At 36.2% G+C, this 56,387-nt stretch carries 51 protein-coding genes and 1 pseudogene; 29 read left to right on the top strand and 23 right to left on the bottom strand.

Annotation, left to right across the window (positions count from 1 at the left end):
- Positions 1-377 precede the first annotated feature (377 nt).
- Together PVK71_RS17715 and PVK71_RS17710 are read right to left on the bottom strand one after the other, a co-directional pair.
- The gene (locus PVK71_RS17715; protein WP_274420274.1) at positions 378-824 is read right to left on the bottom strand and encodes a ribonuclease HI; all 447 of its coding nucleotides are present in this window, start codon (positions 822-824) and stop codon (positions 378-380) included.
- A gap of 103 nt (positions 825-927) precedes the next feature.
- A complete protein-coding gene (locus PVK71_RS17710) occupies positions 928-1,113 on the bottom strand; it encodes an AlpA family transcriptional regulator (protein WP_060990921.1) in 186 nt (61 codons plus the stop codon).
- 146 nt (positions 1,114-1,259) lie between these two features.
- Between PVK71_RS17710 and radC the strand changes: the two genes are divergently transcribed.
- The 9 genes from radC (at position 1,260) to PVK71_RS17665 (ending at position 6,977) form a co-directional block, all read left to right on the top strand.
- The gene (gene radC, locus PVK71_RS17705) at positions 1,260-1,733 is read left to right on the top strand and encodes a RadC family protein (RefSeq protein ID WP_274420276.1); all 474 of its coding nucleotides are present in this window, start codon (positions 1,260-1,262) and stop codon (positions 1,731-1,733) included.
- Positions 1,733-2,176: a DUF2787 domain-containing protein gene (locus PVK71_RS17700; protein WP_274420277.1), complete on the top strand. Its 444-nt coding sequence runs from the start codon at positions 1,733-1,735 to the stop codon at positions 2,174-2,176. Before radC ends, PVK71_RS17700 begins: the two co-directional genes overlap by 1 nt.
- Before the next feature lie 64 nt (positions 2,177-2,240).
- The gene (locus tag PVK71_RS17695) at positions 2,241-2,708 is read left to right on the top strand and encodes a DUF2787 domain-containing protein (RefSeq protein ID WP_274420279.1); all 468 of its coding nucleotides are present in this window, start codon (positions 2,241-2,243) and stop codon (positions 2,706-2,708) included.
- Positions 2,709-2,796: 88 nt separating this feature from the next.
- Positions 2,797-3,276 (top strand): LPD25 domain-containing protein, encoded by a 480-nt coding sequence (locus tag PVK71_RS17690; protein WP_274420281.1) that lies wholly within the window; start codon positions 2,797-2,799, stop codon positions 3,274-3,276.
- A 66-nt stretch (positions 3,277-3,342) separates the two neighbouring features.
- Complete coding sequence (locus tag PVK71_RS17685) at positions 3,343-3,696, top strand: hypothetical protein (RefSeq protein WP_274420283.1); 354 nt, start codon at positions 3,343-3,345, stop codon at positions 3,694-3,696.
- Positions 3,697-3,772: 76 nt separating this feature from the next.
- Entirely contained in the window at positions 3,773-4,009 is a 237-nt protein-coding gene (locus tag PVK71_RS17680) for a hypothetical protein (RefSeq protein WP_274420284.1), read from the top strand.
- Positions 4,010-4,173: 164 nt separating this feature from the next.
- Complete coding sequence (locus PVK71_RS17675; RefSeq protein WP_274420286.1) at positions 4,174-4,509, top strand: hypothetical protein; 336 nt, start codon at positions 4,174-4,176, stop codon at positions 4,507-4,509.
- A 245-nt stretch (positions 4,510-4,754) separates the two neighbouring features.
- Positions 4,755-5,519, top strand: a complete 765-nt coding sequence (locus PVK71_RS17670) for a transcriptional regulator (RefSeq protein WP_274420288.1) — start codon at positions 4,755-4,757, stop codon at positions 5,517-5,519.
- An 18-nt stretch (positions 5,520-5,537) separates the two neighbouring features.
- Complete coding sequence (locus PVK71_RS17665) at positions 5,538-6,977, top strand: hypothetical protein (protein WP_274420290.1); 1,440 nt, start codon at positions 5,538-5,540, stop codon at positions 6,975-6,977.
- 43 nt (positions 6,978-7,020) lie between these two features.
- Here the strand turns inward: PVK71_RS17665 and PVK71_RS17660 are convergent, their stop codons facing one another.
- Entirely contained in the window at positions 7,021-7,674 is a 654-nt protein-coding gene (locus PVK71_RS17660; protein WP_274420291.1) for an inovirus Gp2 family protein, read from the bottom strand.
- A 433-nt stretch (positions 7,675-8,107) separates the two neighbouring features.
- On the opposite strand from PVK71_RS17660, the gene PVK71_RS17655 reads away from it, so the two are divergent.
- Positions 8,108-9,061 (top strand): hypothetical protein, encoded by a 954-nt coding sequence (locus tag PVK71_RS17655; protein ID WP_274420293.1) that lies wholly within the window; start codon positions 8,108-8,110, stop codon positions 9,059-9,061.
- Positions 9,062-9,102: 41 nt separating this feature from the next.
- Here the strand turns inward: PVK71_RS17655 and PVK71_RS17650 are convergent.
- A pseudogene (locus PVK71_RS17650) lies at positions 9,103-9,888 on the bottom strand (tyrosine-type recombinase/integrase); the annotation flags it as partial.
- Between the two features lie 197 nt (positions 9,889-10,085).
- Between PVK71_RS17650 and ylqF the strand changes: the two are divergent.
- Positions 10,086-11,030, top strand: coding sequence for a ribosome biogenesis GTPase YlqF (gene ylqF, locus PVK71_RS17645; RefSeq protein WP_274420296.1), 945 nt, complete (start codon positions 10,086-10,088; stop codon positions 11,028-11,030).
- 74 nt (positions 11,031-11,104) lie between these two features.
- On the opposite strand, the gene PVK71_RS17640 is transcribed toward ylqF, so the two are convergent.
- Positions 11,105-12,076, bottom strand: a complete 972-nt coding sequence (locus PVK71_RS17640) for a CobW family GTP-binding protein (protein WP_274420298.1) — start codon at positions 12,074-12,076, stop codon at positions 11,105-11,107.
- 211 nt (positions 12,077-12,287) lie between these two features.
- Between PVK71_RS17640 and PVK71_RS17635 the strand changes: the two genes are divergently transcribed.
- The 3 genes from PVK71_RS17635 to gltS (PVK71_RS17625) all read left to right on the top strand — a co-directional run bounded on the left by PVK71_RS17635 (position 12,288) and on the right by gltS (PVK71_RS17625) (position 16,753).
- Positions 12,288-14,114 (top strand): ABC transporter ATP-binding protein, encoded by a 1,827-nt coding sequence (locus tag PVK71_RS17635; protein ID WP_274420301.1) that lies wholly within the window; start codon positions 12,288-12,290, stop codon positions 14,112-14,114.
- Between the two features lie 214 nt (positions 14,115-14,328).
- Entirely contained in the window at positions 14,329-15,312 is a 984-nt protein-coding gene (locus tag PVK71_RS17630) for a Solitary outer membrane autotransporter beta-barrel domain (protein WP_274420303.1), read from the top strand.
- Positions 15,313-15,529: 217 nt separating this feature from the next.
- Positions 15,530-16,753, top strand: a complete 1,224-nt coding sequence (gltS, locus tag PVK71_RS17625; protein WP_274420305.1) for a sodium/glutamate symporter — start codon at positions 15,530-15,532, stop codon at positions 16,751-16,753.
- A gap of 72 nt (positions 16,754-16,825) precedes the next feature.
- Here the strand turns inward: gltS (PVK71_RS17625) and PVK71_RS17620 are convergent, their stop codons facing one another.
- From PVK71_RS17620 to PVK71_RS17610, 3 genes are read right to left on the bottom strand one after another with little or no spacing between them, the layout of a single operon-like run.
- Complete coding sequence (locus PVK71_RS17620) at positions 16,826-18,580, bottom strand: HD domain-containing phosphohydrolase (protein ID WP_274420308.1); 1,755 nt, start codon at positions 18,578-18,580, stop codon at positions 16,826-16,828.
- 30 nt (positions 18,581-18,610) lie between these two features.
- On the bottom strand, positions 18,611-19,102 hold the full coding sequence (locus PVK71_RS17615) for a hypothetical protein (protein WP_274420310.1): 492 nt from the start codon (positions 19,100-19,102) through the stop codon (positions 18,611-18,613).
- Between the two features lie 47 nt (positions 19,103-19,149).
- The gene (locus PVK71_RS17610; RefSeq protein ID WP_130045860.1) at positions 19,150-19,572 is read right to left on the bottom strand and encodes a DUF3010 family protein; all 423 of its coding nucleotides are present in this window, start codon (positions 19,570-19,572) and stop codon (positions 19,150-19,152) included.
- 383 nt (positions 19,573-19,955) lie between these two features.
- On the opposite strand from PVK71_RS17610, the gene PVK71_RS17605 reads away from it, so the two are divergent.
- Complete coding sequence (locus PVK71_RS17605; RefSeq protein WP_274420313.1) at positions 19,956-20,426, top strand: CreA family protein; 471 nt, start codon at positions 19,956-19,958, stop codon at positions 20,424-20,426.
- A 60-nt stretch (positions 20,427-20,486) separates the two neighbouring features.
- Here PVK71_RS17605 and PVK71_RS17600 read toward each other — a convergent pair whose 3' ends face one another.
- Entirely contained in the window at positions 20,487-21,113 is a 627-nt protein-coding gene (locus tag PVK71_RS17600) for an OmpA family protein (RefSeq protein ID WP_274420314.1), read from the bottom strand.
- Positions 21,114-21,320: 207 nt separating this feature from the next.
- Between PVK71_RS17600 and PVK71_RS17595 the strand changes: the two genes are divergently transcribed.
- Together PVK71_RS17595 and PVK71_RS17590 are read left to right on the top strand one after the other, a co-directional pair.
- Positions 21,321-21,758, top strand: a complete 438-nt coding sequence (locus PVK71_RS17595; protein WP_274420315.1) for a DUF3069 domain-containing protein — start codon at positions 21,321-21,323, stop codon at positions 21,756-21,758.
- A 47-nt stretch (positions 21,759-21,805) separates the two neighbouring features.
- On the top strand, positions 21,806-22,051 hold the full coding sequence (locus PVK71_RS17590; RefSeq protein WP_130045856.1) for a DUF2960 domain-containing protein: 246 nt from the start codon (positions 21,806-21,808) through the stop codon (positions 22,049-22,051).
- A gap of 9 nt (positions 22,052-22,060) precedes the next feature.
- Here PVK71_RS17590 and viaA read toward each other — a convergent pair whose 3' ends face one another.
- Both viaA and PVK71_RS17580 read right to left on the bottom strand, forming a co-directional pair.
- On the bottom strand, positions 22,061-23,509 hold the full coding sequence (gene viaA / locus PVK71_RS17585) for an ATPase RavA stimulator ViaA (RefSeq protein WP_274420318.1): 1,449 nt from the start codon (positions 23,507-23,509) through the stop codon (positions 22,061-22,063).
- A 32-nt stretch (positions 23,510-23,541) separates the two neighbouring features.
- Complete coding sequence (locus PVK71_RS17580) at positions 23,542-25,191, bottom strand: ATPase RavA domain-containing protein (protein WP_274420320.1); 1,650 nt, start codon at positions 25,189-25,191, stop codon at positions 23,542-23,544.
- A gap of 326 nt (positions 25,192-25,517) precedes the next feature.
- Here PVK71_RS17580 and ltaE point away from each other — a divergent pair, with 326 nt between their 5' ends.
- Positions 25,518-26,522, top strand: a complete 1,005-nt coding sequence (ltaE, locus tag PVK71_RS17575) for a low-specificity L-threonine aldolase (protein ID WP_274420365.1) — start codon at positions 25,518-25,520, stop codon at positions 26,520-26,522.
- Between the two features lie 86 nt (positions 26,523-26,608).
- Here the strand turns inward: ltaE and mlc are convergent, their stop codons facing one another.
- Positions 26,609-27,823, bottom strand: coding sequence for a sugar metabolism global transcriptional regulator Mlc (mlc, locus tag PVK71_RS17570; protein WP_274420322.1), 1,215 nt, complete (start codon positions 27,821-27,823; stop codon positions 26,609-26,611).
- Positions 27,824-28,006: 183 nt separating this feature from the next.
- Here mlc and queE point away from each other — a divergent pair, with 183 nt between their 5' ends.
- Both queE and pyk read left to right on the top strand, forming a co-directional pair.
- The gene (queE, locus tag PVK71_RS17565) at positions 28,007-28,687 is read left to right on the top strand and encodes a 7-carboxy-7-deazaguanine synthase QueE (RefSeq protein ID WP_274420324.1); all 681 of its coding nucleotides are present in this window, start codon (positions 28,007-28,009) and stop codon (positions 28,685-28,687) included.
- Positions 28,688-28,792: 105 nt separating this feature from the next.
- Positions 28,793-30,238 carry a pyruvate kinase gene (gene pyk, locus PVK71_RS17560; RefSeq protein WP_274420325.1) on the top strand — a complete coding sequence of 482 codons (1,446 nt, stop codon included), beginning with the start codon at positions 28,793-28,795 and terminating at the stop codon, positions 30,236-30,238.
- A gap of 92 nt (positions 30,239-30,330) precedes the next feature.
- On the opposite strand, the gene treC is transcribed toward pyk, so the two are convergent.
- The 3 genes from treC to treR all read right to left on the bottom strand — a co-directional run bounded on the left by treC (position 30,331) and on the right by treR (position 34,604).
- A complete protein-coding gene (gene treC, locus PVK71_RS17555; RefSeq protein WP_274420326.1) occupies positions 30,331-32,001 on the bottom strand; it encodes an alpha,alpha-phosphotrehalase in 1,671 nt (556 codons plus the stop codon).
- Positions 32,002-32,087: 86 nt separating this feature from the next.
- Entirely contained in the window at positions 32,088-33,512 is a 1,425-nt protein-coding gene (gene treB / locus PVK71_RS17550; protein ID WP_274420328.1) for a PTS trehalose transporter subunit IIBC, read from the bottom strand.
- A gap of 147 nt (positions 33,513-33,659) precedes the next feature.
- Positions 33,660-34,604: a trehalose operon repressor TreR gene (treR, locus tag PVK71_RS17545; RefSeq protein ID WP_274420330.1), complete on the bottom strand. Its 945-nt coding sequence runs from the start codon at positions 34,602-34,604 to the stop codon at positions 33,660-33,662.
- 282 nt (positions 34,605-34,886) lie between these two features.
- Here treR and PVK71_RS17540 point away from each other — a divergent pair, with 282 nt between their 5' ends.
- Positions 34,887-36,674, top strand: a complete 1,788-nt coding sequence (locus tag PVK71_RS17540; RefSeq protein WP_274420332.1) for a hypothetical protein — start codon at positions 34,887-34,889, stop codon at positions 36,672-36,674.
- Between the two features lie 72 nt (positions 36,675-36,746).
- Here PVK71_RS17540 and nagZ read toward each other — a convergent pair whose 3' ends face one another.
- Positions 36,747-37,742, bottom strand: coding sequence for a beta-N-acetylhexosaminidase (nagZ, locus tag PVK71_RS17535; protein WP_274420334.1), 996 nt, complete (start codon positions 37,740-37,742; stop codon positions 36,747-36,749).
- A gap of 172 nt (positions 37,743-37,914) precedes the next feature.
- Here nagZ and PVK71_RS17530 point away from each other — a divergent pair, with 172 nt between their 5' ends.
- The 8 genes from PVK71_RS17530 (at position 37,915) to gltS (PVK71_RS17495) (ending at position 47,746) form a co-directional block, all read left to right on the top strand.
- Entirely contained in the window at positions 37,915-39,018 is a 1,104-nt protein-coding gene (locus tag PVK71_RS17530) for an anhydro-N-acetylmuramic acid kinase (protein ID WP_274420336.1), read from the top strand.
- Positions 39,019-39,049: 31 nt separating this feature from the next.
- Positions 39,050-39,913 (top strand): (2Fe-2S)-binding protein, encoded by an 864-nt coding sequence (locus tag PVK71_RS17525; protein WP_274420338.1) that lies wholly within the window; start codon positions 39,050-39,052, stop codon positions 39,911-39,913.
- 180 nt (positions 39,914-40,093) lie between these two features.
- Positions 40,094-41,032 carry a porin gene (locus PVK71_RS17520; RefSeq protein ID WP_274420340.1) on the top strand — a complete coding sequence of 313 codons (939 nt, stop codon included), beginning with the start codon at positions 40,094-40,096 and terminating at the stop codon, positions 41,030-41,032.
- Between the two features lie 169 nt (positions 41,033-41,201).
- On the top strand, positions 41,202-41,438 hold the full coding sequence (locus tag PVK71_RS17515; protein WP_130087604.1) for an RNA recognition motif domain-containing protein: 237 nt from the start codon (positions 41,202-41,204) through the stop codon (positions 41,436-41,438).
- A gap of 136 nt (positions 41,439-41,574) precedes the next feature.
- Positions 41,575-43,278: an RluA family pseudouridine synthase gene (locus PVK71_RS17510; protein WP_274420344.1), complete on the top strand. Its 1,704-nt coding sequence runs from the start codon at positions 41,575-41,577 to the stop codon at positions 43,276-43,278.
- 1 nt (position 43,279) lies between these two features.
- Positions 43,280-44,983, top strand: coding sequence for an RluA family pseudouridine synthase (locus tag PVK71_RS17505; protein WP_274420345.1), 1,704 nt, complete (start codon positions 43,280-43,282; stop codon positions 44,981-44,983).
- Between the two features lie 242 nt (positions 44,984-45,225).
- Positions 45,226-46,305: a rod shape-determining protein RodA gene (rodA, locus tag PVK71_RS17500; protein ID WP_274420347.1), complete on the top strand. Its 1,080-nt coding sequence runs from the start codon at positions 45,226-45,228 to the stop codon at positions 46,303-46,305.
- A gap of 217 nt (positions 46,306-46,522) precedes the next feature.
- Positions 46,523-47,746 (top strand): sodium/glutamate symporter, encoded by a 1,224-nt coding sequence (gltS, locus tag PVK71_RS17495; RefSeq protein WP_274420349.1) that lies wholly within the window; start codon positions 46,523-46,525, stop codon positions 47,744-47,746.
- A 48-nt stretch (positions 47,747-47,794) separates the two neighbouring features.
- Here gltS (PVK71_RS17495) and PVK71_RS17490 read toward each other — a convergent pair whose 3' ends face one another.
- The 7 genes from PVK71_RS17490 to PVK71_RS17460 all read right to left on the bottom strand — a co-directional run.
- On the bottom strand, positions 47,795-49,423 hold the full coding sequence (locus PVK71_RS17490) for a methyl-accepting chemotaxis protein (RefSeq protein ID WP_274420351.1): 1,629 nt from the start codon (positions 49,421-49,423) through the stop codon (positions 47,795-47,797).
- Between the two features lie 71 nt (positions 49,424-49,494).
- Positions 49,495-49,740 (bottom strand): hypothetical protein, encoded by a 246-nt coding sequence (locus PVK71_RS17485; RefSeq protein ID WP_274420353.1) that lies wholly within the window; start codon positions 49,738-49,740, stop codon positions 49,495-49,497.
- Positions 49,741-49,886: 146 nt separating this feature from the next.
- Complete coding sequence (locus tag PVK71_RS17480) at positions 49,887-50,930, bottom strand: HlyD family secretion protein (RefSeq protein WP_274420354.1); 1,044 nt, start codon at positions 50,928-50,930, stop codon at positions 49,887-49,889.
- 5 nt (positions 50,931-50,935) lie between these two features.
- A complete protein-coding gene (locus PVK71_RS17475) occupies positions 50,936-52,249 on the bottom strand; it encodes a glycosyltransferase family 2 protein (protein WP_274420357.1) in 1,314 nt (437 codons plus the stop codon).
- Complete coding sequence (locus PVK71_RS17470) at positions 52,249-53,601, bottom strand: hypothetical protein (RefSeq protein WP_274420359.1); 1,353 nt, start codon at positions 53,599-53,601, stop codon at positions 52,249-52,251. Before PVK71_RS17470 ends, PVK71_RS17475 begins: the two co-directional genes overlap by 1 nt.
- A gap of 70 nt (positions 53,602-53,671) precedes the next feature.
- The gene (locus tag PVK71_RS17465) at positions 53,672-54,994 is read right to left on the bottom strand and encodes a diguanylate cyclase domain-containing protein (protein WP_274420361.1); all 1,323 of its coding nucleotides are present in this window, start codon (positions 54,992-54,994) and stop codon (positions 53,672-53,674) included.
- An 8-nt stretch (positions 54,995-55,002) separates the two neighbouring features.
- Positions 55,003-56,387 (bottom strand): bifunctional diguanylate cyclase/phosphodiesterase (locus tag PVK71_RS17460; protein ID WP_274420363.1); only part of this gene is annotated, 1,385 nt, incomplete at its 5' end.

Here is a 56,387-nt window from a genome sequence, read left to right as displayed (position 1 = left end):
ACTTTAAATTACTTCTGACATATCTTAATACATTTTAAGACATAGTCTATATGTAAAAGTATCAATAATTTGATTTTTTTTACAAAAAAATGACACTTTCCTGGAAAAAATAACCATTAAATATCAATTGTTGCAACTTAACCGGGGCGCTGTTGGGTTAAATAGTGAGAAATGTAGGGAACTAGTTATCAGTTATCATGCGAACTTAGTGTTAACTTAACCTAATTACTAATACACAAATTTATTCTCATGTTATATAATCTTTATTAAATTGAAGTACCCCACGAAAAATAAATGTGTATGCTTCTCTAAAGAGAATAAAAAATAATAATAAGATGTAAGACACCAAATTTGGCTCTGCCATCTTATTAATACCTTTATTTTCGAGCGGCCATTGATGCTAAAGAATCAGCTTTTTCATTTCCTTCTACCCCACTATGAGCTCTCACTTTAACTACTTCTACATACTTATCTTTACGCAATGTATCCACTTGTTGCCATAACTCACGATAAGCCACAGGCTTCTTATCAGCTTTGCGCCACCCTTTCGCCTTCCAACCATCAAGCCATTCGTTGTAGCCCTTTACACAGAACTCACTGTCTGAATAAATGATCGAGCCATCAGCGGCATATTCTAACCCTTCCACTAATGCCATGAGTTCTAGCTCCGCATTATCCGTTGCTCTATTGATTGTGATTGAACATGTATCAATTAAATCATTATCTTCATCATATACAGCAATTCCAATACCGCCTTTCATACAGCCACCTTGATTATTTGGTGCTGCGCCATCGACGTAAATTGAGTAAGTATTTGTGCTCATAGGGTTATTCCTTATTTTAGATTTACTGGTCTTTGTAATTGACCTACATTAATTATTTTTTAGTGTCGTGTGATTGATTTGTTCTTTTGAGGGTTACTTAGGCTTATTTTTCGTCACGTTGGCTTAGGCGTTCATGCATCCATTCTTCAATTTCGCTTTCCACCCATGCTACGGCTCTATCGCCTAATGAAATCGTTTGAGGGAATCGACCTTCACTCATAAATTTGTAAATACTTGAACGACCTAACGCGGTTAATGCCATTACTTCTTTTAATCTTAAAAATCTCATGGGGACGTTCTCCTACGTCTATATGCTCATGAGATAAGCCGATGATGTTAAAAAAAATGACGTTCAAAAAATCACTCTTAATCTATTTATTTTCAGGTATATATCATCTATGTGAAGACAAATACTGATTCACATTAGGAGCTAATATGTCGAATAAATCCTCTCATTATCTAAAACAACAGCGTTACCAAGAAAATGAAATTCTAGAGTACGCTGCCGAGATCCTTGCTAACCGCTATGTTCGTGGAGACGCATTCTCTAACCCTACTGCGACACAAAATTATTTACGTTACAAACTGGGACATTATGAGCGTGAGGTATTCGCTGTTTTATTACTTGATAACCAACATCGATTAATTGAATTTAAAGAGCTATTTCAAGGAACCGTAGATGCGGCAAGTGTCTACCCAAGAGAGGTTGTAAAAGCAGTTTTAGAAGTGAATGCGGCGGCGGTAATATTTGCGCACAATCACCCATCAGGAGAGTCAACGCCATCACAGGCTGATAAACGAATTACGACACGTTTAAAAGAGGCGTTAGCACTCATTGATGTTCAAGTATTAGATCACATTGTTGTCGGGGAAACCTGCGTCTCTTTTGCAGAGCGAGGGCTAATCTAATGAAAAGAGAATTACTAGTTCACGGTAAAGACCTAGCATTACCAAAAAGTCTGCATCGTCATCTTGAAGTCGTACTTGATGGCTTTTCTCTTCGTACTGATATCAATCGACTTTCAGTGAACTTTCGAGACACTAACTATTATCATCGACGTGAGGGATTGCACCCTGTAGAAATGCGTTTTGAGCGAGACGAAGATAATCGCCATATTTGGAAATTGGTATTTATTGCCAGCTTTTCTTATCCCGATGAACACAGCCCAAACGTTACACCTGAGCTGTATTTCAATTTTAAACGTGGTTGGTTCTATCAACCTGACATTCAAGGTTGTAAACTTGCTAGGCCGCAAGTCATCGACCTATTTACGTCATGGGCACTCGCCTTTTGTCGTCAACTACGAAACCAACACTTTGATGACATTTCAGCTAACGAGATACGCACTTAATCCCATCCAACCTTAATTCGTTTTACCAAATTATTATCTTATTTCAATCATAGGAGGACACATCGTGTCTGAATTACAAACCATCATTACCACCACTAACCTTATCCCTACGTTGTTGCCAGTATCAAACAAACTGAACCAATGCCTTGTTGATGCGCTTAATCAACGTCCTGAATTGCATTCTGGCTTAGAGGAAACAAACAGTGTCATCTTTAACTTTCGAGATAAAAGCTACAGTGCTGAAAATGGTGGCTTTCACCCTGTTGAAATTGCACTAACCAAAGAAACTGATAACACATGGCAATACGCCTACATCACGGACTTTGCTTTTGTGGATAATCACTATCCAGAGTTAGCCAAAGAGTTAGATTTTGATTTTCTTAGTGGTGAATGGTTTGCTAGCTACTTAGGGCGTTATTCGTCCATCAAAGAGGACGGTGCCGCTAAGGAGTTGTATCAATTATGGGAGCATAATTTTCTGGCTTATGCCGATATGGGAATGTATGACGAAATAGAAATCAACGTATCGTAATCATTTACCTCTACTTCAATATCACACACATCATGCCGCAGCCTTTTGGTTGCGGTTTTTTATGCCTAAAAATCAGGATAACTAACTTATGAATAAACAAATAATACCAACCCTTAATCCCTTCTCAGTCTTAGTCAATTGGTCTGAATCCAATGAGTTCAATGAAGGCCAGTTGTATGACTTTATGGACTTTGAACGTAAAGCATTAAACGTTGCTAAACAAAACCCATTAGGCGGTTATGACAAAACCAATGTAACGGTGACATTTGAAAATGGGGATGAACACCAATGCCGCTTAGATCTAGGTTGTGGTGGCAATGCTGTAGGCTTTACTGATCATTGTCTTAGTACCCTTGAGTACCATCAAAAACACCACCTCGATGCTGATAAGCCGTGGTTACGTAATGATGCTAATCATCAGCAATTAATCACACTCATTAGAACCTATCGTTTTGATATCGAGTTTGTGACTGAGGCTCGAATTCAAACCATTAAAACCACTGAACTTGCCAAGCAACAAGAGCGAGATAAAGAGCAAGCCAAACGTGATCAAGAAGAAAAAGAATAGCAAGTCCACCAAGCCAATGAAAAGGCATTTCAAGCGGCTCTAGTCATACCTAAGTGGGCGAAAGGCGTGATCGTAGCCACTTACACCGAATACGATAAAGAACGCAGTGAGCCGTATTCAGGAGAGCATCATACCAAAACCCTTCGCACCATTATTTTAGCGTGGTCTACCCATACCAGACGATTATTTCCTGAACTCCGTAAAGCCTGTTTGAATCACCCTGATACGGCATTTCTAAACGACAAAGAGCAAAGCTGTGAGCACCGTAATAATTACGGCATAGGGCAAGGCTCAGGCTTAACGGATGTGGATTATCTTTATCATGGTTGGTGCGTGGAAAAACACGTATTTTGGAATGAATCCAATAAAGCAAAGTATGTTCCTTTAGGAGAAATGGGAATGCTAACGTCAATAACTTAAATCGAAATTTATGACTGGAAATACTTCCATCACCTGATTATTAATCTCCTTTTTTAAGAACAAAAGGAATGCCAACATGCACTATATTTTATCCGTTAAAGGCCAAATAGCAAAAGGGCTTATCAAAGCAACACTGCTTGGTTGTCAATACTTACAAAAGCAATACCAAGAATATAGAAAAGAAGTAGAGCAATACACTGATCCCGAATTATTTGAAATCATACAAAATTTCTCAGCCATTCATTTAAAAAGAATATCCGCCACTGCTGAACTAATCAAAAGAGGTTATCGATTAAAAGACATCAATCATTAATACAATTTCTCTATACATTATCTAAATAACGCATCCCCTCAACACCTGATGATCTAACCTTTCTCACATATTGTCGTAAAAATGGGTAAGAAGGACATTATTTGTCTTATGCATCAGTAATCTAAAGCCACATCAAACTCAGTAAATTTAATAAGGATTAAAAAATGAGCACAAGCAATATAGTTCATTACCTAAATGATGAAGAGATCATTACTTTAATAAAGGAAAGAAAATCCTTCACCTTAACCAACGTTAAAAATTTCTCACAAACCGTAAAACGAATTGAGACAAAAATAGAATCACAAGGGCTTAAATGTAGAGTATATACAGCATGTCGATCTACGACGATGGCAGCAAGCTTAGCGTCTGGCCCTGCATCTATTTTTGGACTCGCTTCTGCTGCTGTAATCGCAATGCATAATGTAGCAACGTATTCACCTGACTATGAAATTGCTAAGTATCCATTAGCTGACAAACTCGTTATCAACTATAAAAAGTAAACAGATCACACCGTCCATTTACCACTGAGGTTTCTATAACCTCAGTTAATGCAAAATCAGCCATTATTTATAGAAATAACAACGTACTAACCCAAACAAAAATGTTACTCCAATCACAATTCTATTATTGAAAATCTTCTTACTTTTAAGATGGACATTATCTGTCCACCTCATCCGTACTCTTTCCAACATTAAATTTCGTCTATGCCTATCAGCCAATTCTGATAAGCAATACTTGGTGATGCATGAAAGACAACTCTATTACGAATAAAACAAGCATTGATGGTATTTCAGCGATATTACATACACTCATGCTGATACCTCAACACCGTGCAATAACGGTTCGAGAGCTAGAGCAGCAATTGGCTGATCTTCATATCTATCGAACCCCAAGAAGTATTAAGCGTTATTTGGATGAAATCATCGTCATACTTTTTAATGTTGAATGCGATATGCGAACGATCCCACATACTTATCGTAAAAAATCAGAGCAATTATTAAAGCTAGGCACTAAAGAAGCATTAGTCTTTTGTCTCATAGATAAATACTTAAGACCGACTATGCCAATCAAAATCACTCATACTTACCAAACCTTAGTAAATGACTCTATCTCATTGTTAGATAAAGGATTAAAGCCATCTAAAGAGCGACTGTACCTAAATAAAGTTCACATTGATACTTTTACATCTTATCCGTTAATTAACAAAAGCTTGCCCTTATTAGAAATCATACATTCAGCATTGTTTGATCAATACCTTATTTCTATATCAAGCCAGGCATTAGTACTACACCGTTTAAAAATAGAGCCTCTTGGATTACTTATAAAACATAATTCACTTGTGCTCGTCTATCGTCAACATCAAACACTAGCAATACATACGGTAGATCTTGGACTTATTGATTCAGCGATACTTTCAACATTTCAATTTACCTATCCTTCCGATTTTATTCTCAAAGATTTTGTAACTGAAACGACTAATGAACCAAAACAATTTTATTTAACTGAATAATACAAACGAGAAAACAACATGAAACTAAAAAATAAAATGTTATTAGCTTCTGCTATCTCATTCGCCTTAACCGCTTGTGGTGGGTCTGATAGCGATAATAATGAGCCTATCACCGCATCATTAACAGGAAAGGCCATCGATGGTTATATTGACGGTGCTACGGTTTACCTAGATTTAAATTTTAACCGTCAATTAGATAGTAATGAACCCCATGCCATTACCTCTAACCTTGGTGATTACCGTTTAGAACTGAACCAAGCTCAACAAGAGTGTGCGCAATATGTCCCTCTTATTGTTGATGTTCCCGTTGGTGCGATAGATCAAGATTTAGGTATCGTTGAAAAGACTTACCAAATGGTATTGCCTCCTAAATTTGAATCAATCACAAAAGAAGATTTGTATCACGTTACCCCTTTAACGACTGTACTGTGGACCTCTGTTGAAAAGGAACTGGCATCAAATGGTAATTTAACTTGTGAGAGTGTAAAAAATGATTACCAAAAACGTAAAGCATTAATTTCATCACTTAATCAAGCCATTGATCGAGTTGTATATCATTACAATATTCCAGAAGAGATCATCTTTGATGATTTCATTGCTGCTGGTGATGCCGATACCTCACTTAAAGCACAAGACATTGTACGTGGCTTACAACAATCATTTACTGCAACAGAAGAGTTAAAACGCCAAAACCCTAATGCCCTATTTGCTTATGTTGATTACCATAAAGGGGATTACAGAGATAACAACAACGCTTACCCTACTGCTTGGTATCGTGAACAACTAATTAGCTTTGACAATGAGCAGCGTAGTGAATTAGTTAAAGTTCGTGATGATTTCAGCCAAGATATTAGAACGATTATTTATGGTAAAACTGCCACCACCAAAGGTAATAATTATACTTATAGAACCAGCTACGAATTTGAATCAAGAAATGGTGATAGCTCACCTTACACTTGTGACATTAAAGAAGAGATCTCTGAGGTCGTATCTAATAATAAAACATATAGCTTAGTTAACTTAACCAACAATAATGCAAATACATTCGAAGATTGTATTCCTAGCGACATTGCCCAAGCTATCACCCACAGATACGCGATTGTAGATTACACGGAAAACAATGACCGTTTTTCTAGTCAATTCGGGTATGGCCGTAATGCTGGTTCATTTCCTTTCTTATCTGATTGGGTTGGATTTGAAAGCAACCATCATCAACTAGATTTAAACGAGTTGATGACTAACTTTGAAAATCTACCTTACCAATATGATAATTTAACCGCAGAGCCTGATGCGTCTTTCTGGGTTAAAGATAAAACCGTCACTATGGAAGATAGAACTCAAATAAGAACCAGCTATGATAACAATGGCCAATATAGAAAATTTACTATATTCCCTAATGGAACACATAAAGAAGAATGTGGTACTGATGGCATAGTATGGGGCGAATGCACTAATTAATCACTGAAATAAATTACAGAGGAGCGTAATGCTCCTCTATTTTTTATCGCTGAGAGCAACCAAAGCTTCGCGTCCCATCACCGTATTTTTTTGTTTCTAACTTTGCTAAATAACTTACTCGATAAAATAATGAATCAAATTCATCCTTAAAGTTTCTTGAATTATTATCAAGCCAGTACACTCCATTATCGGAAAAATTCACAAGCCGACTTCCCTCGTCAATATCCAAATCTAAAGCACTGCACCATGCCTTTTTTATCTTGTGAGATAAATTATCTTCATTTTTAAAATCACCCAAACAATGATAAACATCTTTATTGAAGAATAATACTAAATGATAATGATCGCTTAACGATGTACTTCTTTCTTTAACCCAGATATATCTAATCTTGCAAGCTCTGACTCTAATACCCTTTCTTTTTTTCCTATTAAGATCGGCTTGTATTTGAGCATCGAGAGATGCGATAAAGTTTTTAATGACTGATGAGTTATCAAATAGTAATGATTTTGACATACGAAGATCAATTCGAACAGCCATGGTTCTTGGATATTCAGTTATTGCTTTATCGATAGTATTATATATTTTATCTAAGTAATTTATAACCAAACCATTTTCATGCTTATAGATACTTAATCCATTGAATGTGTCTTTTTTTGTTATAGTTAAATTTCTGTTTGTCTGAGTTTTAGTTTTCATTTCCTATACCTTAATTGATGGTGTATCTGGTATAGGATGGTTAGCTGATGTTAATAATAATGTTGAGGTTACTTAACTAGGTTAGGGTAACCTAGTATTAATAGGTTATATATAGACTAATAATACTAGTCATACTGCCATCATATTGTTTAAAAAATAAGTAACTTATAATATCCTACTATTCATTCTTTCTCATTATTCGTACTCACGATTATAAAAAACAAGCCAGCATCATTTGAAATACACTTTAGAGTAAATCCATTCACTCTGAAGTTATGTGCACAACAATCGGATGAACTACGCTCTGTGATTTGAATCAAAGAAACCATAAAACCCATACATTACAGGTCATGAAAATCGATTTACTTACTATACAAAACACATAAAAAAACCACAATAAACACACATAAAAACTACTTAGTAGATTATTAAAATGCCTACATTTGATCAAAATATAATATCTTTACATGAATTAGAAAATTATTTAAGACAACTAAGTCATATTAAATTAATTCATATTATTAAACGCTGCAGAGTAGAAAGAATTTTATACATAGATGACAATATCGTTTACCATTCCAAAGAAGAAGCTATTCAGTTATTAGCCATTGAATTTAAGAAAAATGGCTATCATTTGAAAGAACTGAAAGAAATAATTGAACACTTATGTTATTACTATATTAATGATGCGTACTTTGATTTTATTGATAGTAAGGACCCAACTAGTATTTTATTTTGTTACTTCCACTTACTTAATAATAATGTATTTTCAATAAATGGACATGACTTGTTTTTTAACACGAGACGAACATTAAAAGATAAACCACTAGAATTCATGAATCATACTGCCACTCAAAGAAAAAACACTATTACACAAATGAGAATAGATTTTATATCATTTATAAATTCAATCACGTCAGATGACTACAATAAGAAAAAATATATACACTATCTAAATGAAGAATATATATTTTCAAGAAGTAAGTTTAATTTTAATTGGCTTTCAAAAAAAGATAACGACCAGGCTATCTGGGCCGTAAAGTACATTAAAGATAACCATATAATAAAAAACAATCATAAACACATACCAAATATCATTGATGATTATAACCATTATTCTATAGTCATTCCCGCACTATTCCATTCTTTAGAGATAACTGATGATGCTAAAGAACTTTTCTTAATAAAAATGAAAAAAGCTTGGGGACAAGTTAAATACAGAAATAAAATAAAAAAAGACAAGAAAACAACTATTAATTTAGTTATTAGACAAGATTCAAAAAGTAAACTTGAGGATATTTCTAATTTTTATGGGTTGAATTTAAATGAGACACTTGAAAAACTGATCAATAATGAATCTAAAATAATAAAAAATTCAGGAATATAATAATAAAGTAGGTAGAATTAACTCTACCTACTTTCTTTAAGCTATATTAAGCTACAAGCCTTAAGATTCTTTTTCCCACTCATAGACAAGCTACCAGTAGCCGCCTCTTCAATATGATTGCTCCACTACGCCATTAGAACCTTACGTCGTCCAAGATAATCAGTGCGGTTGTATGCGCTTCGAACCTTATCTCTATCAACATGAGAGAGTGCAGCTTCGATAATATCCGCATCAAAGTTTTGTTCATTTAAGGTAGTACTAGCTAATGCTCGTAGGCCATGAGAAGTTTGTCTTCCTTTAAATCCCATTCGCACCAATGCTTTATTAGCTGTTTCTTTATTTATATGATTTTTATTGCTTTTATCAGCAGGGAAAAGGTATTCACTCTCGCCAGTGATAAAATCAATCGTTTCTAATAAGTCTAAGGTTTGCTGTGTTAATGGGACGGTATGTACTCTTCCCTTCTTCATTCGTTCAGCTGGGATAACCCATAGCATTTTTTCTTTGTCTGTTTCATCCCAGCGAGCACCAGCAGTCTCGGTAGGTCTTGTCATTGTATGAAGTTGCCATTCTAACAAACAGCGTGTGATGGGCTTAATAGATGCGTAATTAATCGTTTTTAACAGCTCCGGTAGATCTTTAGGCTCTAGCGATGCCTGGTTAGTAACTTTGACAGTGAAAAACGCTTTCCCAATATCAGCAAGTCTATTGTGTTCTATAACACAAGTATTCACAGCAAAGGTCATGAACTCATTTAAACTACGACACAATCGCCCTACCGTTTCTAACTTACCTTGGTTTGCAATTGGTCTAATAGCTTGTAGAGCTGTGTCTTGACTTAAGAGCTTTACCAAGATTATTAGTTTCTATCCCAACGCGGTTGCGATAAACTTACCACTATCATTCGTTGTTATTGTTTTTATCTTGAGAATAATAATTAACCTATTAAATTTAAGTTTGTTGTTTAGTACCCCATGATGTACCCCAAGCAGCATGCATAAAAAACAAAGAGTATAAAATACAGATGCTTAACAATAAAATTCAATGGTTCCCTGGTCACATGCATAAAGCTCAAAAAGAGATCGCCGAGGTGATCCCTAAAATTGATGTGATCATTGAAGTACTTGATGCTCGTATCCCTTTCAGTAGTGAGAATCCAATGATTGCCTCTCTACGCCAAGATAAGCCTTGTATTAAAGTTTTGAACAAGCGTGATTTAGCTGATCCTGAAGTGACTCAACTTTGGATTGAGCATCTTGAGAAAGAGCAAGGTGTTACAGCAATGGCAGTGACAACCAGTAACCCAGATGAAATCCATAAAATTATGGAAAGATGCCGTAAGTTGGTCCCGCACCGTGAAGCGATGGGAAAAAACGTTCGTACCATGATTATGGGTATTCCAAATGTGGGTAAATCAACCATCATTAATACCTTAGCCGGACGTATGATTGCAGTAACCGGTAACCAACCAGCGGTAACTCGTCGCCAACAACGTATTAATTTACAAAATGGCGTTGTTCTCTCTGATACTCCTGGTATTTTATGGCCTAAAGTTGAAAACCCACACAGTGGTTTCCGTCTTGCTGCCACTGGTGCAGTTAAAGATACAGCAATGGAATACGATGAAGTTGCCTTCTATACTGTTGAGTATTTAGCAAAACAGTACCCAGAGCGTTTGAAAGAGCGTTATAACTTAGATGAATTACCAAATAACGATGTAGAATTAATGGAAGCAATTGGTCGTAGTCGCGGTTGTTTACAAGCTGGCGGGCGAATCAATATCTATAAAGCGTCTGAAATTCTACTTCATGAGCTTCGTTCTGGCACATTAGGTCAATTAACTCTAGAGCTTCCCGATATGATCCCTGCTGAGCTTGAAGCAGTTGAAATTGCAGCAGCGCTTAAAGTTGAACAACAAATTAAGAAAAAAGAAGAGCGCCGTAAACGTTACTTGAAAAACAAACGTTAATTATTTTAAACACACAAACAAAAAGAGAGAGGTTAACCAATAAGTTAACCTCTTTTTTATTCTTATTACTAAGCTCATTCTTCAATAAGTAGGCTAAGCAAGATGTCTTCTAACTGATCCCAAGGTAATAGCTGAGTATCAATCACTTCTAGTTTTGATTCCATGCCATCAATGCTAAGTAAATTGACAGAAACAACACCATTAGCAACATTGAATGCATAAAAACCTTTATTAGTGTTCATCACCGCTTTAACACGTTCAGCAGTAAGAGCTGAGAGCATTGAAAATAACTCATCAAAATCAAATACTGATTCAGCCCCAAAGAACCAACCACAGCTAACATAACCCTGCCCTTTATTTTCTTTACGACAAAATTTTTGACCCGGTTCTAATACCATCTCCACTATTTCTTGCTCTGCATGATGGTGATGGTGCTCTTCAATGGTTAAGTCAGTGGTTCGATCTTCCTCTAACCAGTGTAAAGGTAATTCTCCATGGTCAATAGCGGTTGATTTTGGTTGATGTGGTAACGATTTAACCCAAGAATGAAATAAACATTCATCATAGTCTGATGCCATATCCATTTTAGTCGCAACAACGATATCTGAGATATTTAATTGATCATTAAAGTTTTGATTACTCGTATACTTCTCATCAGATAGGTTTCTAGGATCAACAAGGCCGATGGTTGCTTTTAAGTCAATGTAATTCTTGTAGTTTTCTGACTGCAAAATAGCCAGTATTTTTTTAGGATGCCCTAAGCCTGTTGGTTCAATAATCAAACGGTCTGGTTTTTGTCTTAAAAGCGCATTTATCCCAACCGACATCGGTAACCCTGCGGTGCAACACATACAACCCCCAGGGACCTCTTTCACCATTGCGCCACTTTCCGTTAAGAATGCGCCATCAATACCAACTTCACCAAATTCATTGACTAAAACAGCCCAAGATTCATTTTCAGGTTTATTTTTTAGCAATTGTAATATCGTGGTAGTTTTTCCGACCCCAAGAAAGCCAGTAATAATATTAGTTGGTATTTTTTTCATAACATTGCTCATAATTAGTAAGATTTGTTAATGATACCTCTAGCGCGTCTCAGTCTGCTAATTATTTTAAATAACTTATTGATTATTTCATAAAATCAATTACATAAAATTACGTTTTGAGTTATGTTAATGATATGTAGAAATGGAAATTTTTCTTACAACACACATTGATATTACTCTTAAACAAAATCAATAATTAAAGGCTTCATGTATGTTTAACTTTTTTGAACGGCTTACCACCGCGTTTCCAAAACAAGACCCCGAGCAACCACCAAAAGGACTGTATGCATTTTGCCGTCATTACACCAAAGGCTATGAGCTCCCTCTTATTGCAATGTCTTCTCTAAGTGCCATTATTGCGGTTATTGAGGTCTCACTTTTTGGTTTCATGGGACAATTAGTTGATTGGCTATCGACGCATAATAGAGATACATTTTTAGCTCAAGAGGGCCATACTTTAATGTGGCTAGGCCTACTTGTAGTGGTTGGAGTCCCTATTTTAATCCTTATTCACTCTCTTATTACTCACCAAACGCTATTGGGAAATTACCCAATGGCTATTCGTTGGCAGGCTCATCGATACCTTCTAAAACAGAGTGTTTCATTTTATTCTGATGATTTTGCGGGACGTATTGCAACAAAGGTAATGCAAACCTCTCTATCTGTACGTGAAACGGTAATGAAATTACTTGATGTATTGGTATATATCTCGGTTTATTTCACCTCAATGATCGTTATGGTTGGTCAAGCAGACTGGCGATTAATGGCGCCAATGCTGATCTGGCTAGCAGCTTATGTTGCTATCCAGTTTTACTTTGTTCCAAAATTAAAAGCGATTTCAGAAAAACAAGCCGATGCCCGCTCGACAATGACAGGCCGTATTGTTGATAGCTATACTAACATCAACACAGTAAAATTATTTAGTCACAGTAAACGTGAAACTGAATACGCAGAAGAAGGAATGAGAGAATTCCTTAGTACCGTGCATAAACAAATGCGTTTAGCTACTGGGATTAACATTTCAGTAGAAATCATCAACTACCTTCTTGTTTTTTCAATTGCAGCTGTTTCTATCATGCTATGGATTGACAATGTATTGTCGGTTGGTGCTATTGCTATCGCGATTAGTTTAGCATTACGAATTAATGGCATGTCACATTGGATTATGTGGGAAATCAGCTCATTATTTGAGAATCTAGGCACAGTAACTGATGGAATGAATACATTATCAAAGCCTATCACTATTAATGATAAGCCTGGAGCTTCAGAGCTAAAAGTAACCCAAGGTTCTATTAAGTTTGATAAAGTAAATTTCCACTATGGTGAAAATAAAGGCGTAATTAATGACTTGAATCTTGAAATAAAACCGGGAGAAAAAATTGGTTTAGTTGGCCGTTCTGGTGCCGGAAAATCAACATTGGTCAATCTATTACTTCGTTTTCACGATATAGAGTCAGGGGCTATTACTATTGATGGTCATGATCTAAGAGACGTAACACAAGACTCATTACGCAGCCAAATAGGTATGGTTAGCCAAGATACCTCTTTATTACACCGTTCTATTAGAGATAACATCAAATATGGCAGACCTGATGCCAGTGATGACGAATTATTTACTGCGACTAAACAGGCTCAAGCTCATGAATTTATCGAAACCTTAACCGACTCCTATGGCAGTAAAGGCTACGATGCTCAAGTTGGTGAGCGAGGAGTTAAACTTTCAGGAGGCCAACGTCAGCGTATAGCTATATCACGAGTACTACTGAAAGATGCACCGCTATTGATCTTAGATGAAGCGACATCTGCACTCGATTCCGAAGTAGAAGCGGCAATTCAAGATAGCTTAGATGAGCTTATGGAAGGAAAAACGGTTATTGCTATTGCTCATCGCTTATCAACTATTGCAGCGATGGACCGACTATTAGTGATGGACCAAGGTCGCGTTGTTGAGCAAGGCACTCATCAAGAGCTCGTTGCATTAGGTGGCATTTATGCTCAACTATGGAACCACCAAACAGGCGGGTTCATTAGTGAATAGTCATAAGTAATCTTCATATGAAAACACAATCTGACATTATTCTTTTTGTGTTTTCATATTATAAGAATAAATAGCTATCTAACGCAATTCTGTTTTTCAATACACCTCACAACCGTATTGTTTTTGGGAAAAGTTGAGATAACAAGCTGATTTAATATAGATTTAAATCACTACTTCTATTACATTATTAGGGACTCTTTTCAAAGGACAGGCAATGCAACGCGGACCAATTTCTTTTCTTATTATTTTATTACTTAATACAGTAATGGATAAAGCTATTGCTCGTAACATTACACCTGTTCGTCAATTTGAAGAGGCTTTTGCTACCTCTCTCGTTTTATCTGATAGCAACATGATCACCTTTGGTATTGCTGATTTTAATCCTAATAACTATTTAGAAACTGATAATGAAAATATCGGTAGTGCCGACTCTGTAGATTTACGCAGTAAAATGACAGTTTACTCGCTACCCTACACTTTTGAACTGACAGATGACCCAGACTCCCGATGGAGCCATGACATTACGCTTCGAGCATCTTATGTCAATACAAACATTGATGTTAAGTTTCAAGATAAATCACAGCCTGATTCTGATTTAGATGAAATCTTTGGTCTATATGCTGAATATGCTCAAAATTATGTTTTCCAAGAAAATTGGACCATCTCCTTTGGCAATGCACTACACTTAATGCATTATCGCAATACTCACGAGTATAATACGGCCTATAGCCAAGCGTTAGCGCCTCATCTTGATGGCGTTCTTTTTAATGTATCAACGAATGCGTTTATTATTGAACCTAAAATTTCCTTTGAATATAAAAAAGAAGAACCTTGGGGAGAGTGGCGTTTTAACAACAGTTATCATTACGCCTATGGACAAGGATTTGGAGGTTCTTCAGATTACAGCTCGGAAGTAAACCCTGAAGTTTGGCGTTTTATCAACAGTATACAAATGCGCTATAACATGGCTCATTGGAATCGTTTCGCTCAGGTCCTTTATCTAAAAGCAAAACGTGTTGATTTGGGTGGGGATGTGAATGCTCCACTTGGCACTGACTTTTATTATGAGTTCAATATTGCATGGTTAATCGATACTAGAAAATGGATTTCACTTGTCGATAACGTTGGAATTGGCTTCACATTTAATGTTGGAAGTGCGTTACGAGGAGGCAGTATTGTGTTGTTTTATGATGAGTAACAAAAGAAAGACATCAAATTAATCTTCAATCATAACAGTACATTCTCATCTTTTACTCTACTGCAACCCTATCTTGCTGATAAAAGTGCTACTATCAGTCCCTGAAATCAGACAATATCATTCTTAAAAATGCATTAAAATACATGTATTCTTCATTTTATTTCGAAATACACTAACTTGAATGAAACTATAAATGATATTTCAACTTAGGAGTACTATGTCAAACACTCTATCTATTGGCGCACTTGAATCATTTTTGATTGCTATCGCTGTCCTTTTTTTAGGACATATCATCAATTCAAAAGTTGCTTTATTTAAAAAATACAATATCCCAGAACCTATTGTGGGTGGGTTAATTGTAGCGGTTGTTATTACTATCCTTCATTTTCAAGGGATAAACCTACAATTCTCGCTACCTTTACAAAGTACATTCATGCTTATGTTCTTTAGTACTGTTGGTCTTGCGGCCAACTATAAACAGCTAATTAAAGGAGGTACAAAGGTCTTCTTATTTCTTGCTGTTGCTTCCGTTTACATCATTATCCAAAACGGTATTGGTGTTAGCCTAGCTAGCTTAATGGGACTTGACCCTCTAATGGGGTTGATTGCAGGTTCTATTACACTATCTGGAGGACATGGAACTGGTGCAGCTTGGTCTAATACGTTTGCTGAAAGCTATAACCTAAATACACTTGAACTTGCAATGGCTTCAGCTACGTTTGGTTTAATTATGGGTGGGCTTATTGGTAGCCCAATTGCACAAAAATTGATCCACAAGCATAACCTTGAATCAGAATACGGTTCAGGTATAGACACTCATACTCGTTTCCCTGAAGTTGTAACGTACAATGAGCGTGAAGAAGAAAAAGTTACCGCAAAAAAAGTAATTGAAACCCTATTTGTACTTTTACTTTGTGTTGTTGGTGCTGGCCATCTTGGTGATTTTATTGCCACATTTGAAATATCTTGGCTAAAAATTCCTGATTTTGTTTATGCGTTATTTATCGGTGTATTTATTACTAATATTACTGAAGTCACTAAGATCCATAAAATTGATACTGAAACCGTTGATATTTTAGGCACAGTCTCCCTTGCCCTCTTTCTTGCGATGGCATTAATGAGTTTAAAATTGTGGAATATTTTTGATTTAGCCATTCCATTATTAATTATTTTATCGGTTCAAACAGTTGTATTAGCTTTGTTCTCATATTTTGTTACGTTCCGAGCAATGGGCTCCAACTATGATGCAGCGGTAATAGCTGGCGGGCACTGTGGCTTTGGTCTTGGAGCAACGCCTACTGCGGTAATGAATATGGGGTCATTAGTTTCTCGTTTTGGCCCATCACCACAAGCATTTATGGTTGTACCTATTGTAGGTGCTTTCTTTATTGATATTGTTAACCTAATCATATTACAAACTTACATTAGCTTTATTGGATAAAAATCATATCAATAGCAAAAAGCCCGATAGTTCATCGAACTACCGGGCTTTTTTATTCTTCTATTTCAAATATCAATCAGGGTACTGCTGACGAATACTTACAAATTCATCAATATTCTTTAGAAATAAAGTACACAACTCAGGATCAAACTGCTTGCCACATTCTCGACTAAATAATTCAATAACCTGTTCTAAAGGCCACGCTTCTTTATAACAACGCTTACTCATTAAAGCATCAAACACATCTGTAATAGCAGTAATTCGAGCAAAAATATGTATATCATGCGCCGCTAATTGATTTGGGTAACCTTTCCCATCCCACCGTTCATGGTGCTCTAAAGCAATCCTTGCTGCAGACTGCATTATTTCTCCATCACCAGAGCTTAATAGTTTATATCCTAGCTCTGTATGCGTCTCAATAATAACTCTCTCTTCTTGAGTTAATCTACCTGGCTTATCCAAAATGGCTTCAGGGATCCCTATTTTTCCAACATCATGCATTGGGCTAATAACTTCAATTAATTCATATTCGCTTTTAGGTAACCCGTATATTTTACCAAGCAATAACGACATTTTTGCTACCCGACGTACATGGTTTCCCGTTTCTCCCGATCGTGTTTCAATCGCCTCTCCAAGTACTTCAATCATTGCTCTTTGAACTCGTAATGTCTTATTTTGTAGAGCTAAAATATGAGACTTATTCTCGTTCAGCTCTTTTTTACGACGTATAGCAATAAACTGAGTAATGATAATCCCTAACATCATTGAAATTAAAAGAAAGGTAACTGTAATTATGTTTCTATTTTCATAAAGATACGACGGCGGCTTATTAACAACACTGGATGCATAAGGGAGATCATCGATATCTAAATTAAATACATCTACAACACGATGATCAAATACAAACCCTTCCCAAGCCGTTGGAAAATTAATTACATTTTTAATTATTGAAAATTTCAGTTTATGGCTTAGCGATAAAATTGACTGTACACCCAATGAATATGAACGGTTAACATACCCCCCAAGTACCCCATAGCCAATATAATGTTCCCAAAATACGAAAATAGGTGCGGCACTTTTTTTGGATAGTTGAGATGCAACAGAGGCATAATCATAATATTTCCCCTGTTGAAGCTCTGTATTATAGTGAGTTAAAAATACAACAGAATCAGACGACAATCGGGATAGATAAGATGCCGCCTCCATTAGTGGTTTATCATCAATAATCTTAATAGTAAAATCAGGGAAATGTTCTGCTTCATCTAAAAAACTTTTACGAATAAGTTGTGAGGTTAGGCTATTATCACTCAGTAAATAGATAGTTTTTGTTTGCGGGAAAAGAGATTGAACCAACTCAAGGTTTTCAAGGATATGATCTTTTTCATAATAAACAGTCGTTCGATCGGCTAATGAACCTAAATCAATACTAAGGTTATTTATACCAACGGCAACAATAGGTATTTCTGGGAATAAATACTCACCATTTTTAACGAGAAAATTAAGCCCATTATCATCAGAAACAATAACAGCATCAAAATAATCTCGAGTGTACTTAGCGCTTAAGTAATTTGCATATTGAGTTTGATAATCCCTTCCCTTAATTCGCTTAGAATCCATATACTCAATAGAAAGACGAATTGGCTTATCACTATTTTTGGCCGTATTTTTTATCCCATCCTCAATATTTTGAGTCCATTCATATGAAGGGCTATATGAATGTAATACTAGGATATTAATCGGTTTTTCTGTTGCAAGTGGCTTTGCCGCAGTATTCAATGTAAAAAAGACAAAAACTAAGCTAAATAACAATGAAAAATAATGACGCATAAACTTATCGCTCAATAAACAAACACCAAGTTAATTTTTAATGCAAGACTTAAGCGTGCTTTCAAATCGAATAGACTGCTGAGCCATCACAGCGTTTAAAAAAGCATGCTCATTAATAGCATCGCTGGTTAATGCAATATCAGAAACGTACATTATTCCTTCAATAACTTGAGATAAACAAGCAGCAACAGGTTTCATGCCATCAAGTGCAACAAACAATTGATAATCATCGCATAGATCGATTTGAGTTAAAAACTCCAATACTTCATCATATTCAGCATCCCATTGACTAGCAACGGTTATTGCCCAGCGAATCGTTAATCTATGCTCTGTCACCAATAGAACCGAGATGGTTTCAGGTAGTGTTTCCGATGATAATGTATATTCTTCTGCCACTTTCGCAGGTTGCTTTAAATAAACATCTCGGCCTTTCACACTTTCAGGAGTTGGAAAGTCAACATTAACTTGGTTCGATAACCAAGCCTGTTTTTGTTGAAAAAATGTTTCAGAATTAATAGTCATAGCACCTACAAAAAAGGATGGTCACCCATCCTTTATATCATTAAATTTTAGAAGTTTAAGAAAGCGTAAGCAGCTTCATATGCTTCTTGTTGGTAACCTTTAAGGCCAATCTCTTTTACACGCAGCATTTCAGGCGCACGTTTAAGGCTTGCTTTTTGGTCTGCGGCAGTTAGTACTTCAACTTCAATCTCATCAATCAGTTGAATAGCAGCTTCTAATTTAAAGCCTACAGCACCACCTGCAAATTTACCCTTCATTAAACGCTCTTTAATAACAACCGTTTCAATTTGGTAATCTTGCATTAATTTTTTAAATTTAAACTGAAAATCACGGATTGATTCCGTTTTAGATGGCTCAGTAATATCAAATTTAGCAACACGACAGTCTGGAAGGTCAATCATGCCATCTGATTTATTTACTAAACAGATGATTGCTTCATTACCTTTAAGCTCTACGCCACATACTTTCATTTTAAAAATCCTAACAATGTCTTGAACCTGTTGATTATAGGCTTATATTCAATAAATAGATACGTTGAATCCAACAATAAAACAGCAAAAATAAGACTACTGCCCCCAAATATTACAAAAGTCAGGAACACATATTTGCTGTTGTGCAGCAGAGCTGCATCCACCCATTAAAGCAACCATCATTAAAACGGCAATGATTTGTTTTTTCACAATACAATCCACACTTAAATTCTGTAAAACAGATACTAATACATTTTAGCGAATGAAACACTCATAACGTTCTTCTCTATTATTCAAATGAAAAACTATTTAAGAGAAGCGCTGCACTAAAAAATCATATTTAATGTTATAGTTACTGTATCGCCCCTTTAGAGAATAACTTTATGAAAAAATTACTGATCGCTTTAAGTATCGCAGGATTGCTGGCTGGTTGTTCAGACAACGAGGTTGGAGACGTTTCACTCGGTCTATTTACACTAAAAGACATCAAAATCTCAAACCTTGATGATGAGAAAATCCCAGGTGTAACCTGCCATATTGCCTCAGTTGAAGCGAATTTGAGCCTATCTGATCCAAGTGACAGTTCTATTTCGTGTCGTCAAACAGGCGAAATTACGCCTGAAATGATCGATCAAATCGATAGAAGTAAATCAGGTGAAGTGGTATTTAAGCAATCTAAAAGTATTTTCTTTAAGTCGATGAAAGTTAGACGTATCTATGATGCAGAAAATCAAACTCTACTTTATTTGTCTTACACGACGAAAGAGACAGAAGGTAGTTTCAAACACAGCCTGTCGACGGTACCACTGTGGGGAACTAAGGCTTACCAAAAGCCAGTGGTCTCAGCTCAGTAGCATAAATAGTAAACTGGATAGTGAGTCACTATCCAGTTTGAGTTCTATCCTTATTTTTTCTTACCAATGAATCTTCAGAATAGTAATTTCGACACGTCGATTACATTTACGCCCAAGCATCGTTTCGTTATCACATAATGGAAGATATTCACCGAAACCACGCGAATAGAGCTGAGATGCATTTAATTTATTAGTTAATAAATAACGACGAACTTCGTTTGAACGCATTTCTGACAGATTTTGATTTTTGATTGGATTACCAGTGACATCAGTATGTCCATCTAAAACCAATGCTAATTCAGGCTTTGTTGACATAACTGAAATTAACTTATCTAATAAGTTAGTTGCTAGCGGCGTCAATTCAGCTTTTGCACTAGAAAAGTGTACTTTTTCTTGAATTGAAATAACTAGCTGATCACCACTCACCTCATGATAAACAACACCTAAATCAGTTAATTGTTCAGACACTTTTCTCATGTCATCGTCTTTTAATTCACCGTTTGGGCCGGTTAACGCACGAGTAGCATCCGTCGTATTTTCCTGCTCTGCCGTTTCAGTATAAGGGTCTTCAAACGTTGGGTATGGTGTGTCACTCTTTGTTTTTGGTGCTGTATCTAATAAATTGCTTCCATGTTGAACACAACCTACCAATAGCAATGAAGTGCATAACGATATAATTCTTAGCATGATTAATCCGAGTTATTATAATTCCTATCAACTGTATCGACCTATTTAGTGCATTCTTTATCTAAATCTTCATTTTTGTGATGTTAATTCCTCATTTTTGCTTCTAAATAGAACGAATTGAAGGCTAATTTCATCTCATGATATGAATAGAATTGACATTTCTTGTGGTCTGGTTACCATTTCTCTTTTATATGACGAGAAACTCACATGTCTGAAGTTGAAAACACAAAAAAAGAAGCTATCGATTTAGAAACTATCTCTCCTGAACTTAAAAAAGTGATTGAGTTTGAAAGCGTTCCTGAAGAAATGTGGCACATGCTTGTTTCTGTTCATGAAGTTGCTGAAATTGCAGTTCGTGAATCTTGGGATGAAATGCCTGCTAGTGCACAAAAAGTGCTAGATAACTTTGAACAGTTCCATGCTTTAGTCTCTCTAAGCCAAAGTTATGCGGGTTATGATTTCATGGCTGAATTCGAAACCATCGATCTTCCTGAGAACATGGACGATGACGCAAAAGCAGAGTACCGCTCTCAGCTGCTTGACCAAGTGCTTCACAACTGCGTGAAAGATCTTGTTAAACAAATCAAAAAAGCACGTCGCGATCCAATCATGAAACGTGAACTTGCTGAAATCTTCAAAAAATAATTGATGATTATGGATGGCAATATGTCATCCATTTTCGAGGAATAATAATGGCTCGTACCGTTCGATACACATACAAATCTGAAACTAAAGAGATCCCTTTTTCATTTCGTGAGTTTCATGGTCCATTTGAAGCAGCAGCAGCAGCTGAAGGCATCGATATCTCTCAATTTGATACCATGTTAAAGCAAGTTGAAATGGCATCAAACAACCCAGGTGCGGTAAAAGATTTTCGTCATAGCTACTTTACTAAATTAGGTTTTAGCAAAGTTCGTTTTGTTAAAGATGGTGAATAACATCTAGTCTTAACGAATTTGCGTTAAACGACCTAGCATTGATGGATGATAAGACCAAGTATGGTCAAACATCGCCATTAATGCTGGATTACCATATTTTGATAAACAAACCGCATGAAATCGATTCTGGTGCTGTTTTAAGTCCTCTACCATTGCTGCAATATTCTCTGATTGTGTTGGTGCAATAAAGTCAGACAAAACCACTAAATCTGCGTTTTTATACTTATCTCCATGCATCAACTCAATAGATTGCTCTAATACAGGCTCTAAATCTGTTCCACCATGGAATTTGTACGATAAAAAATCAGCAACTTCTCTTAAGCCATCTTGCTTGCTTAATTCATACGTGATTTGTTGAGTTGAGAATAAAACCACATAACAATCCCGCTCTTCCGCTAATGCTATTTGCATCAAGCCATAAGCAAGGGCCTTAGCACATTGCTCAGGAAACCCACTCATTGAGCCTGAGGCATCAACACACACAACAAAAGGGCCTTTTTCAACTAATGCATCACTTGATGCTCTTGAATGAGCCGTAACTTTGCGTAACTTCCTATCAGCTCCTTCCATACGATAATTCATCAGACGCTTATCAACTAAATGCTGATAGAAAATCACTTCTAATTCAGGGTGTGATAGAAATAAGGTTTCATTAGGCAGTAATCGACTAAGATCATCCCCTTCTTGAATACCAACAATGTCATCAGTAACAAAATCACTTTTCTCTTCCACCACTTTAACTTCTTCAGCAGTAGCTTGAGAGCGATCAGGATTTTGTGCTTCATTCGCCATACGACCCAGTTTTGACGCTATTTCTTGCAAGCCTTTATTCTTTTTAAGGAAGCGTGCATGCAACTTCATGATATCTACATTGGACTTGGTTAATTTTGCTGAAGCCATATCCCACAGTTTACCAATATGGGCATCATCACCTTCCTCTGTTACCGATTCCATTGCTTTTAACGTTTCAATCCGCTGATATAAATCCGCCAGCAGTTTTTCTTTATCTTCTTTAAGCTCGCTCAATTGAGCCTGTTTAATTGAATCAGACAAACTCTGATACCATCGCTCACAAAAAAAACGTGGAAACATTGGATTCATTAAATTTTTATTATTATTAATCAGTTCTTTTGCTTCGATATAAAATGAAGAATGCCATTGAAGTTTGCTCATAATGTCATCTATTTGACAATAGAACTCACTCTCACTCCAATGGATCACCTCTTGATACAGAGCAAGCTCTTCTTGAACTCGCTCGGTCTCACATACTTTTGTCATTTTGTGTTTAACCTTACCACGCCATTTCAAAATGTGATTTTTAATCGTGGGTTTAATGTTAGGATTAGACTTTGCAGCAGTCAAAAACTGTGGTCTTGATAAGATTTCGGTAATGGAAGAATCAATCATTCCTGATTCCGCAACCATTAGAACCAAATTTAACGCATCTGCACCTAACATAATTTTCCTTGTATTCTAAAAGAGATCATAGCCTATGAATAATAGTCGCTAAATTTCAGCATGCGACGGCTTGCCCCTTCAAATTGTGTTTTACAACTCTCAATACGTTGACCCAAAAGATGTAAACTGTTTTCAATCACTGATGGTAAGCTTTCTTCAATAAAGTTATGAGGCAATGCAGAATGAAATTGAGCACGACTTTTTCTTAACTGGTGCTCAGCTTCATCTAAGTGCTGTTGGTTATGCGCTATTTTTTGTACCCATTCATCAAACTGGCTTTGTGTTGGATCATTATGGCCTACCATACCAACAAGAACAGAACGATTTGCGATATCTTTGATTACTAATCTGCAATCAGCATCCAATTCGAACGTTAAACTGCACAAGTTTTGATTCTGGTTTACATAGCCATATACTGTTGCTCTGCCCTCTTTCATCTGCTTAGCCAGCTCTTCAGCGTTAACATAAACCCAACGACTATCGCCTTTCTCACCTTCAGAGACTGACATGTTTGACTGAAGCATGACCAACTTAACTAGCTGATGTGTATGACCCACGCTGTATCGTTTTCCTTTGCTAAAATCAAATTCAAAGCTTTCTTTTTTCATCAGACGATTACCCGCCGATTCAATATGAAGAGCAATACCTTGTTCAACAAGTACCTGCGCTTCCATCTCAGCAATGTCACTTTGAATCATTTCAATATTCATAGAAACATTCTTTTGATCAAACGCTTTATCCGAAGCAAAGGTTCGAATACTTTCTCTTACTTGCTCTCGGTTTTCAGGGGTTGTCCATAAACAGTCTTGAAGCAACAATAGATCCATTGGGTTAATTTCATCGCGTCCACTAAAAAATGCAGAAGCTTTCAATAATTTAACTGATTTTTTCCATCGACGATCCGATACGTACAATGAGTCATCATAAGACGCATTGTGTTTTTCAAGCATTGTTTTTAATTCAAATAATTTTTCAAATACCTCTTCTGATAAAGTAAGTCCATCGAACTCTCTTTGCCATTGATGATATTCTTCATCAGTTACCACTAATGCCGGATCGATTTCTGTCTCTTGAATCGTGCCCGTCATCAACATAGATTTGAAATTATTCTTGTTTTGAATACGGTTTACAAACACGCGCACAAGCATTCGATCGTACAATGCATCTAAGCCGCTGTCTTCATCAGGCAATTCATTCGAGGCTGAAATCAAAAGACGCATTGGTACAGGAAGGATTTCATTGCCATTTTTAAAGGTTTTTTCATTAACGACAGTTAACAAGGTATTAAGAATTGCAGGTCCTGCTTTCCAAATCTCATCTAAGAAGACTACTTGAGCCGTTGGTAAATAACCTTGAGTGAGTCGAACGTATTTTCCATTGTCTTTAAGCTCTTGAATCGATAATGGGCCAAAGACCTCTTCTGGTGTCGAGAACCTTGTCATTAAATATTCAAAATAGCTACTATTATCAAACGCTTTTATTAATCGTTTAGCAATTAAACTTTTTGCGATACCTGGTGGTCCAAGTAAAAATACACTCTCGCCAGAAAGCGCGGCAAGTAGACACAATCGCATTGTATCTTCTCTCTCATATACGCCATCAGATAGCGCGGTTGTCAGTTTTTGAATACGCTCTGATAACAACGCTCGCTCTGCACTGGTTCTTATTGAGTTACCTTGCATTACATTCCCTTACATTTCAGATATCACATTACTCTTGAGTATAATGTAATTTTTAGTCTGTACCTAGTAGCCCTTTAGTGTAATTGGCTGATAAATAACCAAATCAACTAGCCATTTAGTCGTAATTGGGCATTTAAAGTGATTACCACCAGTGTATTTATTAAATACGATGGATGTTTAACTCTCTTAAATTGAAAGATCTCACTCTCATTATTTTCACATCTAGAAGCACTATGTTATCTTGACTTTAAAGTGAAACATAACAACAACATCGCCAGCAAATATCTTATATTCAGATATAGTGGCTAATGCAAGGACGTAACATGATTGATTTTCGCTCTGATACAGTAACAAGACCGACCCAAGCCATGCGTGAGGCGATGGCTAATGCCCCTGTAGGTGATGATGTGTATGGGGACGACCCAACGATTAATGAGCTAGAAACATGGGCAGCAGAACGTCATGGATTTGAAGCTGCACTGTTTACATCATCAGGAACTCAAGCAAATCTACTTGGCTTAATGGCTCACTGTGAACGCGGCGACGAATATCTATGTGGTCAACAAGCACATAACTATAAGTATGAAGCTGGCGGTGCAGCCGTGTTAGGTTCTATTCAACCTCAGCCTATCGAAAACAATCCTGATGGCTCACTCTGTTTTCAAAAACTAGAAGCTGCAATTAAGCCTGATGATTTCCATTTTGCACGAACAAAACTATTGAGCTTAGAAAATACCATTAATGGTAAAGTCTTACCCCTTTCTTATCTTGCACAAGCACGTGAGTTTGTAAATAAACATAACTTACAGCTTCACCTTGATGGTGCACGAGTTTATAACGCAGCTATTGCACTTGATGTTGATATTAAAGAAATTGCTCAACACTTTGATAGTATAACGATTTGTTTATCTAAAGGGTTAGCTGCACCTGTTGGTTCTTTATTATTAGGACCAAAAGAATACATTCAAAAAGCACGTCGTATCAGAAAAATGCTCGGTGGCGGTATGAGGCAAGCTGGTATTCTAGGAGCTGCAGCTAAACTTGCGCTGACTGAGCAAGTGCCACAATTAGCGATTGATCATAGCAATGCGAAATATTTAGCAGAACAACTGAATACTGTGGCTGGATTTAACGTTAATATTGAGCATATACAGACCAATATCATTTTTGCACGCTTAGATAGCCAAATCGATATTCATGATATTGTACAAAAAGCGAACCAACAAGATATCTTACTATCTGCAGGTAACCCTATTCGATTCGTTACTCATAAAGACGTTTCAAAAGAAGACATTGATACTCTTATTGAATTTCTTAAAAGCGAAGTCTAACTAACCTCAACGATAAAGCAGTGCCTACAAATAAAAATAGCAGCTCATTTCAGCTGCTATTTTTATAGAATATAGAGTTGTAAATATTACCCTTCAATCACCTTCATTAACAAAGAACCGTCGCACATAGCTTGTTTAACTAATGCCGCACCCGGCATCGTTGCTTGCGTATAAAAACGGCTTTCGACTAACTTGGTGTCTTTAGCGTACAATGGCAATACTTGGTTTTGGATCGCATCCATAATGACAGGATACAAAATCGCTTTAGAAAGATTGATTTCTCCACCAATCAATACAATTTCAGGGTTAAACAAGTTCACCATAATAGCGATCGCCTCACCAAGATTATGTCCCAGATCGGTAATCACTTGTTTAGCTAGCATATCTCCGTCATTCGCAGCAAGACAAATGCTTTCTATCGTAACTTTTTTACCGCTTAATGATGTTTTATGCCCATCATCAATCAGATTTTTGACTTGATCTCGTAATGATTTTGCACTTGCAACCGTTTCTAGACAGCCGGAATTACCACAATGGCAACGTGCTCCCAATTTATTGATTTTGATGTGCCCCATCTCACCAATATTGCCTGTTCTGCCTTGTAAAACTTCACCGTTCATAATAATACCAGCACCAACCCCATGATGGATTGATACTAATATTGAATTATCGTGTTCTTTTGAATTGCCAAATAGCTTTTCAGCTAGCGCCCAACTGCGAGTGTCATTGCCAACAAACACAGGTAACCCTGTTGCTTCGTAGATCTTAGGGCCCAAAGGCAAATTATCTACATTATAATGAGGCATTTGTATAACAAGACCTTGTGAGGAAATCACTAAGCCTGGTAATGACACAGCAATACTGGTTATTCTTCCTAATATTCGAGAATGTTTTTGGAAAAAAAGTTCAATTTCAGACAGTAATTTTGCAAGTAATTCATCTTGCTCAATTTCATGAATCGTTTGTCTTTCTTCAATAATTTGTGCTCCACCTAAGCTATGTAACGCAATGGTTAGATAACCACGCCCTAAACGCATAGATAGGAATTGCCACCCTTCATTATCAACTTCTAAGCCAATTGCAGGTCGACCACGACTATTTGCTTCTTGTACTTGCGTTTCTTTGATAAGGTGTGCATCAAGTAATTCACGTGTGATTTTAGTAATACTGGCAGGGGCTAAATTACTTTGCTTAGAAAGATCGATCCGAGAGATTGGGCCTAGTTGATCAATTAACTTGTATACCCGTCCAGCATTTACTTGTTTTAAATGATCAATGTGTCCGGGTTGGGCCACGTACATGCTTCTCTCCAGTAAATAAATATCATCGGATATCATTTTTTTACTTTGCGAACAAATTGTGAAGTCCGAGAGTCAACCTACGTGATGTTTATCACGAAGATTATGAAATATTTACTGAAAATGCGACTTTAACACGTATTTCAATCACCAAATTTTGTAGTTTTTTATTTGAGTAAAATAATTATGTCATCGTCAACATTTAAGATTAATGAGCTATTTGAAACCATTCAAGGTGAAGGCACATTTACTGGAGTTCCTTCTATTTTCTTACGCTTGCAAGGCTGCCCTGTCGGTTGCTCTTGGTGTGATACAAAACAAACGTGGGATGTAGAGTTAAGCGACCAAACGGATTTAGCTTCGATTCTAGCTAAAACAGAAGACTCTCCAAGTTGGACCGAGTTAACGAGCACTCAAATAATCAATATGCTTAAAGAGCAAGGCTACACAGCAAAACATATGGTCATCACTGGTGGAGAGCCATGTATGTATGACTTAACACCATTAACTGAAGAATTAGAACAACACGGTTATCGTTGTCAAATAGAAACCAGTGGCACTTATCCTATTCTTGCATCAGAAAATACCTGGGTGACGGTTTCACCAAAAATCAACATGAAAGGTAAACTGCCCGTTTTAGAAAACGCATTAATGCGAGCAAACGAAATTAAACACCCTGTAGGAACTAACAAAGATATTGAGCAGCTAGAAGCGCTATTAGATGGTGTAAAATTATTGGATGACGTAACTATTGCACTACAACCTATCAGCCAAAAGCCTCGCGCTACTGAACTTTGTATTGAAACCTGCATCAAAAGAAACTGGCGACTTTCTATACAAACGCACAAATATTTAGCGATTGCGTGATAATTTTTGATAATTACCTTGTTTGAATCATGGAATTGTCATCATTCTCGATATATGTTTACTTGATCACAGAATAAACACAACAACATCCATCTTGGAGATAATATGTCTAACAGACTACGTAGAACAAAAATTGTTACCACTCTTGGCCCTGCAACTGATCGTGATAATAACTTAGAAAAAATCATCGCCGCTGGCGCAAACGTTGTTCGTATGAACTTCTCTCACGGTAGCCCAGAAGACCATATTGAGCGTACTAAGAAAGTTCGTGAAATCGCTGCAAAACTTAGCACTCACGTAGCGATTTTAGGTGACTTGCAAGGTCCTAAGATCCGTGTTTCTACGTTTAAAGAAGGTAAAATCCAATTAGCTATTGGTGATAAATTCACACTAGATAGCGATTTACCTAAAGGTGAAGGTAACCAAGACTCTGTTGGTCTTGATTATAAAGAACTCCCACAAGACGTGACTACTGGTGACGTTCTTCTTCTTGATGATGGTCGTGTACAACTTCGCGTAACAGCAGTTGAAGGCAATAAAGTTCATACTGAAGTGACGGTTGCTGGCCCTCTATCAAACAACAAAGGCATCAACAAGCAAGGTGGTGGCCTTTCTGCTGACGCACTAACTGAAAAAGACAAAGCTGATATCATTACAGCTGCGGCAATGAAGGTTGATTACCTAGCGGTTTCTTTCCCACGTAACGGCGAAGACATGAACTACGCTCGTCGTCTAGCGCGTGAAGCGGGGCTTGAAGCACAATTAGTTGCTAAAGTTGAACGTGCTGAGACAGTCGCAACAGAAGAAGCGATGGATGACATCATCCTTGCATCTGACGTAGTGATGGTTGCTCGTGGTGATCTAGGTGTTGAAATTGGCGATCCTGAGCTAGTAGGTGTTCAAAAGCAACTTATCCGTCGTGCTCGTAGCCTTAACCGTACGGTTATTACAGCAACGCAAATGATGGAATCAATGATCACAAGCCCAATGCCAACTCGTGCTGAAGTAATGGACGTTGCTAACGCCGTACTGGATGGCTCTGATGCGGTAATGCTTTCTGCTGAAACAGCAGCTGGTGACTTCCCTGTTGAAACAGTAACATCAATGGCAAGCGTTTGTATGGGTGCAGAAAAAGTACCTACTGTAAACGTATCTAATCACCGTTTAGATCGTCGTTTCACAACACCTGAAGAAACGATTGCAATGTCTACTATGTATGCAGCAAACCACATGGAAGGCATCACGGCAATGATCACTCTTACTGAGTCTGGTCGCACACCACTAATGATGTCTCGTCTTAGCTCTGGCCTACCTATCTTTGCTCTATCTCGCAACGAAGGTACGTTAAACCGTGCTGCACTTTACCGTGGTGTTACACCTGTATTCTTTGATGAAAAAGCAGATTCAGGTCTTCCATCAACTCATGCGGCAATTAATACACTAAAAGGCAAAGGTTTATTAAGTGCTGGTGATCAAGTGATTATCACTCAAGGTGATGTAATGGACATCGTTGGTTCAACTAACTGTATGCGTATTATTACGGTTGAGTAATTGATCGACATTTAAAGTAAAAACCTCGTAAATCAATTTGATTTACGAGGTTTTTTTATGTGCTCTATTTTTTATAATCACTCAGATTTATATTATTTTTCAATCAGAATCACTCTGCATTCATAAGGTCTAAGAACCATACTCGACTGTGGTTTCTCCGCTTCCATATCACCATAATTACTCAAGATACACTCAGCCTCTTGCCCTTGAACATCAATACTTAGACCTACTTCATTTTTATAAAAATTATGAATTGCAATCAATCGATGGGTTTCATTTTCACGTTGATAACAGAACAGTTCTTCGTGCTTAGGCATCAAATCGACATAATCCCCAGTGGTAATCACGTCGATATCTTTACGCAGTTGAATTAATTTTTTATAAAAATAGAACACCGAATCTGGATTTGTTAACGCTAATTCTGCATTCACTTTTAGATAATTGTTAGCCACAGATAACCAGGGTTTCCCTTGAGTAAATCCTGCATTACGCGCGCTATTCCATTGCATTGGTGTTCGTGAATTATCACGAGATTTTTGGTCTAAAATCTCCAACATTTCAGCTTCAGATACTGATTTTTCTTGATTGACCATAATGTCGAACATATTAGTACTTTCAAGATCTCGGTATTGATCAATAGACGTATAATGCGGGTTAGTCATCCCGATCTCTTCACCTTGATAAATATACGGTGTCCCCTGCATCATATGTACTGAAGAAGCGAGCATTTTAGCCGATAATTCGCGGTACTCTTTATCATTACCTAAGCGACTCACTACTCTTGGCTGATCATGGTTACACCAAAAAAGAGCCCCCCAACCTTTGCCATTTAAGCCAGTTTGCCAATGATTGAAGATCGACTTTAGCGATAAAAAATCAAACGGGGCTTTGGTCCACTTTTCCCCATTTTTGTAATCAGCTTTAAGATGATGAAAATTAAATACCATCGATAATTCTTTACCATCTTGAGCTGAATATTTCTGACAATGATCTAACGTGGTTGATGACATTTCACCTACTGTAACAGAGCCGTACTTTTGAAAAACAGCTTCGCTGATCTCTTGTAGATATTGGTGAACTTTAGGGCCATCGGTATAAAAGCGACGTCCATCGCCATTTTCATCATTAGTAAATTTGTTCGGTTTTGAAATAAGGTTAATAACATCTAATCGAAAACCATCAACCCCTTTCTCAGCCCAAAAACTAATGATTTCTTTTACTTCTTGGCGAACCTTTGGGTTTTCCCAATTTAAATCCGCTTGCTCTTTAGCAAACAGATGCAAATAGTATTGATTTGTTGCTTCATCTAACGCCCATGCATTACCACCAAATTTGGATTGCCAATTGGTTGGAACTTTTTCATCAACCGGATCTTTCCAAATATAGTAATCACGATATTCACTCTCTTTATTTCCCAGAGCAGATTGAAACCAATGGTGCTCTGTTGAAGTGTGATTAACCACGATATCCATAATAATGCGTATACCACGAGACTTTGCTTCTTCAAGTAGATTATCAAAGTCAATCATGGTGCCAAAATTTGAGTTAATTGAGTAATAATCCGCGATATCATACCCATTATCGATCATCGGAGATTGATACACTGGCGTTAACCATATCGCATCGACACCCAGTTTTTGAAGGTAATCTAATTTAGAAATAATACCTTGAATATCACCAGTGCCTTTATTGCTGCTGTCACAAAAGCTTTTTGGGTAAATTTGATAGATAGTCGCTGTACGCCACCACTCTGAATTTGTCATGTTTATTTTCTCAATCTAGAAAAGAGAACACCCCTACTCAAATTTATATTAGTTAGAGGTGTTATTTCGTATTTATTTCATTACGGCTATGCCGCTGACACTTCTAACTGATCTTTCGCTTGTGCACGTTTATACATAACGAGCGTCAGTATTGCCGGAACAAAAATAGCGACTAACATAGCAACACCATAGATACCCCAGTATTGTGGCTGGATAGAAAGAATGCCAGGCAAGCCACCAACACCGATACCATTTGCCATAACACCAGCACTACCACAGATAGCCGCAGCAATTGCAGAACCAATCATTGCGCTTAGCATTGGAAATTTATATTTTAAGTTAATGCCGTACATCGCAGGTTCAGTCACACCTAGGTAAGCTGAAATTGCTGCAGGTACTGAGATATCACGCTCACCACTTTTCTTGCTGATAATGATGATCCCAACGACAGCAGAAGCCTGAGCAATATTTGATAATGCAATCAATGGCCAAATAGGTGTGCCGCCCAACTCTTGCATTAACTGTAAGTCAACCGCATTGGTGGTGTGGTGAATACCCGTAATGACTAATGGTGCATAAAAGAAACCAAAGATCACAGACCCAACAATAGCAAAGTCCCCTGTCATCGCGGCTTTTGCTGCCATGGCAACACCATCACCTAAAACTCGACCAAATGGACCGATGAATGCATGAGCTAAAATGACAGACACGATAATTGAAACAAAAGGCACAACAACAAGATACAGATAAGAAGGAACGATGCGCTTTAGGTTTGTTTCAATAAAGGCCAATGCAACCCCTGCTAACATTGCAGGAATAACTTGTGCTTGATAGCCGACTTTTTCAATAACAAACAGACCGAAATCCCAAACTTCAGGTACTTGTTTACCAATAAGATACGCATTCATTAATTGTGGCGATACTAAGGTCACCCCTAGTGTAATACCTAAAATTGGCGTCCCACCTAACTTTTTCACCGTCGACCAACAGACGCCAACAGGCAAGAAGAAGAATATTGCTTCGCCAATCAACCATAAGAATGAATGAACGGTTGCCCAAAACTGGCTAATTTCAACCAAGGTTTGGCCATCAAACATTTTTAGATCGCCAATAACGTTTCTAAAACCTAGAATCAAACCACCAGTGATAATGGCAGGTAATAATGGGACAAATATTTCAGCAAGGTGAGAAATAGCACGTTCTAAAATATTCATATTTTGACGAGCCGCAAGTTTAGCATCTTCTTTAGATGCGCCTTTCTCTCCTGAAAGCTCATTTAAAATAGCAAATACTTCATCAACTTCAGTGCCAATAACAACTTGAAATTGCCCTGCATTGGTAAAGCATCCTTTTACCATTGGGATTTTTTCAATTGCTTTTACATCGGCACCTTTAGTGTTATTTAATACAAAACGTAAGCGGGTTAAACAATGACTTACGCTAGCGATATTTTCTGATCCCCCGATCAGTTCGATCAAACGTTGTACGTCCTTCCTCTCTATTTTACTCATACCTTTGTCCACGTTGATTGTTATTCTATACTTATGGGAATGTTCCCATTTCGTTTTAAGTATAATTACAAAGATGAAACAAAAAATAAATGGGAACAATCCCACAAAGTGAATCAGATCACAATAAAGCGTATTTTTTAGACAAAATTAAAGAGATAAAGGCTGGGTTAGGTGTGCAATACTTGCGCTCGATTCTAATTGTTGTAAAAGCTGCTTAGCGGCACTCTCCCCGGCATATTGATAGCCTGGGTTAATACTAATAATGTTTGGGAACAAAAATGAAAGCAGCTCATTACCACCGACACCTGTTATCTGAATATCATTGCGTTGCAACTCTTGAAGACGCTTGGCAACCCCTAAGGCTAATGTATCACTAGCACAAACAATAGCTTCAATTTCATCATCAAGAACAGAGTCAACTAACGCATAAGCACTTTTGTGATCTAGCTGCCCTGTGGCAAATTTCGGTGAAATATCATATTCTTGACACCACTCAAGGTAAGCATCCAAACGTAATTTACCGGTAGTTTTATCGCTAGGATCAACACCGATATACGCTATATTCGTTAAGTGTCGTTCAGAAAGATAATGTAACGCTTGTCTGATAACGCCATGATTATCATAGTTGATTGAACTCACCTTATCAGTGTCCATTGCAATCACTATAATACGCTCATTCCAACGCTCAATTTCAGCTATATCACAGTCAGTAAAACCAAACAAAATGACACCATCCACACTGCGTTTTCTTAATACTTCTAAGTGCTCATTGGTTTTTTGAGTATCAAACTGACTTTCCATGATCACGGCATCATAGCCTTGCTGATAGATAATCTCTAAAATGCCGCTAATGGCTTTATTTTCTGAAGGAGAATCAAGACGAGAAGTAATAATACCAATGACTTTTTGACTACCTCCTCGCATACTTTGAGCAGATTTAGAAGGAGTAAAACCAGACTCTTTGATTATCTGCTCTACTTTTAGGCGAGTTTCTGGCTTCACTTTTGGATCATTGGTTAATACACGAGAAACCGTCGACTTTCCAACACCAGCCATTTTAGCTATATCAAGAATCGTCAATTTTTTCGTCATGTCTACTGTATCCAATAAGTAAAATTCAAAGTGCGATTATAGCTTATCTATTAAAATTCTGAACTGAAAATACTTACCTAAAAGTATCTAATTTATATTTTCCTATAACAAAAATACTTGGTAGATATTTGTAATATTACATTCCTATTGATATTAACTTTGAAGCCAATCGAAGCTTATTAAATCCAATACCTAACCTCACCGAGTGTTTAATAATCTTATATTGAAATCATAAAATAACGTGATATTAATTCAAAATACTCAATCGAAATAGAGGTATATATGTATAAAATTTTAACTCTTTCTATTGCAGCCCTTCTTGCTGGTTGCGGTGGAGATAGCGATAGTGGCGGTGGAAGTAATGGCGGAAGTTTACACGTATTCAGCTCTTCACCAAATGTTAGCGTACAGGGTAATGCAACAGAATCAACACGAGTCATTATACCGGTAAACTCAAGAGGAACGACCTCAAAAAAACTCTATTTTGGTGCGTTTTATGATAGTGCCTCTATCCAATCAACTTATATGAATATCACCTCAGATAGCACAGGTAATCTTGAGGTTGATTTTATTCCTGGTTACGCTGTTGGTGATGGCCAATCAACACACAATGTCTCTATCAATTTTTGCTATGATGAATATTGTAATGAACAAGTGTCTGGTTCTCCAATTAATGCCTCCATCAATTATAACGTAAGCTTAGACGATGAAATTAGGATGGTCAGTGCAGAGTCTACAATAAATCGAGAATACAATTATGATGATGCTAATATCACCGATAATTTCACCTCAAAAGAAATTTCAGTTACTGGCAGTAATAGCAATTCAATTATCTTTAATCGGGGAAACGATAGCGAATTAATTAATAAATTTAATGTCACACAACGAACGGGGTATTTATTTGACCTTGATCTAGGCTTAAAGTTACCCGGTAATCTATTAATTGATACGCATAGTAAAGAGTTTAAGGTCAATGCTTGTTATGATGCCGAATGTATCTACCCTATCAAAGGAAGCCCCCTGAGTATTCCTATGATCTATAAAGTTAACTCTCCTCTTGCTAGCGATGACGGATCTATTGCCATAAATGTCCCTCTAGCATTTGATTTCACAGTTAATGAAGCTGAATATATACAAGGGTTAGATGTTTTAGTTATGACATCAGAATCCCCTGAAAATGCTATCTACATTTATGACATAAGCAGTAATACAACAGAAAAATTTGCACTTACAAGCTATCCTAAAAACCTATCCGTTGATCACAGTGAAAAACAAGGCCGAATTGCAGTTAGTCAATTTTATGGTGTTTTTATTATAGATTATAATAAAGCAAGTCCATCTACCTCTTCCCAAAAACTTTTAGACTCAAATTCCAGCCAATCAAATATTGCCGTTAAAGGTGATTACGTTTATACGATAAGTACTGGATATAATTGGCAAGCTTTAGAGCGAATAAACATTAATACTGGTGATATTGATACCAGTAATTCAAACGAGTTTAATGGTGGGCCAATATTAAAAGTGACGCCAAATGGTGAAGCTTTGTATACACAAGATATAAACTCAAGCCCTCGCTCATTCTCAAAAGTTATATTAGATTCAGAACGTTGGGACGAGCTACCAAAGTCGGATATTTATCATGGCGCTTATGATCATGGTGATGATTTTTGGTTTGACCGAACTGGAAATTATTATTATTCACAAACAGGAGATTATTTTTTCATCTCTGACTTTGCGTTTATGGATATGGCTCACGTAGGACAACTTCCATTACAAGAATATGTAAACGGTGTTGGCTTAGATGAAACCGCTGAATTAAAACATCTTTTTGATACAGGCGCTTATCTATGGGTTATTGAAAAACACCCATTTAATATGATCAGACAGCTACAAAAATCAAATAATGCAGAAATCACACGCTATGAAGAAACAACCTCTATGATAGATGGGATAAATTACACAGAGTGGCCATTTTTTGTTTTTGAATCCAATAACGGTCATATCTTCACATTACAAAATGCTTACGATGGAAGAGACATAAAGAGAACATCGCTACTTAAACTTCAATAAATAAAATAAACGCACAAGTATAAATCTTGTGCGTTTTTATTTATCTCTAAAAACTATTCACTATTCAAGAGTTCACTTCTTCCAGCGATCATAAGCTCGGGTAACGATCTCATTCGCACTTTTCCACTCTTTACTACTTAATAACGTTTTTCTATCGAAATGTTGTGTTTTCAATAATAAATTAGCTTTTTCTACCGTTTGAATAGCTAAGTTATCTAATACTTCTACTGCTGATTTTCGATTATTGCACATCAACACCATATCACAGCCTGCATCTAATGCTTGCTGAGATCGCTCTGCTGGTCCCCCCATTATTGTGGCACCTTCCATGCTCAAATCATCAGAGAACACCAAGCCGTTAAAGTTAAGCTGTTTACGCAGTACGTCTTTCAACCAAAATGAAGAGCCACTCGCTGGTGATGCATCATACTCAGGGTAGATAACATGCGCTGGCATCATTGCATCCAAAATACCCGCGTCGATTTGTGCTTTAAAAATCGCCATATCGAGTTCGAAAATATTATCACGGTGATCATAAGGGGTTTCTAAATGAGAATCAGCTATCACACCACCATGTCCAGGGAAATGTTTCCCTGTTGTCGATGTTCCTGCTGATTTCATGCCTTTCATAAAGGCCGTGCTGTATTTAACGATGGTATTAATATCATCACCAAATGCACGGTTACCAATGGCTTTACAATCAAATCCATTATCTAATACAGGTGCAAACGTAAGATCGATATCATGAGCAACCAACTCTGAACATAACAACCAGCCTGCTGTTTTTGCTAGCTCAAGACCATTATCCATTTCAGCGTATGCTTGCGCTGGTGGAATAAGGGTAAATTCATCTCTAAAACGCTGAACTCGGCCGCCTTCTTGATCCACCCCAATAAGGATTGGACGCCCTGCCGCTTTACGAATAGAAGCGGTTAATGCTGCTAATTGCTTTGAGTCATGATAATTTCGAGCGAAAAGGATCAATCCGCCCACTGTTGGATGTTGAAGTAACTCGCGCTCTTCTGCATCAATTTCATATCCTTCAACATCTAGCCATAATGGACCCATATCTTTCTCCAAATCATCTTAATTTTTATAGGCTTAAAGTATCATGCCCTTTCACATATTAACATCTTATCTATGGTAATTTTATGTCAATAATGTGAGTAATATAGATATTATTCACCGACTTTATGGCACAATAAAACCGTTAATTAATCAGTAGTTATGGAGTATTGGCATGGAAAAATACATAGGCTTAATGTCAGGAACCAGTTTAGATGGCGTTGATGCCGTTGTCGTAGAAACAAATGGTACAACAATCAATCTACTCGGTCATGCCGATTTCCCAATGGAGCCTCAATTAAAAGCTGATTTACTGGCTGTTTGTACTGGACAACAAACAAACCTAAAAGTGATTGGAGAACTTGACCATCGTTTAGGCCATTTATTTGCTGATGCTACACTACACCTTCTTCATTCTCTGAATATTAAGCCTGAAGAGATCACTGCCATTGGCAGCCATGGTCAAACGGTTTTTCATTCGCCTGACGCACGATACCCTTTTACGATGCAACTTGGTGATAGCAATATCATCGCCGCTAAAACAGGAATTAATACCGTTGCTGACTTTCGCCGTAAAGATATGGCACTAGGCGGACAAGGCGCACCATTAGTACCCGCTTTCCACCACACCTTATTTGGGAAACCCGAAAGTACTCACGTTATTTTAAACATTGGCGGTATTTCTAATATTTCTATTTTACAGAAAGACTCACCAGTTATCGGTTATGACACAGGCCCCGGCAATATGCTGATGGATGCATGGATCACCGAGCACCAACAAGTAAGCTATGATAAAGATGGCGCATGGGCACGCTCAGGGCAAATAATTGATGAATTACTAAACCAACTAAAAGCACATGAATATTTTACTCGTCCATATCCAAAAAGCACAGGTCGTGAGTTATTTAACTTAGATTGGTTTGCTCAATATATAGAGAATAAACATTATCAAACGCCGGATGTTCAAGCTACGTTATTAGAGTTCACTGTGACGACAATTGCTGATCAAGTCATTCGATTCCATACCGGTGATGACGCAAAATTATTAGTCTGTGGTGGGGGCGCTCATAATCATTATTTAATGGAAAGATTGCAAGTTCATCTGCCAAATTGGGCAGTTACCACCACTAACGACTACAATGTAGATAGTGACAATATGGAAGCAATGGCGTTTGCATGGTTAGCACATCAACGTATTCATGATTTACCAAGTAACGAACCGGATGTGACGGGCGCTTCTCGTTATGCAAGTTTAGGTGTAATCTACCCGGCATCTTAAATACAAATAATAATAATTTAAAGTAGCTCATATGCATATTGCAGAACAACTAATGCCATTATGGCGTAGCAAAAAATCACCTGATTCATGCCACTCTTTAAAAGAGCAATTGGCATGGTTAAACGATGCTGACGATAACTTCAAACTCAAAGCAATCAATAAAGAACAACTTGATGATAAGCACTTACCATTAAACCAGTGGTTACCTGCCCATTTATCCAACGTGATTGAATTATTCGGCAAAAAAAACAACGTAAACCAAAATGTTTCAGCTTCCATGTGGCTAAAATCATTTAATAACCAATTTTTTACTAGCCTAGTTGCCCTACGTTTACGCTTTAATCGTGTTCCAATTGTTCAATTTAATGATATTTTCATTTCAACACCCAATGGTGAAAAAATAAAATCACTGAAAATTAATAACGCTTGCTCTTTTGTTTGCCTTGCAGCCGATCCTTTGGCTTCTGAACCACAAGCAACCATCGTAGAGAGCCAAGAGAAACTTGATGAAGCATTTACCCATTTATTACAGCAGATAGGTGGTGGGCTAAGTGTGTTATTTGAACAAGAAAGACTGAAACACAAACCATTTTGGGGAGCCGTTTCTCTTGCCGTAAGCGTCTTTTTCATGCGCTTAACTGAAAAAGGGATCTCAAAAGAACTCGCTAATCAAGTAGCACCAAAAGCCCAGCAATGGTTAGAAAATATTATGCCTGATATAGGAAAAGATCTTGCTCATATACGAGTTGCTGAAAATAAACATCAGGCAATCCTTTATGTTCAACGTGAAACCTGCTGCATGAAATACAAAATTGATGGCAAAAAAAATTGTGCGACCTGTCAACTATTAAGCGAAGAAGATCGTCATAAAAAGAACATCAAACGTATTCACTAAACAACAAAGCAATTAAGCGAACTATCAAGAGTAATGTGTTTGTCACCCTAACGACACATTACCTTTATAAATATTAAACATAACTGACATTAATCTTTCATATATAAGTTTTATCTTAGAACCCAAGCAATTAACTAAACCAAAACGGAGTGTTTTGGTATTTTAAAGGTATGGAATCTAATGAAAAAATTACTACTATCAACAGCTATCGTCTCATCTTTTTTATCACCCCCTCTTTTAGCTGCAACCGTTTATGATCAAGATGATACACAATTAAAAGTTGGTGGCAGAGCCGAAGCTCGTGCAAATATCTCTGATAATAATGAAACCGTAGTAGAAAGTTCATTTGAAGATAAAAGCCGTGCTCGTATTAATTTAAAAGGCAAAACTAAAATCAACGATAGCTTAGGCGCATTTGGTACTTATGAAGTTGAGATTGGCAGTGGTAAAGGTAATACCGTAAATACCCGTTACTTATTCGCAGGCTTAAGCACAAACATTGGTAATTTCTCGTATGGTCAGCAAGATTCAGCACAAGTGATGCTCACCGATTACACTGATATTTTAGCTACATTCGGTGGTGATGCGGCTGATTTAACGACAGGCAACAAAGATAAACGTGAGAATAACTTTTTATACTCAGGTGAGTTTGATGCACTAACAATTCAAGCAAACTACATTGCTAGTAACGAAAAGAAAAATGATAGCTTTGGTATTTCAGGTATGTATGCATTACCTATGGGCTTAGATTTTGGTCTTGGTTATACCTCTGGTGAACAATCTCCAAATGGCATAACAAAAGTAGATGCGGATCAAGTCAACTTAGCCGTTCGCTACACGCTTAATGCCTTTATGGTATCTGGTTTATTTACAACGGGTGAAGTCGATAAGCTTGATGCAATCGGCTATGAACTTGCCGCTGCTTATAAGCTTGACCAGTGGGTTTTCCAAGGCGTTTATAACTTCCAAGAAATAGACAGTAATGACACTGTAAACAATGCAGCCATTGAAGCCATTTATAAACTCAACAAAAGCTTTCGTACTTACGCAGGTTATAAATTTGAGCAAATGGATAACTTAGATGATCAACTTCAATTTGGCCTGCGTTACGATTTCTAATCCAACCTAATATGCCCAAATTTTAGCGCTCTGGGTGGAGGGCTAAATCCAAATCCGAAATCATGTTAATGTGGTTTCGGATTTTCTATTTTTGAATCGATAGAATACTTGGGGAAACCACCAAGATCTGTTATAACGTACCCTTAAAATCACTATTATATGGTTACTCATGAAATTACTTGTTCGCAATCTTCCTCGCACCATGTCTGAATTCCAATTACGTGAAATGTTCCAAGCACACGGTTCATTCCAATACTGTAAATTAGTAATCGACGAAATTACAGGCGAATCAAAAGGTTTTGGTTTTGTTGAGATGCTAGTTGAAGAAGAAGCGTTAGCCGCGATCGCAGCTGAAGACGGTAAAAAAATCGGTAAAGACAAAATTCGCGTAAAAGTAGCAGAATAAACACCTTACTTCTGTACACCAACGCATTCGAGTGATTCAAAAACACATGGTCTCTACCTATTTTTGAATCACTTATCTTTATGTGCGTCATTCTGCAATATCCCCCTATTTCATCCCTGCTAATATAGATATCATTATGCCTACGTCTGAACTGTGTTTTACCTCTTTTTCTCATCCAATTGACAATTACGCTTTGCCTGAGCGATTCACTTTTCCATTTTATTATGAGCCCCACCCTTTATGTGAATTGGCTGCAGAACAGTTACAACGTCATCTGCAGAGTCAAACAGAATGGCAGCATAATTTTGGCTTAGAAATACAAGAAAATAATAAAGCAATTGGTAAAATGTTTGGCGTATTGCTCGTTCAGCATATATCTGGCGAGGTTGGATTCTTATCTGCTTTTTCAGGAAAAGTCGCTGACAGTAATCACCTTCCCCATTTTGTTCCTCCTGTATTTGATATGTTAGAGGAAGATGGTTTTTTCAAAGCAGAGCTCGCTGAGATAACCGAAATTAATGCAATCATTAAGCAGCAGCTAGCCAATCCATTACTAGCTGAATTAACAGCGGCAGTAAAAGCAAAAAGCCTGACTTCAAAAGAACAATTAGAAGCACAACGTCAGGAGATGATTGAAGGCCGAAAATCACGTAAAGCACAACGTACTGAAGCCGAATTACAAGCTCAAGATAACGATCAAGAAGCTATCGACGCATTAGAACAATTAAAGATAAAATTGGGCAAAGAAAGTGTTCAAGAGAAAAATACACTAAGAGATCTTAAGCTTTTTTGGGATAACGAAATCACTAGTATACAAAGCCAATTAGATACATTTAATATCGAACTTTCCACACTAAAAACGGCACGCAAAAACCTATCTAATGCACTACAAAAGAAGCTATTTCAGCAATATAAATTTTTAAATACGCATGGTGTCGAAAAAGATCTCAATGATATTTTCAAAGACACGCCCAACCATATTCCCCCTGCAGGCTCTGGTGAATGCGCCGCTCCAAAACTGCTGCAATATGCGTTTACTCATGATTTAAAACCACTAGCATTAGCGGAGTTTTGGTGGGGTGTAGCCCCAAAATCTGAGATCCGTCAGCATAAGAAGTTCTATGCTTCTTGCCAAAGTAAATGCCAACCAATTTTAGGTCACATGCTTGATGGGATTGAAATGGATGAAAACCCATTATTAATCAACCCAGCGGAAGGCAAAGACATCAACATAATTTATGAAGATGAATTTATGGTTGTCATTAATAAACCTGCAGATTTTTTATCTGTTCCTGGTAAGAATATTCAAGACTCTGTCTATACTCGTATTCAACAGCGTTACCCTAATGCTACAGGAGGATTGATCGTCCACCGCTTAGATATGGCAACCTCTGGTTTAATGATATTAGGACTAACCAAAAAAGCACATAAACGATTACAAAAACAGTTTATCAACCGTACTATTGAGAAGCGATACACCGCCTTAATTGAAGGCATATTAGCCCAAGATGAAGGAATGATAACATTACCACTACGTGGTGATTTGTATGATCGTCCTCGTCAGCTAGTCTGCTTTGAACATGGAAAACCTGCAGAGACAACGTATCAAGTTATTGAACGCATAAAAAATAAAACTAAAGTTTACCTGTACCCAAAAACAGGACGCACACATCAATTACGAGTTCACTGCGCTCATAAGTTAGGCTTAAATATGCCGATTGTTGGCGATGACCTCTATGGTAAAAAAGCGAACCGATTACATTTGCACGCTGGCTATTTATCCCTAACACACCCGATGACCAAAGAACCGATGGAATTTGATATTGAGGCGGAGTTTTAATATGTCACAAGATAAAATGACACACTCAAAATTCACACCATTCTCAAGTCAAATAGACTCCTACGCGCTTCCAGAAAGGTTTACGTTTCCTTATTATTATGCTCCGCATCCACTGGCATCATTAGCTATGACGGAACTACAAGATTTTCTCGATAATCAGCAAATATGGCATCATGACTTTACTAAACAAGGTAAGATGTTTGCTGTTCTTGTGGTAAAAAATCAGCAAGGAGATCTGGGTTATCTCTCTTCTTTTGCTGGCACAATTACAGATTCAGAAAATAGTCTGGGGCAAGCTCCTGATTTTTTTGTCGATGCCATTTTTGATAAACAAGCACACCATAAACTATTTTCACATCAAGAAAGCGAAATTGAGTCACTTAAAGCGCGTATTTCTCAATTAGAGAGTTCACCCTCGTTTATCGCATTAACAGAAAAGTTATCGGTAAGTACGGTACAGTCAGAGCAAGAGATCTCTACGTTTCAACAATCAATAGCAGTGGCAAAAAAAGAACGAAAGCAGCGACGTGCCCAAGCAGAATCTTTGGCAGAACCAGTACCTGCTGAAGATCTAGACGCATTAATTGCGGAACTTGGTAACCAAAGTAGTCGTGAAAAGAGAAATTTAAAGCAATTAAAACAGCAGTGGCAACAAACTATTGCTGACTTGACCCAACAGCACAACGAATACACTAACGACATAGACTTACATAAAAATCAACTCAATAAATTGCTGAAAAAAATAGATATTGATACGCTAGAAGCAACTCAGTTTATTAATCAATCTGGTGTATTTAAGAGCTTATTTGAACTGTTTAGACAAGGGGGTTCTGAACAGGCACAAACCCCAATCCCTTATTCTAGCGAACAGAATTTACCAAAACTGCTACAAACGGCTTTTCATTTCGGCTATGCACCAATTGCACTCGGTGAGTTTTGGTGGGGTTCTTCGCCTTATGAGCAAGTTCGCCAGCATAAAAACCTTTATCCTGTGTGCCAAAGTAAATGCTTTGAGATCCTTGAGCATATGCTTACTGGAATTAACCTTGATGAAAGTCCATTAGAACAAACACCGTCTTATGACAAAGAATTAGACATCGTTTATGAAGATGATGTAATGGTTGTAGTGAATAAACCCGCTGAGTTTTTATCGGTATCTGGAAAATTTATTGCTGATTCTGTTCATGCTCGCATTCAGGCACGCTATCCTAGTGCTACCGGCCCATTAATTGTTCACCGGTTGGATATGTCGACATCTGGTTTATTAGTGCTAACACTTACGCCAGAGACGAATAAACAAATACAAAAACAGTTTATTGAACGAACGGTAGAGAAGCGTTACATCGCTCTACTGGAAGGCAATATCGATAGCGACACGGGTATTATTACTCTGCCATTATGTGGAGATATGGAAGACAGACCTCGCCAAATGGTTTGTCTCCATAAAGGTCGAAGTGCTGAGACGACTTACCAAGTGATTACTCGTGATAATAACAGAACCAAGGTTTACCTTTATCCTAAGACTGGGCGAACCCATCAATTGCGAGTTCATTGCTCACATCAAGCAGGATTAAACACCCCTATTGTGGGGGATGATTTATATGGTTTTAAAGCAGATAGACTGCATTTACACGCAGGATATTTAAAATTACGCCACCCTGTTACCAATATCGAAATGGAATTTGAAGTCGATTCTGAATTTTAAATTCAAGCTAATATCAGTGTAACTAATTTAACTGACGCAATAATGTGTCAGTTTTTTCTCTTTATCCATCAAGTAAAGATTGCTTTTTTTCGTAAAAGAGTTATTTTCCTTCATCTTATAAATAACTTGATAACTATCGCCGATTATAAAAAGCCCTTAATCAAGCACTTTTCTCTACCCAATTTATGGCTCAATATTATGAGCGATCGCTTGTCTATCTATTTTATAATGAATGATTAACTATGTTTAAGTACGCACCTCGAATCGATTACCCACTACTGATAGCCATTTCATTATTGATTTTGCTTGGTTCTCTAACTGTATGGAGTGCCAGTGGCTTTAGTGAACCGATGTTAGAACGACACCTTATTCGAGCTATCATTGCTGTCGGCTGTATTGTTGTCATGTCGAGTATTCCACCAAGAACCTACGAACGAATTACACCCTATTTATTTGCTTTGGCTGTTATTCTTCTGCTTGGTGTTATTGTGGCAGGTGACAGTACTAACGGCTCCCAACGCTGGTTAGCTATTGGCCCCATTCGATTCCAACCATCAGAATTAGTGAAGGTCGCGATTCCTCTTATGGTTGCATGGATTCTAGTTGCTGAAGCCGGACGCCCCGATGCTAAAAAAATTCTTATCTGCTTATTGGTAACCGCTATTCCTGCCGGTTTGATTTTTATTCAACCTGATCTTGATGGGGCTATCTTTACTATTATTTATGCACTATTTGTCCTCTATTTTGCAGGAATGAGTTGGAAAATTATTGGTTCTTTTCTCGGAGGAATTGCCGTTATCGTTCCAATGCTATGGATCTTTGTGATGGCAGCTTATCAAAAAAAGCGTGTAACTCAGTTTCTTGATCCTGAATCTGATCCTCTTGGTGCTGGCTACCAAATTATTCAGTCATTAATTGCTGTCGGTTCTGGTGGAATGCGTGGTAAAGGTTGGATGAATGCAACACAAGGACAACTTGGTTTCATTCCTGAAAGTCATACTGATTTTATTTTTTCAACCTATGCTGAAGAATGGGGCTTTTTCGGATGCTTGCTCTTACTCGGATTATATCTGTTTATTACAGGCCGAGTGATTTGGCTTTCATACCAGTGTGATTCCTCATTCAACCGCTTGGTAAGTGTTACTTTTGCTCTTAGCTTCTTTTTATATGCATTTATCAATATAGGCATGGTAACAGGCTTATTACCTGTAATGGGAAGTCCTTTGCCCTTCTTTAGTTATGGCGGGACCGCAATGATAACTCAAGGGATTTGCTTCGGCATTATCATGTCTCTGTGCCTAAATAAAGCATATAAACCTTAATAATCAATAGATTAAAACAGCAAAAGATGATATCGAGATGGTATTTATCGTGTCTCACTTTTAATATGAACTTTTTATGACAGTGAATATTTATAGTGACATTCTCAATAACTTAGCATAATCTCGATTTTCCTAACAATGCAATCTAGAAAAAACACCTAAACTATCTAGACTTGCATCATACCTATTGGTTTGATAATTATAACTTCGAGCTTCTATGACAAACACTTTATCTATCGGCGCATTAGAATCGTTTCTAATTGCAATTGCCGTGCTGTTTCTGGGTCATTTCATTAATTCTAAAGTTGACCTCTTTAAACGATACAATATCCCTGAACCTATCGTCGGCGGATTAATTGTAGCCTTTGCCATCACTATTTTACACTTTCAAGGCGTAAGTCTTGAGTTCTCTCTACCCTTGCAAAACACCTTCATGCTAATGTTTTTTAGCACGGTCGGCCTTGCCGCCAACTATACACAACTACTAAAAGGCGGTACTAAAGTATTCCTTTTCTTAGCTGTTGCTTCGTTCTATATCATCATACAAAATGCAGTTGGCGTTGGGCTTGCTAGCGCAATGGGCTTAGACCCACTAATGGGATTAATTGCCGGTTCAATTACTCTCTCTGGTGGGCATGGAACAGGTGCAGCTTGGTCACAAACTTTTGCTGAGAACTACCAAATCAATACGTTAGAGTTAGCAATGGCTTCTGCTACTTTTGGTTTAATCATGGGTGGTTTAATCGGTAGTCCAATCGCACAACGACTAATTCAAAAGCATAATTTAGAATCTGAATATGGTGTTGGAGTTGACACTCACACTCGTTTCCCTGAGCTTGTCACTTATAATGAACGTGAGGAAGATAAAGTTACGGCCAAAAAAGTAATTGAAATGCTTTTCATCTTACTTATCTGTGTCGTTGGTTCTAAGTATTTAAGCCAATTTGTAAATAGCTTCGGCATCGCTTGGTTAAAAATCCCCGATTTTGTTTACGCACTATTTGTCGGTGTATTCATTACTAATATCTGTGAGATCACTAAAGTTCGCAAGATCGACACTGAAACGGTTGATATTTTAGGAACGGTTTCGCTTTCCTTATTTTTAGCAATGGCATTGATGAGCTTAAAACTGTGGAATATTTTTGATTTAGCCATACCATTCCTAATTATATTAACGGTTCAAACTATCGTGCTGGCATTATTTTCGTATTTCGTTACTTTCCGTGCGATGGGATCAAACTATGATGCGGCAGTAATGGTTGGTGGTCATTGTGGCTTTGGTCTAGGTGCAACACCAACAGCAGTGATGAATATGGGGTCTTTGGTTTCTCGCTTTGGTCCATCTCCACAAGCGTTTATGGTTGTTCCAATTGTTGGTGCATTCTTTATCGATATCACAAACTTAATTATTCTTCAGGCCTACATTAGTTTTATTGGGTAATAAAAAATAAGCTATAAAGTACAATACTTTATAGCTTATTAATCGAACTTATATTGTAAATTGATCTATGTTTTTAGATAAGTTAGAAATGCTTTTATTCATATTTTTAACTTGCTCTGAAATCACACTTGAAACGTCCATACACACTTGAGACATATCTCTGACGTTAACAGCATTACCGTTAATCTCTTCAATAACACAAGTCTGCTCTTCACTTGCTGTAGAGATTTGATGACTCATATCAGATATAGAATTTAAGTTGTTATCAACAATTTCGATATTATTTCTAGAAACAATAGATTGCTCAACACACTCTTTAATTGTATTTTGACTTTGTTCCATCTTCTCACTTACATCAAGTGTCTTAGTTTGTAAGTTAGAAATGATACTATTAATTTCAATCGTAGAATGCTGTGTTTTTTGAGCAAGTACACGCACTTCATCAGCAACAACAGCAAAACCTCGTCCTTGCTCTCCTGCTCTTGCCGCTTCAATAGCAGCATTTAATGCTAATAGGTTCGTTTGATCTGCAATATTACTGATCATGTCTAGAACACTGGTTATCTTGTTACTATCATTACGTAACTCGGAGATTAAAGCATTACAATCATCAATTTCAGTAGAAGCTAAAGCAATTACTTCAGATGTATTTGAGACGATTTGCTTAGTTTGATTACATTCTTTGGATGCATCAGTAGTAAAATTAGCCGAATTATTGATATTACTTGCAATTTCATTTGATGCACTCTGCATTTCATTAATTGCAGTTGCCAACATATCAACAGAATTAAGTTGTTGAGTTATCGCTTTTTCATTTTCTTTTGATTGCTGATTCATTAGGTTAAATGCATCATTACTAATATCAATACTTTCTTTTACTGCATTGATTACATTAACAATTTTCAATCTAAAAGAACGAATTGATTTCATAATACTGCCGATTTCGTCATTCACAAAATCATTGCTTTCAATAAATTTACATACTTCTCCATCACGAAGATCCAATGAAATAAAAGTATTTAATGAGGCATTTATCAATGCTATACGGCGATTCAAGTCTTTTGAAATGAGTAGTCCACTAACTACTGAAACCAATGTTATAGATACAATAATAAATATAGCAAAGTACAAAGTATTTAACCGGTCTTGTTTTGATATTTGTCTATATTCTTCAAGGAAAGTATCTATTTTTCCTGAAAGATCACGTATATTATTATTGATTTTACTATAAACAACTAAACTATCACTAACCAGTTTAGCTCTAGGCTCTAATGTTCTGCCATTTTTAATAGTATCAACATATTTAACATATTCATTGATTTCATTACTTAACGAAATTAATTGTGATTTCTCATTTTTTATAACATCTAAATCAAATGTACTGTATGAGTTTAAAAGAGTGTTAATATCTGAAATCAGTATATTTCTTTCATTCAAATCATCTTTATCTTCAAAACGGATAGAAATCAGGGCAAGGTCTGATCTTCTTAAGGAAATTAATTTTTTTTCAAAACTATCAAATATTTCTGATGATTCGATCACTTGTCTAAATAAAAACTGTTCTGTTTTATCATTATCAATATAATTCATATATATAATATTTAATGCTACAAACAACCCCATGGCATTAAATGCCACTAAAAATAAAATTTTATTTTTTAATGAAACATTCTTCATCTTATAACCTTCAATAATAATTATTATATTACTTAATCCATTCCAAATAAATAAACAACCAATAACGCTATCTACTCACGACCTAACTCATTAAGTATTAAATTAAGATTAATACACTTTGACATAATTTCTTTATAGTGCTCATTATTATATATTGGCTTTGATAATTCATTGATAAGCCAAAAATTTAAGTCAGTTAACTTCAAAACAGCCTCTTTATTATTAACTAACAAAAGAGGATCTTTTTCCATTGCAAACTTTAATATTTCACACGCATCAGAAATTTTATTAATTAAAAATACATAGTCTATCTTCATCGAACAATCACTCCTAACTCATTGTTATTTATTCAAATGAATAATAACGAGACCTATGAGAGCATTCTAATTATAGTTCATTACACTTAATTATATGATTAATGACATTCAATAATTAAGTCTATTTATATATTTTTAATTATAAATTAAAATGAAACATGCACAGGCATTCCTTCCACCCATGAATTTTTTTCTAATTTATCATTAAACATCACCTTTACCTTAAGTAAGGCCTTAGCTCCCTCAAATGGTTTTGCTAACTGAGTTGGTAATTTTGATGTTGTTTCAATTGCAAGATACACATAGCCTTTCAAACGTTCTCTATTTGGTAGGATTATAGTTACAGAAGCTCCTTCTATTGCTTTACTTATATATTTAGGTTCTAGATATACAATAACAAACGGTTCCAACTTTGATGACACAGTAACCAAATCATCACCTTTTTTTACTCTTTGGCCCACAACTGCATGTATATCTAAAATATTCCCGTCTAATGGTGAGCGAATATTCAGCGAGTTATATTGACTTAACTTCGTTACCAATTCTTGATTTAACCCTCGGATAACTTGAGCTATGCCACCTGCAAGATTAAGTTGATGTTCATTTATTTTTGCTTGACGTAATTCAATATCAGCATTAGTCTTTAAATTTTGAGCATTACTGTACATACTAATAATGGCAGCATAATCAACTTGTGATACCTTTCCTTCTTTTATGTACCCATCATACTTTTCTTTTATCTTGGTTATTTTGATTAAATTCAACCTTGCATTATTAACAGCCAATAAATATGGATCAAAGTCATCTTTTATTGTGACTTTACTATTGACTACATTTTTTAGCTCACGCCTCAAAAATGAAATATCTTCATTTAAAACATTATCTTCTAAATATAAAACATTTTCATTCTGAAAAACATTACCGCCCTCTTTAGAGTTAATTTCAATAACCAATCCATCTTGAGGAGCTGTCAAAATAACCGGGTTACTAGTAATAATTCCTGGTGCAATAGTTAATATGTATTCTTGAAAAAATAAATATAACATAACAAATAATGGACTTAGTACTAAAGCTAGAATTGAATACCAACGTATGCGATATCCACCTCTTTTAGCATTACCATAAACGACTTTCATGCCATTATCAGTTGTTGGCTGTTTATTTTTTTCTAAGTGAAACTTAACTTTCATAATATCTAAAACCGTTTTCCACGTTTAAGTACCCACCACGGAGCCATACTTGATTCTTCATGGCTTCTTCTTGTAATCTCATTTACCATTGAAAATGCAGTTATTAATCTCATAAAAAATGCATACAATGGGTAAATTGGCAACCAAATTAATAACTTAACATCTTCTCTTGCTCGTTCTGATACCAAACCAATATAAATAGAAAACGTAAGAAGTATAAAAACCATGTATATTAGATATATAAAAAGTAACATAGCTAAAATAACGGTTACTGGATAATTAAATAAAATATGTAACGTAAACAAAACCATCAAGAGTGGTAGTATAACGTTTTGAATTACCCCATATACTAACGTATATATGAAATTCCCCCAGCCTAATAACTTTGGGGTTAATCCACTTCTATGCTTTCTCAAAAATAGAAAAAGTAAATCCCCATCCCATCGTAATCTCTGCATGATCAATATTTTTAATGTATCAGGGGCATCAGTATGCCCAACCGAGTGAGGAGAAAATGCTAATCTACTGTTTGGGTGACGTCCTTTGTATTGTTTTAATCGCATAGTAAGATCAAGATCTTCAGCGGTATGAGTATCCCAACCTCCAACTTGTTTAATTACATTTACGCGAAAAGCACCAAATGCGCCAGAGATATTATTCAATACTCCCCAGTTACTCATTCCTGTTTTACCTGCTTGCATTGACATCATGTACTCAAGTGACTGCATACGAGTTAGAAAGTTGGCATCCCAATTGCGAACTCGAAGCGCCCCACCAGAAGCAAGAACGTTTGGATCAGAAAATTGTTTCGCCATCTCCCAAGCCATATTATTATCAAAAGAAGTATCCCCATCTACATTGATAATTAGGTCATTTTTTGCTTTTGATAAGCCTGCATTTAATGTTGATACTCGACCACCGCGTTGCCATTTAGGTACTACTTTTACTTTTCTCATCTCGCAAAACTGATGTCTTTTTGCCCCATTTAATGCCGCTTTATATGTATCTTCATTTTGCTTTGCCCCATCAACAACAACTAATATTTCAATAAAGCTTGGATACACCTGTTCAACTAAGGTATCAATAGTCTGAGCAATCGCTTCACCTTCACCATAACAGGTAATAATAAAACTAATCGTAGGATATTCCTTTGGCTCTGCATCACTTAAATCCCATGACCAACGAAAGACACCCGTTGAAACCAATAAAAACAATGGTAATTCAATAAAAATCATAATAGGGAAAAATAAGAATATTAACCCTATATCTTGTTGTAACATTCCGGCCATAGAATAAAAAACGTATTCAAACTCGCTCATTATTCAATAGCACCAAGTTGCTCTACCAACCACAAGGAAGCATCATCATTTAATGATGGTTCAGGTAAGGACCAAATATGTACGTTTAAAATAACCAATTCGGACTCAATTTTATCAGCTATGATTTCTATTTTTTTCTGTAAAACGGATAGTGACTCAATAGGTGTCATTGGCATGAGTAATAAAATTATATCAGTTCGATACTGACAACAGATATCGGTATCACGCAAAATTCCATTCAAATCATTAGATATCTGATCAATTAATTGGGCTAATTTAACCTCTCCAAATTGATTTGAATAAGCTTCAACTCCAGATAACTTTATACCTAAAAGAATATGATTATGCTTATGTCTAATCGCTAATTTATTAACCCAAACTAATAAATTATCAAATGACTCCCCACCGATAAGGCCTTTTAATGATAATTCTTGGCTAAATGAATTTTGACCATACATCATAACGTTTTTAACTTGTTCATCAGCTTTGTAGGTATTAATGTGACGAGTAATTAAGTCATCTATTTCATTACTGTCTGAACATGATAAACATCTGACTCTAGCGACAGATTCAGAAAACGTATAGTCGCAATCTAAACACTTATAATTCTCTAATGGTCGGTCATAATCAACGCCAATGTGCCTCAATTGAGTTAAGCAAGTTGGACACTCTAACTTCCCACGTTGCGTAAACTTATCTTGCTTTCCTACATGGCCGCAAGTGAAACAATGTAATGAAATAGACTCTTCAATATCTACACTTTTACAAGAAGGGCAGGTTTCTATATAGTTTTGATGACCACTATGGCAACTTGGGCACAATCTAATTCTATCAACTGTGTATTCTTTCTTTAAATTCCCTCGCTTTGCTTCTAATTGAAGGTAGTTATTAAATGTACTTTTATAACCTAAATACGAAGAAATTAATGGGTAATGATACAACTCTTTTTTTGTAGTATCACAAAGAGGTTTTAAGTATCGTTCATTTCCTAACCAAAGCCACGCTAATAATTTATCGATTGGCTCTTCTTTTATTAACTCTAGTTTTGAACGGTGTAAATTCCATTGCTCTGTTACATTTGTTGGAGTCCATAATCCATCAGATAAATGTGAACTTAATACGCTTGCCTTTAATACGTAGATACGCCAGTTCCATAACCCTAACTTAGAATGTAAGTACTCTAGCGCTCTATCTTGCTCCTCTGAAGGTAAAGATAATATACAAATAGCTGGTTCATGTAAGAATAGTTCATCTACATTTGTGATATGAATAATATTAATATCACTACCATATATGAATTTAGATTCACCAATAACATAGACAGGAATAATACTTCCAGGTTGCATATTCATAGTTGTTACCATTAAAATTTCAAGTTAAAAGGCAAACATTAGAGAATGAGTACCCTATATTAAACACACTTTATTTAGAATTATTAAACTTTATTTTATACATTCTTTTGTCAGCAACTCTAATTAGATTCTCTTTATCTAATCCATCATTAGGATATAGGCTATATCCAATACTAATCCCTATATTTAAAGAAACATCATCAATAGTGATAGGTTCAGATATTGAATTAATAATATCATTTTTAAAAATATCTAAGTCTAGATCTAAGGTATCCCTTAAAATAATTGAAAACTCATCGCCACCTAATCTAAAAACATAACCTCGTTTACCAACAATAAATCTAATTCTTTTAGCAATTTCGATCAGTAGCAGATCTCCTACTTCATGACCATAAATATCATTCACTTTTTTAAAACCATCAAGATCAGAAAATAACAATATCGATGTTTTAAATAATGAGCTAAATTTCTCATCAAAAGAGCGTCGATTATAAAGACCCGTAAGTGAATCAACATGTGAAAGCTTATACATCTCTTTCTTTTTTTCTAATAAATACATAAACATATAAGTAATCACAGACAACGTTACCAAGAAAAAAATCAGTAAATAAATCTTATATTTGTATTCAATTGGATTCAGCCAGTTATCTTTAGAACTGACCGAAATAATCCAGTTCTGATTTAACACCGAAAATTCATGATCAACAGCGTTTGATAAGGCTTTATCCGATGATTCACTAATCACTTTAATTTTGTTCGTATTTTTTTCTAAAAAACTTAATTTATAATTGAACCCATCAATAGATAAGTCATTCAATGATAATGTCTTTATGAAACTATCAATATTTAATATCACAATACTAAATCCCCAGAAGTTTTGGAATTTATTCCCAACAAAGACAGGGGTCCTAATAATTAGCCCTGAACCACCCTGAAAAAGTTCAAGTGGTTCTGACATCATACTTACCTTATTATCTCGAGCATAAAAAGCATCTTGTTTTCTCTTTTCATCTGTAAATAAATCAATATATACATTCTCATTACCCTTTTTAGGGTAAGCAAACTTGACAAAACCATTAGGTGCAAGCTGTAAACTTTTTATTACCTCATTATTATTTATAAGGTTTTCAGATATCGAATCAAAATCACCCTCAGTTATAACAGAATCTTGAGTATAAATTAAATATCGATAGACCGAAGACAATGTAAGATATTCATTAATTTTAATTAAAATTTCACTTTCATACTTACCTAAAAGATGGGTCATATTATTTTTATTTATTGAACTTGCAGATTCATTGCTTAGATTAAAAACAATAGAACCAATAAAAACATAACAGACACACAAGCTAATTAAAGCAATTTTATTTATCTTAGTTAACATATTATGCATTAATTAATTCATCTATTTTTATCTAAATACATTCTCTCATCTGCATAATTAATCGCATTTTCAATGCCTTTAGATAAATTATCAATACCAAAAGAAAAAGATAAAGTAATATCATCTGATTTAAATAAACGCTCTACTTTATTTCGAATCAACTCCAACCTAGCATTAAAAACATTGATTTCATTACATTTAGTAAATACTAAGAACTCATCACCACCGTATCGAATGATTAAGTCTTCTTCTCTTAATTCGTTTCTTAAATACCCAATAAATCTATTCAAACAATTATCACCAAATTTATGGCCAAATTTATCATTGATTTTTTTAAAACCATCCATATCAATAAAAGCAACCATGTTAAAACTATTCATATAATAACTATTCAAAATAGTTCTATCGAAACAATTGGTTAATGCATCACGAGGAAAAGTATCTCGATCATCTTCATCATAAACTATTGTGATTATTAGTATCTTTCCATAATGATTTATTTTTTGCCTAAACGTATAATACGATTTAATTTTTCCATCAAAATCAACAGATTCTCTTACTGCTAAAAAATTTGATTTTGATTCAATTAAGCTTTTATCAATCGCAATGCAGCCTTTATACTGCTCAAATTTTTCATAAATTTTAGGTAAAGGTAATCCAACAAGATCAATTTGCATAAAATCAATATGCGCTTGATTATTAAATAACGCATTGCCTTCTGAATCACGAATGATAACTAATCTACTGGTACAATTAAGGTACGATTTAAAAAAACGAGTTTCTGGACTATTCGATCCTACTGCTATTTTATTATATTTTTTAAGTACATTTAATTTCACCTCTGGGATGCTCAAACTGTCCGAGACTTTTGAACCGAGATTATTAAATTCATCAGCAATATGGATATCATTAATGATACTTTCACATATTTTATCATCATCATTTCTAATTAAATTATAAACTAATTTTTCTAAAACTAACTTGTCATCAATTGATTTTATAACTGCATCTTGGTTCCCAGTAATTTTTAAGTCAAATATTTTCACTGGTTTGGAGAATAAAAAGCCTTGATATGATAACTCTTTACCATATGACTCAATTAAATCTAATTGCTTATTAGTTTCAACTCTTTCTATAACAATATGAAAATCGCGAATGTCAGATAGTTCATCTAATATATATTTAAGATGTCTATAGTGATAAAAGTTGTTCTCTATATTTTTAATTAAAGAACCATCTATTTTTATTTCGTCTAAATCTAATGCTAAAACATGATCAATATCAGAAAAACCTTTTCCAAAGTCATCAAGAGAAAATTTAACCCCTAAAGACTTAAATTTTTCCATCGCATTTCTTACACAATTTAATGACAAATAATTATCATTTTCTGTTATTTCGAAAG

Source organism: Aliivibrio sp. S4MY1 (genome assembly GCF_028765545.1).
Classification (GTDB): domain Bacteria; phylum Pseudomonadota; class Gammaproteobacteria; order Enterobacterales; family Vibrionaceae; genus Aliivibrio.
Note: the sequence above shows the minus strand (reverse complement) of the source record. Positions and strands in the feature narration are given on the sequence as shown.

What these genes read in the sequence shown, in the direction of transcription:
- PVK71_RS17610 (WP_130045860.1), bottom strand. Translation starts at nt 19,572, where the DNA reads ATGAAAGTATGTGGCGTAGAGCTTAAAGGTAATGAAGCAATCATCTGT.
- pyk (WP_274420325.1), top strand. Translation starts at nt 28,793, where the DNA reads ATGTCTAACAGACTACGTAGAACAAAAATTGTTACCACTCTTGGCCCT.
- treC (WP_274420326.1), bottom strand. Translation starts at nt 32,001, where the DNA reads ATGACAAATTCAGAGTGGTGGCGTACAGCGACTATCTATCAAATTTAC.
- PVK71_RS17490 (WP_274420351.1), bottom strand. Translation starts at nt 49,423, where the DNA reads ATGAAGAATGTTTCATTAAAAAATAAAATTTTATTTTTAGTGGCATTT.
- nagZ (WP_274420334.1), bottom strand. Translation starts at nt 37,742, where the DNA reads ATGGGTCCATTATGGCTAGATGTTGAAGGATATGAAATTGATGCAGAA.
- PVK71_RS17595 (WP_274420315.1), top strand. Translation starts at nt 21,321, where the DNA reads ATGTCTGAAGTTGAAAACACAAAAAAAGAAGCTATCGATTTAGAAACT.
- rodA (WP_274420347.1), top strand. Translation starts at nt 45,226, where the DNA reads ATGTTTAAGTACGCACCTCGAATCGATTACCCACTACTGATAGCCATT.
- PVK71_RS17680 (WP_274420284.1), top strand. Translation starts at nt 3,773, where the DNA reads ATGCACTATATTTTATCCGTTAAAGGCCAAATAGCAAAAGGGCTTATC.
- PVK71_RS17605 (WP_274420313.1), top strand. Translation starts at nt 19,956, where the DNA reads ATGAAAAAATTACTGATCGCTTTAAGTATCGCAGGATTGCTGGCTGGT.
- PVK71_RS17475 (WP_274420357.1), bottom strand. Translation starts at nt 52,249, where the DNA reads ATGAGCGAGTTTGAATACGTTTTTTATTCTATGGCCGGAATGTTACAA.
- viaA (WP_274420318.1), bottom strand. Translation starts at nt 23,509, where the DNA reads ATGTTAGGTGCAGATGCGTTAAATTTGGTTCTAATGGTTGCGGAATCA.
- PVK71_RS17630 (WP_274420303.1), top strand. Translation starts at nt 14,329, where the DNA reads ATGCAACGCGGACCAATTTCTTTTCTTATTATTTTATTACTTAATACA.
- PVK71_RS17675 (WP_274420286.1), top strand. Translation starts at nt 4,174, where the DNA reads ATGAGCACAAGCAATATAGTTCATTACCTAAATGATGAAGAGATCATT.
- PVK71_RS17710 (WP_060990921.1), bottom strand. Translation starts at nt 1,113, where the DNA reads ATGAGATTTTTAAGATTAAAAGAAGTAATGGCATTAACCGCGTTAGGT.
- PVK71_RS17505 (WP_274420345.1), top strand. Translation starts at nt 43,280, where the DNA reads ATGTCACAAGATAAAATGACACACTCAAAATTCACACCATTCTCAAGT.
- PVK71_RS17690 (WP_274420281.1), top strand. Translation starts at nt 2,797, where the DNA reads ATGAATAAACAAATAATACCAACCCTTAATCCCTTCTCAGTCTTAGTC.
- PVK71_RS17480 (WP_274420354.1), bottom strand. Translation starts at nt 50,930, where the DNA reads ATGAAAGTTAAGTTTCACTTAGAAAAAAATAAACAGCCAACAACTGAT.
- PVK71_RS17620 (WP_274420308.1), bottom strand. Translation starts at nt 18,580, where the DNA reads ATGCGTCATTATTTTTCATTGTTATTTAGCTTAGTTTTTGTCTTTTTT.
- PVK71_RS17510 (WP_274420344.1), top strand. Translation starts at nt 41,575, where the DNA reads ATGCCTACGTCTGAACTGTGTTTTACCTCTTTTTCTCATCCAATTGAC.
- PVK71_RS17515 (WP_130087604.1), top strand. Translation starts at nt 41,202, where the DNA reads ATGAAATTACTTGTTCGCAATCTTCCTCGCACCATGTCTGAATTCCAA.
- treB (WP_274420328.1), bottom strand. Translation starts at nt 33,512, where the DNA reads ATGAGTAAAATAGAGAGGAAGGACGTACAACGTTTGATCGAACTGATC.
- gltS (WP_274420349.1), top strand. Translation starts at nt 46,523, where the DNA reads ATGACAAACACTTTATCTATCGGCGCATTAGAATCGTTTCTAATTGCA.
- queE (WP_274420324.1), top strand. Translation starts at nt 28,007, where the DNA reads ATGTCATCGTCAACATTTAAGATTAATGAGCTATTTGAAACCATTCAA.
- PVK71_RS17525 (WP_274420338.1), top strand. Translation starts at nt 39,050, where the DNA reads ATGCATATTGCAGAACAACTAATGCCATTATGGCGTAGCAAAAAATCA.
- PVK71_RS17580 (WP_274420320.1), bottom strand. Translation starts at nt 25,191, where the DNA reads ATGCAAGGTAACTCAATAAGAACCAGTGCAGAGCGAGCGTTGTTATCA.
- treR (WP_274420330.1), bottom strand. Translation starts at nt 34,604, where the DNA reads ATGACGAAAAAATTGACGATTCTTGATATAGCTAAAATGGCTGGTGTT.
- PVK71_RS17715 (WP_274420274.1), bottom strand. Translation starts at nt 824, where the DNA reads ATGAGCACAAATACTTACTCAATTTACGTCGATGGCGCAGCACCAAAT.
- PVK71_RS17470 (WP_274420359.1), bottom strand. Translation starts at nt 53,601, where the DNA reads ATGAATATGCAACCTGGAAGTATTATTCCTGTCTATGTTATTGGTGAA.
- PVK71_RS17540 (WP_274420332.1), top strand. Translation starts at nt 34,887, where the DNA reads ATGTATAAAATTTTAACTCTTTCTATTGCAGCCCTTCTTGCTGGTTGC.
- PVK71_RS17660 (WP_274420291.1), bottom strand. Translation starts at nt 7,674, where the DNA reads ATGAAAACTAAAACTCAGACAAACAGAAATTTAACTATAACAAAAAAA.
- PVK71_RS17665 (WP_274420290.1), top strand. Translation starts at nt 5,538, where the DNA reads ATGAAACTAAAAAATAAAATGTTATTAGCTTCTGCTATCTCATTCGCC.
- mlc (WP_274420322.1), bottom strand. Translation starts at nt 27,823, where the DNA reads ATGTACGTGGCCCAACCCGGACACATTGATCATTTAAAACAAGTAAAT.
- PVK71_RS17485 (WP_274420353.1), bottom strand. Translation starts at nt 49,740, where the DNA reads ATGAAGATAGACTATGTATTTTTAATTAATAAAATTTCTGATGCGTGT.
- PVK71_RS17670 (WP_274420288.1), top strand. Translation starts at nt 4,755, where the DNA reads ATGAAAGACAACTCTATTACGAATAAAACAAGCATTGATGGTATTTCA.
- PVK71_RS17590 (WP_130045856.1), top strand. Translation starts at nt 21,806, where the DNA reads ATGGCTCGTACCGTTCGATACACATACAAATCTGAAACTAAAGAGATC.
- PVK71_RS17465 (WP_274420361.1), bottom strand. Translation starts at nt 54,994, where the DNA reads ATGCATAATATGTTAACTAAGATAAATAAAATTGCTTTAATTAGCTTG.
- gltS (WP_274420305.1), top strand. Translation starts at nt 15,530, where the DNA reads ATGTCAAACACTCTATCTATTGGCGCACTTGAATCATTTTTGATTGCT.
- PVK71_RS17700 (WP_274420277.1), top strand. Translation starts at nt 1,733, where the DNA reads ATGAAAAGAGAATTACTAGTTCACGGTAAAGACCTAGCATTACCAAAA.
- PVK71_RS17615 (WP_274420310.1), bottom strand. Translation starts at nt 19,102, where the DNA reads ATGACTATTAATTCTGAAACATTTTTTCAACAAAAACAGGCTTGGTTA.
- ylqF (WP_274420296.1), top strand. Translation starts at nt 10,086, where the DNA reads ATGCTTAACAATAAAATTCAATGGTTCCCTGGTCACATGCATAAAGCT.
- PVK71_RS17635 (WP_274420301.1), top strand. Translation starts at nt 12,288, where the DNA reads ATGTTTAACTTTTTTGAACGGCTTACCACCGCGTTTCCAAAACAAGAC.
- radC (WP_274420276.1), top strand. Translation starts at nt 1,260, where the DNA reads ATGTCGAATAAATCCTCTCATTATCTAAAACAACAGCGTTACCAAGAA.
- PVK71_RS17655 (WP_274420293.1), top strand. Translation starts at nt 8,108, where the DNA reads ATGCCTACATTTGATCAAAATATAATATCTTTACATGAATTAGAAAAT.
- PVK71_RS17600 (WP_274420314.1), bottom strand. Translation starts at nt 21,113, where the DNA reads ATGCTAAGAATTATATCGTTATGCACTTCATTGCTATTGGTAGGTTGT.
- PVK71_RS17530 (WP_274420336.1), top strand. Translation starts at nt 37,915, where the DNA reads ATGGAAAAATACATAGGCTTAATGTCAGGAACCAGTTTAGATGGCGTT.
- PVK71_RS17520 (WP_274420340.1), top strand. Translation starts at nt 40,094, where the DNA reads ATGAAAAAATTACTACTATCAACAGCTATCGTCTCATCTTTTTTATCA.
- PVK71_RS17640 (WP_274420298.1), bottom strand. Translation starts at nt 12,076, where the DNA reads ATGAAAAAAATACCAACTAATATTATTACTGGCTTTCTTGGGGTCGGA.